This is a genomic window from Micromonospora deserti, from assembly GCF_003236335.1.
GTDB classification, from domain to species: domain Bacteria; phylum Actinomycetota; class Actinomycetes; order Mycobacteriales; family Micromonosporaceae; genus Micromonospora; species Micromonospora deserti.
This window is the reverse complement of sequence record NZ_POUB01000002.1, coordinates 1-57,671: the sequence shown is the minus strand read 5'-3', so window position 1 is coordinate 57,671 and position 57,671 is coordinate 1. Positions and strand designations below refer to the sequence as shown.

Annotated in this window: 50 protein-coding genes (1 of these 50 running past the window's edge); 25 read left to right on the top strand and 25 right to left on the bottom strand. The window is 70.4% G+C overall.

All coding sequences use genetic code 11. The annotated features are described in order from the left end of the window. Positions 1–2,241 carry the 3' portion of a condensation domain-containing protein gene (locus C1I99_RS32170; protein ID WP_158553878.1) on the top strand. The gene continues 600 nt to the left of window position 1, outside the view, so 2,241 of the gene's 2,841 nt are visible here — the last part of the coding sequence; the start codon falls outside the window, past its left edge; its stop codon occupies positions 2,239–2,241. A gap of 53 nt (positions 2,242–2,294) precedes the next feature. Here C1I99_RS32170 and C1I99_RS00390 read toward each other — a convergent pair whose 3' ends face one another. Together C1I99_RS00390 and C1I99_RS00385 are read right to left on the bottom strand one after the other, a co-directional pair. Continuing rightward, positions 2,295–3,716, bottom strand: coding sequence for a condensation domain-containing protein (locus C1I99_RS00390; RefSeq protein ID WP_158553876.1), 1,422 nt, complete (start codon positions 3,714–3,716; stop codon positions 2,295–2,297). Positions 3,717–3,853: 137 nt separating this feature from the next. Next, entirely contained in the window at positions 3,854–4,522 is a 669-nt protein-coding gene (locus tag C1I99_RS00385; protein ID WP_111132144.1) for a phosphatase PAP2 family protein, read from the bottom strand. Between the two features lie 94 nt (positions 4,523–4,616). On the opposite strand from C1I99_RS00385, the gene C1I99_RS00380 reads away from it, so the two are divergent. The 4 genes from C1I99_RS00380 (at position 4,617) to C1I99_RS00360 (ending at position 8,819) form a co-directional block, all read left to right on the top strand. Then, positions 4,617–4,985, top strand: a complete 369-nt coding sequence (locus tag C1I99_RS00380) for a BlaI/MecI/CopY family transcriptional regulator (protein WP_111132143.1) — start codon at positions 4,617–4,619, stop codon at positions 4,983–4,985. Then, the gene (locus tag C1I99_RS00375) at positions 4,982–5,905 is read left to right on the top strand and encodes a M48 family metalloprotease (RefSeq protein WP_111132142.1); all 924 of its coding nucleotides are present in this window, start codon (positions 4,982–4,984) and stop codon (positions 5,903–5,905) included. Before C1I99_RS00380 ends, C1I99_RS00375 begins: the two co-directional genes overlap by 4 nt. A 69-nt stretch (positions 5,906–5,974) precedes the next feature. Next, positions 5,975–6,469 (top strand): DUF2127 domain-containing protein, encoded by a 495-nt coding sequence (locus C1I99_RS00370; protein WP_111132141.1) that lies wholly within the window; start codon positions 5,975–5,977, stop codon positions 6,467–6,469. 490 nt (positions 6,470–6,959) lie between these two features. Continuing rightward, positions 6,960–8,819, top strand: coding sequence for a cellulase family glycosylhydrolase (locus tag C1I99_RS00360; protein ID WP_233512223.1), 1,860 nt, complete (start codon positions 6,960–6,962; stop codon positions 8,817–8,819). Positions 8,820–9,004: 185 nt separating this feature from the next. On the opposite strand, the gene C1I99_RS00355 is transcribed toward C1I99_RS00360, so the two are convergent. After that, complete coding sequence (locus C1I99_RS00355) at positions 9,005–10,537, bottom strand: amino acid permease (RefSeq protein ID WP_111132139.1); 1,533 nt, start codon at positions 10,535–10,537, stop codon at positions 9,005–9,007. 251 nt (positions 10,538–10,788) lie between these two features. Here C1I99_RS00355 and C1I99_RS00350 point away from each other — a divergent pair, with 251 nt between their 5' ends. Both C1I99_RS00350 and C1I99_RS00345 read left to right on the top strand, forming a co-directional pair. Further along, a complete protein-coding gene (locus C1I99_RS00350) occupies positions 10,789–11,676 on the top strand; it encodes an arsenate reductase/protein-tyrosine-phosphatase family protein (protein ID WP_111132138.1) in 888 nt (295 codons plus the stop codon). Next, the gene (locus C1I99_RS00345) at positions 11,583–11,966 is read left to right on the top strand and encodes a VOC family protein (protein ID WP_111132137.1); all 384 of its coding nucleotides are present in this window, start codon (positions 11,583–11,585) and stop codon (positions 11,964–11,966) included. Before C1I99_RS00350 ends, C1I99_RS00345 begins: the two co-directional genes overlap by 94 nt. A gap of 212 nt (positions 11,967–12,178) precedes the next feature. On the opposite strand, the gene C1I99_RS00340 is transcribed toward C1I99_RS00345, so the two are convergent. Both C1I99_RS00340 and C1I99_RS00335 read right to left on the bottom strand, forming a co-directional pair. Beyond that, positions 12,179–13,867: an ABC transporter permease subunit gene (locus C1I99_RS00340; protein ID WP_199561845.1), complete on the bottom strand. Its 1,689-nt coding sequence runs from the start codon at positions 13,865–13,867 to the stop codon at positions 12,179–12,181. A gap of 47 nt (positions 13,868–13,914) precedes the next feature. Beyond that, positions 13,915–15,411, bottom strand: coding sequence for an ABC transporter substrate-binding protein (locus C1I99_RS00335; protein ID WP_111132135.1), 1,497 nt, complete (start codon positions 15,409–15,411; stop codon positions 13,915–13,917). Positions 15,412–15,732: 321 nt separating this feature from the next. Between C1I99_RS00335 and C1I99_RS00330 the strand changes: the two genes are divergently transcribed. From C1I99_RS00330 to C1I99_RS00320, 3 genes are all read left to right on the top strand, one after another. Next, complete coding sequence (locus C1I99_RS00330) at positions 15,733–16,095, top strand: cupin domain-containing protein (protein WP_111132168.1); 363 nt, start codon at positions 15,733–15,735, stop codon at positions 16,093–16,095. A 530-nt stretch (positions 16,096–16,625) separates the two neighbouring features. After that, complete coding sequence (locus tag C1I99_RS00325) at positions 16,626–16,985, top strand: helix-turn-helix domain-containing protein (protein WP_111132134.1); 360 nt, start codon at positions 16,626–16,628, stop codon at positions 16,983–16,985. Between the two features lie 39 nt (positions 16,986–17,024). Continuing rightward, a complete protein-coding gene (locus C1I99_RS00320) occupies positions 17,025–18,182 on the top strand; it encodes a glycoside hydrolase family 16 protein (protein WP_111132133.1) in 1,158 nt (385 codons plus the stop codon). Positions 18,183–18,506: 324 nt separating this feature from the next. Here the strand turns inward: C1I99_RS00320 and C1I99_RS00315 are convergent, their stop codons facing one another. The 14 genes from C1I99_RS00315 to C1I99_RS00245 all read right to left on the bottom strand — a co-directional run bounded on the left by C1I99_RS00315 (position 18,507) and on the right by C1I99_RS00245 (position 32,921). Next, positions 18,507–18,752 (bottom strand): hypothetical protein, encoded by a 246-nt coding sequence (locus tag C1I99_RS00315; protein WP_111132132.1) that lies wholly within the window; start codon positions 18,750–18,752, stop codon positions 18,507–18,509. Positions 18,753–19,073: 321 nt separating this feature from the next. Then, entirely contained in the window at positions 19,074–20,234 is a 1,161-nt protein-coding gene (locus C1I99_RS00310) for a low temperature requirement protein A (protein WP_111132167.1), read from the bottom strand. A gap of 63 nt (positions 20,235–20,297) precedes the next feature. Beyond that, on the bottom strand, positions 20,298–20,585 hold the full coding sequence (locus tag C1I99_RS00305) for a hypothetical protein (RefSeq protein WP_111132131.1): 288 nt from the start codon (positions 20,583–20,585) through the stop codon (positions 20,298–20,300). 186 nt (positions 20,586–20,771) lie between these two features. Further along, entirely contained in the window at positions 20,772–21,767 is a 996-nt protein-coding gene (nrfD, locus tag C1I99_RS00300; RefSeq protein ID WP_111132130.1) for an NrfD/PsrC family molybdoenzyme membrane anchor subunit, read from the bottom strand. Further along, a complete protein-coding gene (locus C1I99_RS00295) occupies positions 21,764–22,810 on the bottom strand; it encodes a 4Fe-4S dicluster domain-containing protein (RefSeq protein WP_111132129.1) in 1,047 nt (348 codons plus the stop codon). Before C1I99_RS00295 ends, nrfD begins: the two co-directional genes overlap by 4 nt. 2 nt (positions 22,811–22,812) lie before the next feature. Beyond that, complete coding sequence (gene fdh / locus C1I99_RS00290) at positions 22,813–26,076, bottom strand: formate dehydrogenase (RefSeq protein ID WP_267897450.1); 3,264 nt, start codon at positions 26,074–26,076, stop codon at positions 22,813–22,815. A gap of 151 nt (positions 26,077–26,227) precedes the next feature. Then, positions 26,228–27,367 (bottom strand): glutathione-independent formaldehyde dehydrogenase, encoded by a 1,140-nt coding sequence (locus C1I99_RS00280; protein WP_111132126.1) that lies wholly within the window; start codon positions 27,365–27,367, stop codon positions 26,228–26,230. A gap of 118 nt (positions 27,368–27,485) precedes the next feature. Beyond that, on the bottom strand, positions 27,486–28,661 hold the full coding sequence (pqqE, locus tag C1I99_RS00275) for a pyrroloquinoline quinone biosynthesis protein PqqE (protein ID WP_111132125.1): 1,176 nt from the start codon (positions 28,659–28,661) through the stop codon (positions 27,486–27,488). Beyond that, positions 28,654–28,923, bottom strand: coding sequence for a pyrroloquinoline quinone biosynthesis peptide chaperone PqqD (gene pqqD, locus C1I99_RS00270; RefSeq protein ID WP_199561843.1), 270 nt, complete (start codon positions 28,921–28,923; stop codon positions 28,654–28,656). The genes pqqE and pqqD overlap by 8 nt, the downstream gene beginning before the upstream one ends. A gap of 28 nt (positions 28,924–28,951) precedes the next feature. Continuing rightward, the gene (gene pqqC / locus C1I99_RS00265) at positions 28,952–29,644 is read right to left on the bottom strand and encodes a pyrroloquinoline-quinone synthase PqqC (RefSeq protein WP_111132166.1); all 693 of its coding nucleotides are present in this window, start codon (positions 29,642–29,644) and stop codon (positions 28,952–28,954) included. A gap of 8 nt (positions 29,645–29,652) precedes the next feature. Beyond that, positions 29,653–30,546, bottom strand: coding sequence for a pyrroloquinoline quinone biosynthesis protein PqqB (gene pqqB / locus C1I99_RS00260; protein WP_111132123.1), 894 nt, complete (start codon positions 30,544–30,546; stop codon positions 29,653–29,655). Positions 30,547–30,626: 80 nt separating this feature from the next. Beyond that, positions 30,627–30,737: a pyrroloquinoline quinone precursor peptide PqqA gene (gene pqqA / locus C1I99_RS00255; RefSeq protein WP_111132165.1), complete on the bottom strand. Its 111-nt coding sequence runs from the start codon at positions 30,735–30,737 to the stop codon at positions 30,627–30,629. 26 nt (positions 30,738–30,763) lie between these two features. Beyond that, the gene (locus C1I99_RS00250; RefSeq protein WP_111132122.1) at positions 30,764–32,446 is read right to left on the bottom strand and encodes a PQQ-dependent dehydrogenase, methanol/ethanol family; all 1,683 of its coding nucleotides are present in this window, start codon (positions 32,444–32,446) and stop codon (positions 30,764–30,766) included. A gap of 13 nt (positions 32,447–32,459) precedes the next feature. Beyond that, positions 32,460–32,921 carry an MSMEG_3727 family PQQ-associated protein gene (locus tag C1I99_RS00245; RefSeq protein ID WP_111132121.1) on the bottom strand — a complete coding sequence of 154 codons (462 nt, stop codon included), beginning with the start codon at positions 32,919–32,921 and terminating at the stop codon, positions 32,460–32,462. A gap of 410 nt (positions 32,922–33,331) precedes the next feature. On the opposite strand from C1I99_RS00245, the gene C1I99_RS00240 reads away from it, so the two are divergent. Further along, entirely contained in the window at positions 33,332–33,766 is a 435-nt protein-coding gene (locus tag C1I99_RS00240; protein ID WP_233512222.1) for a GlcG/HbpS family heme-binding protein, read from the top strand. A 164-nt stretch (positions 33,767–33,930) separates the two neighbouring features. Here C1I99_RS00240 and C1I99_RS00235 read toward each other — a convergent pair whose 3' ends face one another. Beyond that, positions 33,931–34,467 carry a manganese efflux pump MntP gene (locus C1I99_RS00235; protein ID WP_111132119.1) on the bottom strand — a complete coding sequence of 179 codons (537 nt, stop codon included), beginning with the start codon at positions 34,465–34,467 and terminating at the stop codon, positions 33,931–33,933. Between the two features lie 327 nt (positions 34,468–34,794). Between C1I99_RS00235 and C1I99_RS00230 the strand changes: the two genes are divergently transcribed. From C1I99_RS00230 to C1I99_RS00220, 3 genes are read left to right on the top strand one after another with little or no spacing between them, the layout of a single operon-like run. Continuing rightward, positions 34,795–35,514, top strand: coding sequence for a sugar phosphate isomerase/epimerase family protein (locus tag C1I99_RS00230; protein WP_199561841.1), 720 nt, complete (start codon positions 34,795–34,797; stop codon positions 35,512–35,514). Then, the gene (locus tag C1I99_RS00225) at positions 35,504–37,414 is read left to right on the top strand and encodes a heparinase II/III family protein (RefSeq protein ID WP_199561840.1); all 1,911 of its coding nucleotides are present in this window, start codon (positions 35,504–35,506) and stop codon (positions 37,412–37,414) included. Before C1I99_RS00230 ends, C1I99_RS00225 begins: the two co-directional genes overlap by 11 nt. Continuing rightward, the gene (locus C1I99_RS00220; RefSeq protein WP_111132117.1) at positions 37,401–39,368 is read left to right on the top strand and encodes a DUF2264 domain-containing protein; all 1,968 of its coding nucleotides are present in this window, start codon (positions 37,401–37,403) and stop codon (positions 39,366–39,368) included. Before C1I99_RS00225 ends, C1I99_RS00220 begins: the two co-directional genes overlap by 14 nt. Before the next feature lie 43 nt (positions 39,369–39,411). On the opposite strand, the gene C1I99_RS00215 is transcribed toward C1I99_RS00220, so the two are convergent. Beyond that, entirely contained in the window at positions 39,412–40,509 is a 1,098-nt protein-coding gene (locus C1I99_RS00215; protein WP_111132116.1) for a LacI family DNA-binding transcriptional regulator, read from the bottom strand. Between the two features lie 168 nt (positions 40,510–40,677). Between C1I99_RS00215 and C1I99_RS00210 the strand changes: the two genes are divergently transcribed. From C1I99_RS00210 to C1I99_RS33075, 8 genes are all read left to right on the top strand, one after another. Then, entirely contained in the window at positions 40,678–41,691 is a 1,014-nt protein-coding gene (locus C1I99_RS00210; RefSeq protein ID WP_111132115.1) for a hydroxyacid dehydrogenase, read from the top strand. A 55-nt stretch (positions 41,692–41,746) separates the two neighbouring features. Next, positions 41,747–43,009, top strand: coding sequence for an ABC transporter substrate-binding protein (locus C1I99_RS00205; RefSeq protein ID WP_111132114.1), 1,263 nt, complete (start codon positions 41,747–41,749; stop codon positions 43,007–43,009). An 88-nt stretch (positions 43,010–43,097) separates the two neighbouring features. Continuing rightward, complete coding sequence (locus C1I99_RS00200) at positions 43,098–44,012, top strand: carbohydrate ABC transporter permease (protein ID WP_111132113.1); 915 nt, start codon at positions 43,098–43,100, stop codon at positions 44,010–44,012. Next, positions 44,009–44,914 (top strand): carbohydrate ABC transporter permease, encoded by a 906-nt coding sequence (locus tag C1I99_RS00195; protein ID WP_111132112.1) that lies wholly within the window; start codon positions 44,009–44,011, stop codon positions 44,912–44,914. The genes C1I99_RS00200 and C1I99_RS00195 overlap by 4 nt, the downstream gene beginning before the upstream one ends. Before the next feature lie 8 nt (positions 44,915–44,922). After that, entirely contained in the window at positions 44,923–45,636 is a 714-nt protein-coding gene (locus tag C1I99_RS00190) for a DUF624 domain-containing protein (RefSeq protein ID WP_111132163.1), read from the top strand. A 156-nt stretch (positions 45,637–45,792) separates the two neighbouring features. Continuing rightward, positions 45,793–48,969, top strand: a complete 3,177-nt coding sequence (locus C1I99_RS00185) for a glycoside hydrolase (protein ID WP_199561838.1) — start codon at positions 45,793–45,795, stop codon at positions 48,967–48,969. Positions 48,970–49,642: 673 nt separating this feature from the next. Then, complete coding sequence (locus tag C1I99_RS00180; protein WP_158553875.1) at positions 49,643–50,722, top strand: hypothetical protein; 1,080 nt, start codon at positions 49,643–49,645, stop codon at positions 50,720–50,722. Positions 50,723–51,082: 360 nt separating this feature from the next. After that, positions 51,083–51,310, top strand: coding sequence for an MDR/zinc-dependent alcohol dehydrogenase-like family protein (locus tag C1I99_RS33075; RefSeq protein ID WP_199561837.1), 228 nt, complete (start codon positions 51,083–51,085; stop codon positions 51,308–51,310). A gap of 66 nt (positions 51,311–51,376) precedes the next feature. Here the strand turns inward: C1I99_RS33075 and C1I99_RS00170 are convergent, their stop codons facing one another. The 3 genes from C1I99_RS00170 to trpB are packed head-to-tail and all read right to left on the bottom strand — an operon-like array spanning position 51,377 to position 54,068. Continuing rightward, positions 51,377–52,132 (bottom strand): GntR family transcriptional regulator, encoded by a 756-nt coding sequence (locus C1I99_RS00170; protein WP_111132110.1) that lies wholly within the window; start codon positions 52,130–52,132, stop codon positions 51,377–51,379. After that, positions 52,129–52,914: a tryptophan synthase subunit alpha gene (gene trpA / locus C1I99_RS00165; protein WP_267897449.1), complete on the bottom strand. Its 786-nt coding sequence runs from the start codon at positions 52,912–52,914 to the stop codon at positions 52,129–52,131. Before trpA ends, C1I99_RS00170 begins: the two co-directional genes overlap by 4 nt. Beyond that, positions 52,911–54,068 carry a tryptophan synthase subunit beta gene (gene trpB / locus C1I99_RS00160; RefSeq protein WP_111132109.1) on the bottom strand — a complete coding sequence of 386 codons (1,158 nt, stop codon included), beginning with the start codon at positions 54,066–54,068 and terminating at the stop codon, positions 52,911–52,913. The genes trpA and trpB overlap by 4 nt, the downstream gene beginning before the upstream one ends. A gap of 356 nt (positions 54,069–54,424) precedes the next feature. On the opposite strand from trpB, the gene C1I99_RS00155 reads away from it, so the two are divergent. Together C1I99_RS00155 and C1I99_RS00150 are read left to right on the top strand one after the other, a co-directional pair. Further along, complete coding sequence (locus tag C1I99_RS00155; protein WP_233512221.1) at positions 54,425–54,895, top strand: hypothetical protein; 471 nt, start codon at positions 54,425–54,427, stop codon at positions 54,893–54,895. A gap of 44 nt (positions 54,896–54,939) precedes the next feature. Further along, positions 54,940–55,353, top strand: coding sequence for a spore-associated protein A (locus C1I99_RS00150; protein WP_111132107.1), 414 nt, complete (start codon positions 54,940–54,942; stop codon positions 55,351–55,353). Between the two features lie 184 nt (positions 55,354–55,537). Here C1I99_RS00150 and C1I99_RS00145 read toward each other — a convergent pair whose 3' ends face one another. Beyond that, positions 55,538–56,503, bottom strand: coding sequence for an NBR1-Ig-like domain-containing protein (locus C1I99_RS00145; RefSeq protein ID WP_111132106.1), 966 nt, complete (start codon positions 56,501–56,503; stop codon positions 55,538–55,540). A 717-nt stretch (positions 56,504–57,220) separates the two neighbouring features. Between C1I99_RS00145 and C1I99_RS00140 the strand changes: the two genes are divergently transcribed. Further along, positions 57,221–57,671: cellulose-binding domain-containing protein (locus C1I99_RS00140; RefSeq protein WP_199561836.1), on the top strand; the 451-nt coding region annotated here is incomplete at its 3' end.

The window sequence follows — 57,671 nt, the reverse complement described above, 5'->3', positions numbered from 1 at the left end:
CAGCACGGGGCCGACCAGCGCCGCTCGGGGCGGGCGGTGGCGTACTGGCTGCGTCAGTTCCAGCGACTGCCCCGGCAGCCGCTGGCCTCGGCCGGACCGGGCCTCGACCCCCCGCTGCGCCGGGGCGTCCTGGTCTCCTCCGCCGTCGACACCGCTGCCCGGCTGATCGCCGCCCGGCACCGGGTCAGTGTCTCCGCGGTGCTGCTGGCCGGCGTTCAGGCGCTGGCCGCCGGCGGCTCCGGGCGCACGATGTGCGGTCTTTTCCCGATGGCACACAACCGGTTCCGCACCGAGTACGCGAACGCGGTCGCCAACCTCGGGCAAATCGGTTTCTGCGTCGTCGATCTGGCGGGACGTCCCGACTTCTCCGAGTTGTTGTCCCGCGTCTGGGCCGCGTCCCTGGACGGCCTGCGGCACGCATATTACGACCCGTCCGCGCTGCGCCACGCATTCGAGGAACTGGGCGTCGAATACGATTCGGCCTTCCGGTCGCACTACTATTTCAACGACGTCCGGCTGCCCGTCGGCGGCGTCGATCCGGTGCCGGAAACGACCCGGGGCGAGCTGCGGGCCGCCACGGCTCGCAGCACCTTTTCCTGGACGGCCGGGCTTAACCACGCGGCCTGGCACCTGCTGACGCACGTCGTCGACGAGCCGACCGGGGTGGGGATCACCCTCACCGTCGACACCCGGCACGTCGCGCTGGACACAGTCGAGCCGTTCCTGCGCGAGCTGGAGGAACTGCTGGTCAAGGCGGCCTTCGCCGAGGTGCCGTGGCCCTGGGCGCCCGCCGGCGCCGCGCCCACGGTCGCCGCCGGGCCGGTCGCGCCCGACGCCGAGGGCGTCGAGGAGGTGGCGTACGCGCAGTTCCAGGGCGTGCGGAACGGAACCGCGCCGCTCACCTGGGGGCAACGGGCGATGTGGCGAACCGTCGAGGAGTTCGACTCCCCCGCCGCGTACCGCGTGCTGTGCCTCCCCCGTACCCTGGCCGTCCCCGCGCGGGCCGACGTAGCCGTGCCGCGGGCTCTGCGGGCAGTCGGCGCGCTGGTCGCCCGACACGAATCGCTACGCACCCGGTTCCGTTGCCGGGACGGGGAGCTGCACCAGGAAGCGGCGGCGACGGGGCGGTTACCCGTCCTCGTCCACGCCGTGTCCCGACCGTCGAACGACCCCGACGGCCGCTCCGCCGCGGCGGCCCTGACCGCGCGGCTCCGCGAGCCGCGCTTCGACCACGCCGCCGAGTGGCCGCTGCGGGTAGCGCTGGTCACAGTCGACGACCGGGTACGGCAGGTCGTGGTGGTGTTCAGCCACTCCACCGTCGATCTTCACGCCGCCGAGACCGTGCTGCGCGACCTGCGGGTGCTCCTGCTGCGCAAATCGCTTCACGCCCCGCCCGGCCCGCAGTCGCTGGACCTCGCCGAGCGGGAGCGCGGAGTCGCACTGCGGCGCTCGGAGCGGGCGGTGGCGTACTGGGTCCGGCAGTTCTCCGGCCTCCCGGCGAGCCTGTCGGATCCGGTCGGGCCCGGGTCGGCTTCCCGCTACCGGCGCGGGTCGCTGGTCTCCGCGGCCGTCCACCACGCGGCGCAACTGGTCGCGGCACGGTACCGCATCAGCAGCTCAAACGCCCTGCTGGCGGCAACCGCCGCCGTGCTGACCGCGGACAGCGGGCGGGACGCCTGCGGGATCGTCGTCATGGCGAACAACCGCTTTCAGCCCGGGCACGACCTCGCGGTCGGCACCCTCAACCAGATCGGACTCTGCCGGCTCGACCTGGCCGACCGGCCCGGCTTCGCCGAGCTGCTGCCCCGGGCCCGGCGGGCAGCTCTGGACGCCTACCGGCACGCCTACTACGACCCTGCCGCGTGGGAGCGCACCTTCACCGACCTGGGCCACGATCACCGGACCTTCCTGGCCCCGTACTGCTACCTCAACGACACCCGACGGATGCACGACGTCGGCCCCGACACGCCGGGCCCGGACGAGGCCGCCCTGCGGGCAATGGTGGCCCGCAGCGCCTTCCGGTGGCTGGCCGAGCCGGACCGGTTCCCCTGGCGTTGCCGCCTCCAGGTGATCGACGCCCCCGGTGCGGTCGAGCTGGTCGTCACCGCCGACACCCGGTACCTTCCGCCGGAGCGGGCCGAGCGGTTCTTGCGCGGCGTCGAGGCGCTGCTGGTCGAGGCAGCCTTCCACGATGTGCCCTGGCCGTGGGTCCCGCCCCCCGGGCACGACCCTGCCGGCTGACCACCCGGCGCTTCGGTTCGGTGGTGCTCACGCTAGCGGCAGCGGCAGTTCAATCAGATCGCACGGTCCTCGTGTGACGCGGACGGCAGCCAGGGCCATGGCATGTCACCGAAGGCCGCCTCGACGAGCAGCCGTTCGACGTCGCGCAGGAATCGCTCGGCGTGCGTTGGCGGCAGGTAGCTGGTGTCCCCGGTGAGCGCGATGCCGATGCCTCGGGGCTGGTCGATGATCTCGACGCGCATCCGCCATGTGAAGTGGTCGAGGCTCTCGGCAGGCGTGACGGACGTGCCGGCCATGGCGGCCCGGACCTGCGCCTCGTCGACCGCCCGGCCGAACAGGTCGGTGTCGACGCCGAGCCTGACGTCGTTGACGTAGCAGTGCGGACTGACGCCGGCCTCGTAGGGCAGACCAGCCGCCTCGAACGCACGCCGTAGCTCCATCGGGTCGTAGTAGGAGTGCCGGTATGCCTCCAGCGCGGCCTGCCGGACTCTGGGCAGCAGGTCGTCGAAGCTGGGCCGGTCGGCCGTGTCGACCACCACCAGGCCGAGCTGGTTGAGCTTGGCGATCGCCTCCGCGTAGCCGGCGACGGCCCGGTTGTTGGCCATCGAGTGGAGGCCGCAGACGTCGTTGCCGGACCATCGGGACACCACCACCGCGATCGCCGCGAGCAGCACGGTGGAGCTGGTGACCCGGCAGCGCCGGGCAGCCAGGCGAACGGCGGTGTCGGCCGCCTCCGAGACCAGCACCGTGCGTTGGAATCGGGACGTCGCCGGCGGGGCGATCCACGGCAGCGTCCGCGACGGCAGCCGCGTAAAGCTGCGCACCCAGTACGCCACCGCCCGCGCCGACCGCCGCCGGTTGACGTCCTGCTCCCAGCGGGCGACGTCAACCGACTGTGGCCCGGCCGGGGCGCCGATGCCGCCGCGAAGCAGCAGCAGCCGCAACTGGCGGAGCAGTATCTCGACGGCCTGGAAATCGACGGTGAGGTGGCTGAAGACGACGACGAGGTGACTGATCCGGTCACCGACGCGGACCAGGGCGACTCGCTGAGGCCACTCCTGGGCGTGGTCGAACGGTGTGGCAGCCAACTGGTCGGCCACCGCGGCAGCCACCGCCGCGCCGTGGTGTTCTTCCGCCGCCGACCCCTCGGGTCCGGCTTCGACCAGCAGGACCGGCAGCTCTCCAGCCGCCACGACGACCTGGCGCACGTCGCCGTCGACCACGTGGATCCGCGTGCGCAGCGAGCTGTTCCTGCCCACCAGGGCTCCGATCGCCCGCAGGACGCTCGCCACGTCAGCCGAGCCCTTTCGGGGCATCGCGACGATCCGCCGCAGACTCATCAAGGTCTGCTCGCGGCCACGGCGTCGTATCGCCGCCCACAGCGCCTGCTGGCCCCACGTGAGCGGCGCGGGCGGCGCGGAGGCGCCGGCGAACTCGGCGCCGAGCCGCGCCTGCGCCACCGGTGGCAGCGCCAAGGCACCGGCTCTCTCAGAAGATCCCATACGGTTCCCCACCGTTCGCGTCTCGGCCGTCGCACATCGACGGATCGGCATGGCGCTGCCAGTATCCGGGCATTGGCGGGCATCCATGGCATCCATAGGAAAGCGTATTCCTAAGGGCCGTTCGGCTGATTCCGTGATCGGGCGACGATTGCGTCGCCCGGCGGCCCCTGCTCGCATCCGTGCGCCCGCCAGGGTGTGGTGTGGCGGCGGTGTTGGGCGAGTGGACGGAGCGGTGTTCTGCCGACGGCGATAACCAGTCGCGTGGTGAGGGTCCGGGCCGGCAGGTAGACGGTCATGGCGACGGCGGCACCCAGCAGGAGACCGGCGGCGACGTCTTGCGGGTAGTGCGCGGCGATGTAGACGCGGGCGAAGCTCATGGCCAGGGCGGCGATGGTCGTGACGAGCCCGAGGCGACGAGACACCAGCCACAGTCCCGCTGCGGCGGCGCCGGCCATGGTCGCGTGATCCGAGGGGAACGACAGGTCACCACTGCGGTGCGCCAGCACGAGAATGCCCGTATGCGTGGTGTACGGGCGGGCCTCGTGGACCATGGCGACGATCGGCTGGTTGACCGCCACCGCAGCGAGGATGGATACGCCGGCGAGGAGGGCGGCGGCCATCTTGCGCGGCTGGCGGGCGCGTCGAGCGCTCCACCAGCCCGCCAGGAGAAGCGCGGCGAAAAGCACAACACCGTAGGTGGCGTACCCGACGATCACAGGGTGCAGCCACGGCGTGGCGATGGCGAACTGGTTGACCTGCTCGAACAGCCACTCGTCCACTGGCCACCCCCTCCAGGGATACCTACAATCCTTGTAGTTGGCGAGCTTACTACTACAACTTTTGTAGGCGGTGTAGGTGTGGAAGGGGTGGCATATGCGCGGACGACGGCGGCATGGCGATCTGGAGCATGAGATCCTCGCCGTGTTGGCCAGTGAGGAGGTCGCGTTGACCCCGGCGCAGGTGCGTGACCGGTTGGGCGGTGGTCTGGCATACAACACGGTGACCACCGTGCTGTCCCGACTGTTCGACAAAGGGCAGGCCACCCGGGAGCAGACGGGGCGGGCCTTCGCCTACCGGCCGGTGCGCGAGCGTGCCCAGGTGACCGCTTTTCAGATGCGGCGGCTGCTGGACGGCGAGGATGACCGAGCTGCCGTGCTGGCACGCTTCGTTGGGGCGCTCACCCCTGCCGACGAGGCGTTCCTGGCCGAGATGCTACGCCGAGCCGACCAGGAGCAGGGATGATCATCGCCTCGTTGATGGTCCTCACCACCACGATCGGCTTCGGCTTGTGCGGGCCGCGCCTGACCCGCAGTCTCCCGCCGGCTACGGCCGTACGCCTGCTCGTGCCCACGAGCCTGGCCATGAGCGTGGCGCTGTGGTTCGTGCTGGCGGTCGCCGCGTTCACCTGGATCGGGCAGGACGCCGAGATCGCGGCCTTGGGGCCATGGTCGGCGCAGATCCTTCGCACCCTGTCCCCGATCCCGCCGGCAGCCGCGATGGCCGCCCTCGTCGTACTCGTCTCGGTCGCCGTTCACGCGAGCGTCGTCGTCACCCGCCGCACCCGCGCCCTGGTCGACGTGCACCGCCTCTGCGGGCGCCTCGGCACGCCCGGCGCGCTGGTGGTGCTGGACACCGACACTCCCGACGCGTTCACCACCCCGGAGGCCACCGGACGGATCATCATCACCCGCGGCATGCTGCACGCCCTGCCCGCCGAGGAGCAGGCCGCCCTGCTGGCCCACGAACGCTCCCACCTCCTACACCGCCACGCGTGGTGGACCCTCGCCGCCGACCTGGCCGCCGCAGCCAACCCGCCGCTGACTGCGACCAGTCGTGCGATCCGTCAGGCTGCGGAACGCTGGGCCGACGAGGACGCCGCCGATGTCCTCGCCGACCGGCCGCTGGTTGCCCGCGCCGTGGCCCGTGCCGCCCTGGTCGGCCACGCGCACCGCGCCGCGCCATCCTCGGTGACCGCCGGCACCGGCGGTGACGTGCCGGCCCGCGTGCGCGCCCTGCTCACACCACCGACCACCCACCACAGACGGGCTCTCACCGTGCTCGCGGTGCTACTCACCGCGCTCACGGTGGCCACCGCGGTGGTCGAGCACCAAGGCGAACGGCTGTTCGAACGCGCCCAAACCGCCGCTGCGGCGCATCGCTGAGCCGCCCACCTTCGCACTGACAGCAATCGTGCCGCCACCTCGACCATCCAGCCGGGGAAGGAACACAGGATGGGATGGTTCAAATCCAGGAACCTGCTCGATCTGAGCTTCGAGATCGGAATCCTCCTCAAAGGGCTTGACGGCATCCTCGAGCTGGTCGGCGGTGCCCTGCTGCTCGTCGTAACCCCGGCAACCATCAACCGCGTCGTGGTCGCGCTGACCCAACACGAACTCTCAGAGGACCCCCACGATCCGATCGCCACCTACCTGCAACACACCTCCCACCGCCTGACCGGCTCCGCCGTCGCCTTCGCCGCCGCCTATCTACTGCTGCACGGCATCGTCAAGGTCGTACTAGTAGCCGCCCTGCTGCGCAACAAGCTGTGGGCCTACCCATGGATGATCGCCTTCCTCATCGCCTTCATCGCCTACCAGCTCTACCGCATCGCCCTGCACCCCGCGCCCGGGCTGATCGCGCTCACCGTGTTCGACACCGCCGTCGCGTGGCTGACCTGGCGCGAATACCGCAAACAGCGCACACCAACGTCCCCCGCAGCCGCCTGAGAACAGGTGCACGACAGGCACACCCGTCGACGACCGCTGCGTCAGGGAGGAGCGGTCCACGACACTGCGTGCGCCGTACCGCCGGTTCTCCCAGACGTGCCCGGTCTGGTGCCCGGCGCGGATGACCTGGGCGCTGGCCACGATCCGGCGCGTTACCCGGCGTCTAAAGAGCCGCAGCCCGGCGAGCCGTCACGGCGGCATACGGCGACACGCGGCGGCTCGACCCCTGGGGGATCGCCGGCGTCGGCGTTGCCCGGCGCCGCTCATCGCGCTCTGGCGGATCGAATTGCTGTTCCGGGCAGCGCCACGCACCGGCCCACTCGGCAGCGGCCGGCACCGGCCCGTCCGAAGGGGCTCTTCCGGCCGGGCCGCAGGACCGATCCTGCCTGGGCGAGCGGCGGCCGGCGGTGGTTGCGCGATCCATATCTACGGACGACAATGCATTATGGGCAGATATGCAAGATCTTTCATCTCTCGTTCCGCTCCCGTGGTGACGGCTGGGTTGGCACTGCTTCTGGCCGTGTCCGCCGGCGAGCCGCAGGCCGCCGCGGCGCGCACGCCCGCCGCCGAGACCGCGCTGCCGGCCGTGACCGTGGTGGCGCGCACATCCGGCCACGGCTGGGCGCTGCGCGACGCCCACGGCCGGGAGGTCACCCTGCGTGGGTTCAACGTCTCCGGCAGCACCAAGCTGTACGAGAACGACCTGCTGCCGTTCCGGTCGGTCGCCGACGCGGCCACCTCGGCACAGGCCATGCGGGACCTGACCGGCGCCAACGCGATCCGCTTTCTGATCAGCTGGGAGGGGGTACAGCCCACCCCGACCGGGGTCGACACCAGCTACCTCGACCGGGCCGCGGCACAGATCCGCGAATTCACCGACCGCGGGTTCTACGTCCTGCTGGACTACCACCAGGACCTGTACTCCGCACACCTGTTCCACGAGGGCAGCTGGTACACCGGTGACGGTGCCCCGCAGTGGGTCATCGCCGGCGGCAACTACCCGCGCGAGTCATGCGGCATCTGCCTGCTGTGGGGGCAGAACATGCAGAATAACGCCGCGGTCCGGCGGGCGATGTACGACTTCTGGCACAACCGCACGATCACCACCCCGGCCGGCCCCGTCGCCGTGCAGACCGCGTACCTGACTCAGGCCACGGCCGCCCTGACCCACCTCCGGCGCGTGCTGCCGGCCACCGCGTACGGCAACCTCCTGGGTGTCGACCCGTTCAACGAGCCGTTCGACGGCGGCACCGACGGGGCATCCGGCACGGCCTGGGAGCAAACTTACCTACTCCCGTTCTACCAGCGGTTCCGCGCCGCGATGGACGCCGCCGGCTGGGCCGACAAGCCGCTGTACGCCGAGCCGCTGGTGTTCTGGAACACCGGCTTCTTCGAGTCCGGCGGACTATCCACCGTGGGCGCACTGGGCACCCGGTATGTCTTCAACAGCCACTACTACGACGGTGCCAGGATGACCCTGGACCCGTCCCCCGCCACGGACGGCACATACGCCGCCGCGATGAACCGGATCCGTAACCGAGCCGCCCAGCTCGGCACCGCACCGATCGTCAGCGAGTTCGGCAACAAGCTCACCGGCACCGGCAGCGACCGCACCCCCTGGATGGTCCGGGCGATGTACCAGGCGATGGATGCCGGCGTCGCGGGCGCCGACTGGTGGGCACGGCCGCGCTCCGGCGGCGCCGTGCTCTCCAGCATGATGTGGCACTGGGACATCTACAACGACCGGCACCACGAGCTGATGAACGGCAATCCCGACAAGGTGCTCACCGAGAACGACGCCTGGAACGACGAGGACCACTCCGTGGTGTACGTGAACGAGGTTGGCGACGTCGTACCGCGACTGGACCACCGCGTGCTGGACAGGGTCTATCCCAGCGCGGTCGCGGGCGAGACCCTCGCGTTCACATACGAGGATCTCGCCCGCTCCGGTTACGGCGGCGCCGGCACCGAGCGGGCCTGGCTCACCGTGCCACCGAGCATGCCCCACCTGGCCGCGCTGCTGGCCGGCCGGCAGTACGGCGTGCTGGTCTGGCGGCAGCCACCCACGGCGCCGACGGCGCCCACGGTGCTGCACCTGCCGGCATCCTTCGACCCGGCGCGCACCGTCGTGGTCGGCGACCTCGACACTCGGTACGGACTGCCGTCCACCGGCGCCGTGTCAGTGGCCACCGAGCCCGGGTCGACGACGGCGCACCGGCTGGTGGTGGACGCGCCGGCCGGGTCCGTGCACGTGCTGCTTGTCGCCAACACGGCGGACGGTCGACCGGTCAGCCCTGCGACGCTGGCGGGCGCACGAGCCGAGCTGCTGGCCTGGGCCGCCCCACTCTGAGCCGCCACGCTCCCGGCCGCACGAGCTGCGGCCACCGCTCCACGCCCTCGGCCAGGTAGCCAACCTGCTCGTTTGACAGCGGTCTCCGTCCTGGCACCCGACGTCCATGCCCACGGCGGACGAGTGAGCGGGGCTCGTCGGCCGGCCCGATCTCGACGTCATCGCGAATGCCTCCCGTCAGCCGGTTAGCGTGGGGGAGGTGACGCGGAGCCGAATCCCGTGTCGAGGTCCGGCTGGTCGGGCATCGACGGGTGACCCTGTGCGCCATGGGCAAGCCGGCTGTGGCGGCGGCTGTAGAGGAAGTAGACGAGCAGCCCCAGCGCCATCCAGGCGAGGAACCGCAGCCAGGTCGCGACGGTGAGGAACAGCATCAGCACGACGCAGGCGACCATCGCGAGAGCGGGTATCACCGGTCCCCCGGGCACGCGGAAGCCGCGTGGCAGGTCCGGCCGGGTACGGCGCAACAGGATCACCGCGGCGGCGACGAGGACGAACGCGAACAGGGTGCCGATGTTGACCAGCTCGGCGAGTTCCTCCAGGCGGATGAACCCGGCGAGCACGGCTACCAGCAGGCCCACGATGACGGTGATGCGGTGCGGGGTGCCGTATCGCGGATGCACCCGGCTCAGCCAACGCGGCAGCAGCCCGTCACGACTCATGGCGAAGGCGACCCGGCTCTGCCCGAGCATCAGGATCATGACCACCGTGGTCAGGCCGGCGAGGGCGCCGACGGTGATCAGGTTGGCGAAGAAGGGCTGGCCGACGGCCTGGAACGCCGCGGCCAACGGCGCCGCGGTGTCCAGTTCGGTGTAGTTCTGCATGCCCACCACCACCAGCGAGACGGCGACGTAGAGCGCGGTGCAGATCGCCAGGGAACCGAGGATCCCGCGCGGCAGGTCGCGCTGCGGTACCCGGGTCTCCTCGGCCGCGGTGGCCACGATGTCGAAGCCGATGAACGCGAAGAACACCAGCGCTGCCGCGGCGAAGATGCCGCTGATGCCGAAGTTGGCCGGTGCCTGCCCGAAAATGGCCTCCAGCAGGGTCACCCCGGCGCCGGCACCGCCCGACGCCGGCTCGGCCGGCGGGACGAACGGCACGTAGTTGCCGCCCTTGACGAAGAACAGCCCGGCAACGATCACGAAGAGCACCACCGCCACCTTGACGGTGACCACCACGGCGTTCACCCGAGACGAGATCTTGATGCCGGCGATCAGTACCCCGGTGAGGATCAGCACGATGAGCGTGGCGGGCAGGTTGAACACTCCGCCCTCGCCGCCGGTCACGGCGGCGGGAAGTGTCACCCCGAGCGTCTCCAGGAGCACCGCGAAGTACTGCGACCAGCCGACCGCCACCGTGGCACCGGCCAGCACGAACTCGAGGATGAGGTCCCACCCGATGATCCACGCGGTCAGCTCGCCGAGCGTCGCGTACGAGTAGGTGTAGGCGCTGCCTGCGACCGGCACCGTGGACGCGAACTCCGCATAGCACAGCGCAGCCAGTGCGCAGGCGACAGCAGCCACGACGAAGGACAGCGCGACCGCCGGCCCGGCGGCCTGGTTCGCCGCCACACCGGTCAGCACGAAAATGCCCGTACCGATGATGACCCCGACACCGAACACGGTGAGATCCAGGGCCGACAGCTCCCTGCGGAGCTGATGCTCCGGCTGCTCCGTGTCACGGATCGACTGCTCGACCGACTTCCTGCGCAAGAGGCTCACGACCGGATCACCTCACCGTCTCGGATCAACTGATGATGCCCATCGGCTAACGACTGACCCGGAACCTGGACACTAAACCTGGTCGTCGGGGGTGCGTGGCTGGCGGGGTCGGAATGGTGCCGGTGGGGCGGCCTGCCATCCGGGGCGCTCGTTGGCGAGCTGTCGACATGCGGGGAGCGCGGCTGGACGCCACAACCACCGCCTTCCCCGCCACCGAGGTCGATCAAACTGGTTTGATGTATCCTGCGAACATGGGCTCGTCGAGTCAAGCCGCCCCGACGTTCGTCCGCCTCGCCGGGCATCCGCTGCGCTGGCAGCTGCTGACCGAACTCGCCCACGGCGACCTACGCGTCCGGGAACTGGTCGCACTGGTTGACCAGCCGCAGAACCTGGTCTCCTATCACCTGCGGTTGCTGCGCGACGGCGGCCTGGTCAGGGCCATCCGCAGCAGCTTCGACGGACGGGACAGCTACTACCACCTGGACCTGGACCGCTGCGCGGAGGCGCTGACCGGCGCCTGCGCCGCCCTGCACCCGGCCCTGCGCCTGAACCAGACCGCGCCAGCGGCACCTGCTCGCCGCCGACGCCTACCCCGCCTCGCGGTGCTGTTCGTGTGTACCGGCAACAGCGCCCGCTCACCCATCGCCGAGGCCCTGCTACGCCACCACACCGCCGGGCACGTGACGGCGATCAGCGCCGGTAGCCACCCCAAGCCACGACTGCACCCCAACACCGTGCGGGTGCTTGCCGACCGCTTCGGCATCGACGTCACCAGCCAACGCCCCCGCCACTTGGACACCCTCACCGACCGCCGGTTCGACTACGTGATCACCTTGTGCGACAAGGCCCGCGAGGTCTGCCCCGAGTTCGGCGACCATCCCCGGCAGTTGCACTGGAGCATCCCCGATCCCGCCACGGTCGGCACCAGCGACCACGCCAGCTACCCCGCCTTCACCCACACCGCAGCAGACATCGACACCCGGGTCCGGCACCTGCTGCCGGCTCTCGCCCCGCCCACGCAGAGTCAACCCAAGGAGGTCAAGCCATGCCCGCCGACCAGTACGCCAGCATCCGCTACCTCGTCGACGACGTGCAGGCCGCCGTCGACTTCTACACCAGACACCTCGGCTTCCGCCTGAACACCAGCGCCGCACCCGCCTTCGCCGACGTGATCCGCGGCCCGCTGCGGCTGCTGCTGTCCGGACCCGCCAGCTCCGGCGCCCGCGCCACCCCCACCGATGCGGCCATCCCCGGCCGCAACCGCATCCATCTGGTCGTCGATGACCTGGACGCCGAGATCGACCGGCTCCGTGCCGCCAGCCTGTCGTTCCACAGCGACCTGGTCTCCGGCCCCGGCGGACGCCAGATCCTACTCGCCGACCCCGCCGGCAATCTCATCGAGCTGTTCCAACCCGCCCCGACGCCCTGACACCGCCGACATTGTCCGCTCACCCTGACCGCGGGCCCCGGCGGTTGCGGTTTCAGTGCGACGCGTGGGTGAACACTGGGCGGGCCCGCAACGGAGCTTCCCGTAGCGACGGATCGGTGGGGACAGTCATGGGATGGGTGACAGCGGCCAGAACGCCGATCGCGCCGTCGCCGCGGACCTTCGGCAGTGGAATTTCTCGACGCAGCGGAACGTCAGGGCCTGCCGGACGCTCGCCAGCTCACGGCCGTTGACGCGGCCAACGCGAACGCACCGAGCAGGGCGAGCGCCCCGGCCGCGGTGAGCGGCGCCCAGGGCGCGCGTTCGACGTACGGCATGGCTTCGGCCAGGATCCTGCCCCACTCCGGGGTGGGTGGCTGGGCCCCCAGCCCGACGAAGCCGAGTGAGGCGATCGCCAGCGCGACTCCAGGGAGGCGCAGCACGGCGTGTCGGGCCACCGGTGGTAGGACGCCGGGCAGCACGTGGGTGGCAAGGATCCGGATGCGGCTCGCGCCCAGCATCCGGCACGCCTGGACGTACCCACTGGCCAGCTCCTCACGGACGAGGTCGGCGATGTGCAGCGCGAGAGGGGCCCACGCCGTTGCGGCGACCGCCACCGCCGCGCCGCCCGAACTGGGGCCGAGCGCCGCCGCGGTCAGCAGCCCGACCAGCACCGGCGGTACTGCGTTGGCCAGCTCCGCCGCGCCTCGCGTGAGGCCCGGTACCAGACCGGCGGCCACGCCCACGGCGAGCGCGGCGGCGCTGACCGCGGCGGCGATGCCGACGGTGCGCAACGCGCCGTGGCCAAGTCGGGCGAGCAGGTCGCGGCCGAGCGCGTCGCGGCCCAGTGGTGCGTCCCAGTCCGGGGCGGCCAGCCGCAGCGTGGTGTCCACATGAGTGGGATCGCGCGACAGCCCGGCCAGCACGGCCGTCAGCAGCAGTCCACCCAGGACGGCCGGCACCAGCCAGGCCGCCCGGTCTGCTGGCCGGGCGGCGGGTGGTGGCGGCTGGAGTCCGGCCGCCTCCAGGGCAGGGCCCAGCGCCAGCCGCTGCACGGCGGCGGCGAGGACACCGGCCCCGCCCGCCAGGAGGGCCAGGGCCAGGACCGCGCCCTGCACCAGCGGCAGGTCCTGGGCCGCTGCGGCGCCGAGGGCGAGTCTGCCGAGGCCGGGGATGGCGAAGAGCACCTCGACCGCGACCGCGCCACCGGTGAGGCCGACGACGACGATCGTCAGCTGCGGGAACAGCGCCGGCAGGCAGCGGCGCAGCACCCCGTACGCGATGGTGCGGCGGGGCAGGCCGCTCGCGGTCCAGGTGCGCACCCACGGCTCGCGGAAGGCGCCCGGGATCGCGTCGTCGGCCAGCCGGCCGAGCAGCCCACCGGCCGGTATCCCCATCGCGAGGGCCGGCAGCACCACATGCTCGGGGCCGGACCAGCCAAACGGCGGCGCCCATCGCAGCCACACCGCGACGACCAGCAGCAGTGCCGTACCGAGCAGGAACTCCGGTACGGACGTCAACGCCGCGCCCAACGCGCCGCCGCGCTGGGTAGAGCCGCCGCGCCACAACCCGCGCAGTACCAGCAGCGCCGCAACCGCCAACGCCACCGCGAGAGCGGCGCCCATCAGGGTCAGCGACACGCCCAGCGCCGACCAGACGGCCGGCGCCACCGGTCGGCCCGACACCCACGACAGGCCGAGGTCACCGCGGGCCAGGCCGACCAACCACCGGCCGGACAGAGCCAACGGCCCGTCATCGAGCCGCAGCTGCTCGCGGATCGCCGCCAGCGCGGCCGGATCCGGGTCGCGCTCACCGTCCCGGGCGCGCAGGATGCTGCGCGCCGGGTCCCGTCTGGACAGCCATGGCAGCGCACCGACCAGGGCCACCAGCGCCAGTACGGCCACCAGCCGCGAGCATCCCGCCAGTATCCGGCTGCCGATCCCGCCGCGGGTCATCCGGTACGACGGGTCTTCAGGCTGACCAGCAGCCGCTCCCGAGGGTCGAACAGCGCGTCGACCACCCCGCGAGCGTTGCCCTGGACGACCCGCTCGTGCAGCAGCGGCACCGCGGCTTCCGTCTCCAGTACCGCCTTCTCGGCCGCCAGGATCAGCGTCCGCCGCTTGGTCAGGTCGGCCTCGGCGGCGGCCGCGGTGATCGCCCGATCCACCGCCGGATCGCACAGCTGGGAGATGTTGAACCCACCGTGGCAGGTGAAGTCGCTGGCCAGGTACGCGACCGGGTCACCAGAGTCCAGCATGGTGGCCCGGGACAAGATGAACGCGTCGAAACGCCCGGCCAGCGCGTCGGCCTCGATGTGGGCGTACTCGCGCACCACCTGCTCGACCACGAAGCCGGCGGCCTCAAGCTGCTGGGCCAGCGTCGCCGCGACCTCGGGCAGCTCCGGGCGGTCGCTGAAGGTGGCCAGCACGATCTTCTCGCCCGTGATCGGGCCGGCCGACCGCTCGGTGCGCGCCGGCCGCTGCGCCGCCCATGGCACCGCTGGGCCGAGCAGGCCGACGGCGGCGTCCGCGTGCTTCTCATACACCCCGCTGACCAGCGGCTCGCGCTGGACCGCGGCGCGCGCCGCCGCCCGGATCGCCGGATCGGCGAACGCCCCGGTGCGGGTGTTCAGGTACAGCGTGTTGGTGCGCGGCATCGCCACCGTGCGGTACAACTCCTTGTCCAGGACCGCCACCTGCGACGCCGGTACCGCCTCCACGATGTCGGCGGTGCCGGTACGCAACGCGGCGGTCCGCGCCGTGCCGTCCGGCACGAACGACACGTCGATCCCGGGCGCGACGGCCCGGCCACCCCAGTACCCGTCGTACCGGTCCAGCGTCGCGCTTTGCGTACCCTCGAGCCGGGTCAGCACAAACGGGCCGGTCCCCGCCTGGACCGGGTCGATGGAGTCACCCTGGTATGCCGCCGCGGCCAGGATCGAGAGCTGAGGGCTGGACAGCCGCTGCGGCAGCAGCGGATCCGGCACCGCCGTACGCACCACCACGGCCGAGGCGCTGTCCGTCTCGGCGGTCAGCTCGACGCCGTCGAGGATCCGCGGCTTGGGGCGGGCCGCGGCCGCCCGGGCCAGCACGTCGACGACGCGTGCCGCGTCCAGCGTCGTCCCGTCGTGGAAGCGCACCCCCTCCCGCAGCACGAACCGCCAGGTGCTCTCGTCAACGCGGGACCACGAGGTGGCCAGCGCCGGCTGCGGCGCGCCGCCCTCGTCGAGGGTGGTCAACGCCTCGGCGATCCCCAGCCGGGACAGCTTGAACGCATCGTCACTGAACGGTGACAGCCCGGAGCGCGGCGGCAGCAGCATCGCCACCCGCAGCCGCCCACCGTCGGAGTTCTCCTCGGCGGCGGCGCCGCCGAAACAGCCGGTGGCCAGTAGCAATGTCAGTACGGACGCGACGAGCCCGGCGCGCCGGGCGGTTCGTGGTGCGATCATGGCACGGCAGCGTAGTTGGCATCGGTTTTCATATGCACGCTGGCGGGGTGGCGATGTCGCGCGCTTCACATCGCTCGCCCCGCATCGCTCGCCCGCGCGACGGTCTGCTCGGTTAGGCCTTCCACCGCCGGTCCCGCTCGGCGCCCCTGGCGACCCGGGCGGATTCGCGGGCGGCTTGCCACGCCAAGAGCCCAGCGGCGGTGGTGGCGACAGCAGAGACGTGTTCAGGGGGTGCGGCGAGGCGGATCGACTCCGGAGCGGGTGCGAGAAGCGCGGTCTGGCGTGCGGGCGTGTGGGGGGTGCCTGTTAGCGTCCCGGGTCATGCCGGAGAGCGTTTATGTGGGCAGTGCGGACGAAGACGCGGCGGGTGATCGGGGTTGGCTGCTGGGGCATTTCAAGCCGGCCGGCGACGTACGACACAGCGATGACGTCGAGATCAAGTGGGGCGTGCATCGACGTGGCGACGAGCGTGCGCAATGGGTCACCGGGGAGAAGCGCACCGCGCTGCTCGTGCTGATCAGCGGACGTTTTCGGGTGGAACTTCCAGGACGTAGCGTCCTGCTGACCAAGCGTGGTGACTATGTCGTATGGAGTCATGGGGTTGATCACTCCTGGTATGCCGAGGAGGAGTCCGTGGTGCTGACGGTGCGCTGGCCGTCCGTGCCTGGCTACGCCGTCGCCTGAAATATCCTTCTGCTCCTCCGGCTACGGCGTCGGCGCCGACGCCGCCGGCCGACTCCTGGTCACCGCCGGCGACAACCCCCTCCTCCGAAGCCGCCCCGGCGCGGCGAGGTCGCGCGCCCATCGCGCGTCGCACCCGCTGCGGATCGACACCGATGAGCACCGGCGCGAGCAGCCGCTCCACGATGGCTCGCACGATCTCCGGGCCAACCGCGGCGAGCGCCTCACCCCTCCCGTGCTGCCATCCGGGTAGGAGATCGGCACCAGCGGGATCTCCAACCGGTCGGAGTGGAGGCTGCGCCGGGGCGGCCACAGGTAGCAGTCGAGCCGCCGTCCTGACCCTAGAGCCTGGCACCGGGTACGCCTGGGTGGATGAAACTTGACGGCGAGCACCTCCACATTCCCTATTCGCCGCACGTTGCCCCCGTCTACCGGTTGACCCCTTGCAACATGCGGGATACCTTGCCGTATTACGGAAGCAACCTTCAGGTGGCTGAAGTCAACAGAGTCTTGGTTCCCGACGGGGGTGGCCGATGGCGCCTGAAATGGGTAGTGGACATCGCGTCAACCGAGCCTTCAGCGCCCACCACGCCATCACGGCAGGCCGGACGGAGCTGCGCGGGTCCGATGTGGCCCAGCTGGCCGGGCCCAGCCTGGCCACCACCTGCCGCCTGCTGGCGACGCTGGAGGCGGCTGGGTTCGTCGACCGTGAACCCGAGTTCGTCGGCGAGTATGCCGCGGCGGGCGCTCTGGGCGTCGGCAGCGCCATGCGCAAGGCCCCTCTTGTCAGCGTTGTCGCCACTCTCGCGACGCTGGCCCTCGTCCCGTGTCCCGGCTGTCCGTCACGCGCGACGCCGGCGGCGTCGACGTGCTCTATCTCGTCGACCTTGTGAGCAACCGCCTCTACTACGGCCGCAACTGAAGGAGCCGACATGCGTAAGACGACCGGGCTTGTCGCCCTGCTGGCCGCGACCGCGATCACCGCGCTCGCCGCGCCGGCACAGGCGGACCCGCCCCGCGCCGGCTACACCCTGGTGTTCAACGACGACTTCGACGGCACCGCCGTCGACGAGTCGAAATGGAACTACCGCACCGACGTCAAGGCGTACAGCGCGCAGCGGCCGCAGAACGTGACCGTCTCCGGCGGGCTGATGAGCATCAACCTCAAGCAGGAGAGCTACGCCGGCAAGGACTTCACCGGCGGCGGCCTGGTCAGCAAGCAGCGGTTCCGCTACGGCTACTACGAAACCCGCGCGAAGATCAATGACGGTTCGGGCTGGCACAGCTCGTTCTGGCTGCTGGCCGGCGACGGCAGCACCACGTATTCGCCGGAGGCGCGTACCGAGGTCGACGGCTTCGAGATCGACTCGATCAGCCCGACGAACGTGCACCAGGGCGTGCACACGTGGGACGGCGCGGGCGTGAGCGGCCCCTACCACCCGGGCAGCACCTACAACACTGGCGTTGACCTGCGGCAGTGGCACATCTGGGGCTTCGACTGGTCGGAGACGTCAGTAAAGTTCTACCTGGATGGCGTGCTCACGTACACCGTGTCGTACACGCCCAGCCAGTGGACGCACGACTACGTCAACATCTGGCTGACCAGCATCGCGTACGGGACCATTCCCGACGTGTCGAAGCTGCCCTCCGCCGTGCAGTTCGACTACGTGCGCTACTGGCAGAAGGACTACTACGTCGACAACGACTCGCCCGCAGCGTACGGGTACAGCGAGACCGGCACCTGGTACGACTCCACGCTGACCGGCTGGACGTACGGCTCACCGACCCGGTACGCCGCCTGCCACACCGCCGGGCATACCGCGACCTGGCGACCGAACCTGCGCGCCTCCGGCACGTACCAGGTCTACGTCTACAAGATCGTGCACTCCGGCAGCGACCCCAACGGCCGGTATGACCTGGTCCACGACGGCGTCACGAGCACCACCTACATCAACGGCACCAGCGGCTCCACCGGCTGGGTGTCACTCGGGTCGTACTACTTCCCGGCTGGCACGGGCGGCTATGTGATGGTGAGCGCCAGTGGCAGCGGTTGCGCCCGCGCCGACGCGGTGAGGTTCGTCCGGGTCTGAGCTGCGAGTATTGGGTGCCCCGGCGTCTCCGTGCCCGGCGCCGGTCACGCGGGCCCGGGCCGGAAACACAGGTGGACGGTGGTCGAGGGTGACCGCGTCTGGGCCGACTTCCGAAATCCAAGCGACAGCGACAGCGACAACCATCGCGAGAATTGACGCAGAGCGTGATGCCGGCAGCGGGCAGCTGCTACTCGACAACCTCGACTGCAACCCTCCTCGCTGCACACCCTCGCCCAGCGGGCCACCGGGGCCGCATGCGCCCAGCGGCCAGGGCCGCAGAGACATGGTCCGGTCCCGGTGGCCCCCACGTCCGCGGGGAAGCCGTCACAGCGCCTGCGACGACGCCGCCTCCTCCGGCGCGGTGGACGCCGCGCCGCCCTTGTCCGGGCAGTCCTCCTCCGACACCGACTGCGCGCCGCCAGTGGTGCCCGGGCCCTGCTCCGTCACGATCTGCACGACGGGCTCGGGGACGACGTCCTCCCCGGCGTACGCCACACCACCGGCCACGACGACCGCCGCGACGGCTGCGGCTCCGGCCAAGCCGAGCCCTGCCTTGATGCTGATCCGCATGCATTCCTCCTCGATGTCGTCCGATCTGGGGCGGGCGCCCGGTGACGGGGAGCACCGAGCACCCGCTGGCCGTAATTCAGCCAGAGCGGACCGAAAAACAGCCGAAGAGCGTCGGTCTAGCTGTGCATCTGCCGCCGCAGCTTGTTGCACCTGTCTTGGTCTGGGCTTCTGCTTGAGGCGTTCGTAGGGGGTCTGGCCCCGCCCCGCGTGATCGGCATGCCCGTAGGAATCTACGACCCGAACGCGACCCCACCGGCCACGCTGGGGCAGCGCTTGTCGAAGCTCTTGTCAACGCCCTTCGAGGCGAGGCACTAGTGTCGGCTACGAGCCGGATGGTGACGGCTTCTCAGGCGGGCGGTCCCGGGCACGCCGCGCGTCGGCTATGGCTATCCCAGTCAGGACCGTCGCGGCGGCGACGGCGACGAGCAGCGGCGGTCCGAGGGCCAGCGGTGCCGCCAGGGCGGCCATCACGAGCAGCGCGACCAGCCGGGACGGTGAGACGCGGGAGAACACCACCCACTCGAAGCGGGCCCGCCCGACGATGAACAGCGCCGGCCCGCCGAGGATGGGGCCGATCGATGCCGGGTCGGTGTGCCCGAGCGGCTGGTCGATGATGAACCGGTACCCCACCGCGGTGATCACGACGCCGGTCACCATAAGTAGGTGGGTGTTGGCAATCGATCGACCGAGCCGGTTCGGCTGCGGCGACACCTTGATGGCCTCGCCCATAATCCGCCCGGCTCGCTGGATGTAGATCCGCCACATCAGGGCGGTGGTGGTGAAGGCGACCACGAACGCCATCGTCCGGGCAATCGTGAGTTCGTTATCGAAGTACCTGCCGCCCATGATGAAGATCGACTCGCCCAGCGCGATGACGTAGAACTGCCGGTACCGATCGGCCAGATGCTCGGGGGCGAACGCCCACTGCCCGGTCGGTATGGGACCCAGCCGCGGTGTGGGCCACAGGAGCATCCCGCCCGCGTAGTCGACCACCAGCGCCAGCGTCCACAGCGCCAGGCGGGACGTACTGTCGGAGATGAGCGCGCCAGCGATCCACGGCACGGCGGAGACGCCGAACCAGAACAGGACCCGGATGGGATTGAGTCGCCGCTCGTCGGCCCGGAGGAAGTAGGCGATGGCGAGCGAACGGCCGATGTGGACGACCGCGTACGTGCCGGCGAAGAGCAGGCCCCGACCCGCGAACGCCGCGGGCGCCGCGACCGCCAGCAGCACGCTGCCGAGCATGCTGGCGAGGACGAGCAGTTGGATCTCCGCCCGCTCCGGATTGAAGTAGTTGGTCACCCAGGCGGTGAAGGTCCACACCCAGAAGAGGGCGAGCAGCAAAACGAGCGTCTGGGCGGCGCCGACCAGGTCGGTACGCTCGATCAATGGCCGGGTGACCCGGGTGAGCGCGAAGATGAACGCCAGGTCGAAGAAGAGCTCCAGGAAGTGGGTCTGCTCCGGATGCTCGTGCTTCCGCATCACACGAGCGATCTGCCGCTCCGCCCGACGTCCGTTCTGCCGGTCCGCCATCCGTCGCGGCGGCTACCGGTTACGGGCGGGCTGATTGCGCTCCACCGCCCTGTCCGCCACCGGTTTGCTCTCCACCACGCGGGGCAGGGCACGGCAGATCCGGCCGCACCGTGATACGTCGTGGGGCTGGAACAGGTGTACGGGGTTGCCGGGCCAGCGCGCCCGGATCTTCAGCCGCCGGACGCCGCGGTCGCGGTCGCGGTGTTCGAGTAGGCACTCGGCGAGCGGGTCGCGGAGCCCGCCGGCCCCGATGGCGCCCGGCGTAACCCATACCGCCAGGTCGTCGTAGTCAATGGTCATCGCGTGATCCTGGCCCGCCAACTGGTCACTGTGTGCTCAACGAGCCGGCCGGCACGGTGGTCACGCGACATCTACGGAAGCGGGGACCGACGCGAGCGAATTCATGTGGTGGCCTTTGTCGACGTACCCGGTCTCCAGCGCTTTGTCCCTGGCGACACCCGTCTTCGGCTCACGCGCTCCGTCGGATCACGCGGCGGCCGCTGTGCCGTCGGCCGGCGCGCCTCCCCGCTGGTCGAGCCGCTCCCGCTGCGGCACGACCGTGTACTTCGGGTCGCTGGCGGACGCCGTGCCGACCCTGAAGATCCCGAGCCGCGTCGCCAACGAGGAGGCTACCAACGCCGCGCCGGAGACCATGGAGAGCAGTCGGCTGCGCCGTCCGAGCAGCGCCCCGACCGTCCCGGCGACGAGCAGGACCCGCCCCGTCCGTAGCAGCGCGCCGGAGCGCCCCCGGCGGTATGGCTCACCGGTCAACCCGAGCCGTCCTATCCGGCGCTCGGCGACGAGCTCGATGCCGGCGCCGGCCAGCGCCATCCGGCGGGCGGGACCGGCCTGCGCGGTCGGCGCGGTGACCAGACCGGCCCCGGCCGCCGCGACCAGCGAACTGCCGGAAGCTAGGTACGGCAGGTCGGCCCAGGCATCGCGCCAGGCCGGGACGGCGGTGTCGGCGAGCAGCACCGCGGTGTACGTGGCCACCGCGGGCGCGAGGGCCGCGGCGGCCAGTCCGTTGGCGCGGCCGATCGGCGGCAGCAGCCGGCCGGCCAGGCCGAGCATCCCGCGGCGGGGCAGCCGCGGCGCGACCTCACTCACCGCGGCCACTGCCAGCGGCGGCCCGAATGCGGCGAGGATCCAGGTGCCCATCGACAGCGGAGAGGTCGGCTTGGCCACCCGCAGCATGTGGTGGAACCGGTCTGGACGGCCCAGATCGTTGATCAGAAAGTAGGTGCCAGCGCCAAGCGCGCCAAGCGCGGTGAGCCGGCTCGCTCGGCGCAGGGCCGGACGGCCGGTCAGGTCGGCGCCCGCGGCCAGCAGCGCGCTGCCGGCGGCAAGTCCACCGGAGAAGAAGTACAACGCGATGTCGCGCCGCCACGGCGCCGCCTTGATGATTGGTCGTCCGTAGTAGGAGGCGAACTGGGCCGGCGGCACGGCCGGTTCCGTCCCGACGCCGCGGCGTACCGCTGTCATGATGTCCGCCAGACGAACGCGGCGAGCGCGGCGCCCGCCATGGTGAGCGCCGCGACGGCGGCGCGGCGCCACATCCGGGGCAGGTCCCGAGTGGTCACCACCGGGTCCGGCGGCAGCCCGTAGACCTCCGGCTCGTCGAGCAGCAGGAAGAACGCGCCGTTGCCACCGACCCCGTCGTTCGAGTCGTGCCCGTAGAGCCGGGCCTCGGGCACCTCCGCGGCGTGCAACTCCTCGAGCCGTCGCTGGGCCCGCTCCCGAAGGTCGTCGAGCCGTCCGTACTGGATCGACTCGGTCGGGCAGGCCTGGGCGCAGGCCGGCGTCTTGCCCGCCTTGAGCCGGTCGTAGCAGAGGGTGCACTTCCACGCCCGGCCGTCGCCGCGCCGCTGGTCGATCACGCCGTACGGGCAGGCGGGGATGCAGTAGCCGCAGCCGTTGCAGATGTCCTCCTGTATCACGACCGTGCCGTACTCGGTGCGGAACAGCGAGCCGGTCGGGCAGACGTCCAGGCAGGCCGCGTGGGTGCAGTGCTTACAGACGTCGGACATCATCAGCCAGCGCATGTCGCTTCGGGCGTCACGATCCCGCCGGCCCGGCAGATCGGTGCCGGGCATGCCGAGGAACTGGCTTCCGTCCGCCATCGCGCCGGCTGGGGCAGGGTCCGGGCCCGGCGGGACACCGGGCCGGGTACCGGAGTCGCTGCCGGCTCCGGCGGCGACCTCGGCCGTGGCCGGGCTCACCGGCGGGCCGGTCGGGGTTTCGGCGAATGGCGCCGTGATCTGCCAGCCGACCGGCCGGGGCTGCTCGACGAAGGCCACGTGCCGCCAGGAGTTGGCGGTGAGCGCACCGGTGTTGTCGTACGACATGCCGAGCAGGTCGAGGCCGCTGCCGGGGACGAGGTTCCACTCCTTGCAGGCGACCTCGCACGCCTTGCAGCCGATGCAGAGGCTGGTATCGGTGAAGAAGCCCATCCGCGGCGGCGGGTCGGGATAGCCGACCTGCCGGGCGGGATCAACCGCGCCGGACGGATGGATGCTGTCGACCATGCTCAGGCCTCCCGGTTGGTGCTGCCGTCGGTGGTGACAATGGGCGGGTACGGGCCGTCGGTGATCCCGGCCCGCCGCCGGTAGTCGGCGAGGAAGTCGAGCAGCGCCGGGCCGGTGGGCCGGCGCCCGGGCCGTATGTCGCAGGTGCCGACCTTGCTTTCCTGGATCAGGACATGCGGGTCGAGAACGGCGCCGAACAGGTCGTTGACCGACTCGCCCCGCACCAACCCCGTGCCGCCGTAGTGATACGGCAGCCACACCTGGTGGATGACCCGTCCCTCGACCCGCAGCGGGCTGAGCCGGTCGGTCACCAGCACCCGCGCCTCGATCACGGCACGCGCCGTGACGACGTGTGCCCAGCCCAGGTGGGTGAGCCCCAATTGCACCGCCAGTTCGGGCGAAACCTCGACGAACATCTCCGGTTGCAGTTCCGCCAGGTATCGCACCGTCCGGCTCATACCGCCCGCGGTGTGGTGCTCGGTCAGCCGGGCAGTGGTGAAGACGTACGGAAAGACCTGGCTGTGCGGTCCCGGCGGGCTGGGGTTGATCGGGTTGTCGGGCCGTTGGTAGGTCTTCCGGGCGGGGCTGGCCTGCTGGTCGTAGAGCGGGTTGCGGACGGGCGACTCAGCGGGCTCGTAGTGGGTCGGCAGTGGTCCGTCGAGCACGCCGGTCGGCGCGAACAGCCAGCCCTTCCCGTCGCCCTGCATGATGAACGGGTCGTCGCCGGCCAGCGCCGCCACCCCGGTGGCCCCGTCCGGCGGCCGGTACGACGGCGGCTTGGTCTTCTCGAAGTCGGGCACGTCGTGGCCGGTCCACTCGCCCGACTCCTCGTCCCACCACACGTACCGTTTGCGTTCGCTCCACGGCCGTCCCTGAGGATCGGCGGAGGCCCGGTTGTAGAGCAGCCGCCGGTTCGCCGGCCAGGCCCAGCCCCACTCCGGCGCCACCCAGCTCTGCTCCCGCCCCGGCTTACGGCGGGCCGCCTGGTTGACACCGTCGGCGAACACACCACAGTAGATCCAGCAGCCGCCGGCCGTGGCGCCGTCGGCGGTCATCTCGGTGAACGATGACAGCGGCCGGCCGGTGGCCACCTCGTATCCGTTGATCTCCCGCAGCACCGCCTCGGCGCACGGCTCGTCGTGCGGCCCTGAGGTGGGGTAGTCCCAGGTGAGGTCGAGCACCGCCTGATCGCGCGGGCTCGGGGACGCGGCCAGCTTCTGCCGGATGATGCGGCCGAGGTGGTAGAAGAACCACAGCTCGGAGCGGCAGTCACCGGGTGGCTCGACGGCCTTTTCCCGCCACTGCACCAGCCGCTGGGTCTGGGTGAAGGTGCCCTCCTTCTCCACGTGGGAGGCGGCCGGCAGGAAGAAGACCTCGGTTCGGCACCGGTCCGGTGCGAGCTCGCCGGTCTCCACCTCCGGGCCGTCCTTCCAGAACGTGGCGCTTTCGATCATGAACAGGTCGCGGACGACCAGCCAGTCGAGGTTGGCCAGGCCCCGCCGCTGGGCGCGCCCGTGCGCGGACCCGACCGCCGGGTTCTGCCCGACCAGGAAGTAGCCCTTGACCTTCCCGTCGATCATGTCGAACACCGTCTGGTAGTGGCCGTGGTCGCCGGTCATCCGGGGCAGGTACCCGTAGCAGAAGTCGTTCTCCGGGGTGGCCGCGTCCCCCCAGTACGCCTTGAGCAGGTTCACCGCGTACGAACGGGCGTTGCCCCAGAACCCCTTCTGGCCGGGACGCCGGATGCTGTCCACCCACTCGTCGAACGTCGGATGCGACGCGTGGTGCGGCTTCGGCAGGTAGCCCGGCAGCAGGTCGAACAGCGTCGGGATGTCAGTGGAACCCTGGATGCTGGCGTGCCCGCGCAGGGCGAGCACTCCGCCGCCCGGTCGGCCGACGTTGCCCAGCAACAGCTGGATGATCGCCCCGGTCCGGATGTACTGCACGCCGACCGTGTGCTGGGTCCAGCCCACCGAGTAGACCAGCATGGTCGTCCGGTCCCGTCCGGAGTTCTCCGTCCAGGCTCGGGCCACCTCCTCGAACTTCTCGCGAGCGATCCCGCAGACCCGCTCGACCATCTCCGGTGTGTAGCGGGCGTAGTGCCGCTTGAGGATCTGGTAGACGCATCGCGGGTGCTGCAGCGTCTCGTCCCGCCGCGCTTGGCCGGAGATCGGCGGGCCGTGTGACTCGTACCCCAACCCGGCGGCGGTTTCCCGTTCGGTGACCGTGTCGCGCCGCCCGGCTTCCTCCTGCCCCTGGTACTGCCAGCTTTGCTGGTCGTAGCTGGTCTTCTCCGCGTCGTACCCGGAGAAGAGGCCGTCCAGTTCCTCGGTGTCCCGGAAATCCTCGCTGACGATGGTCGCCGCGTTGGTGTAGGCGATCACGTACTCCCGGAAGTCCAGTTCGTTCCGCAGGATGTAGTTCACAATGCCACCGAGGAACGCGATGTCCGTTCCGGCCCGGATGGGCACGTGTGCGCTGGCCAACGCGCTGGTCCTGGTGAATCGCGGATCGACGTGGAAGATCTTGGCGCCCCGTGCCTTCGCCTCCATCGCCCACTGGAATCCGACCGGGTGAGCCTCGGCCATGTTGGAGCCCTGGATGATGACGCAGTCACTGTTGACCAGATCCTGCTGGAAGGCCGTCGCGCCGCCGCGACCGAAGCTGATCCCCAGACCGGGGACGGTGGCGGAGTGTCAAATCCGTGCCTGGTTCTCGATCTGCAGCGCCCCCATCGCGGTGAACAGCTTCTTGATGAGGTAGTTCTCCTCGTTGTCCAGCGTGGCACCGCCGAGGCTGGCGATGCCAAGGGTGCGCCGCAGCGGGTGCCCCTCGTTGTCGACGTCCTCCCAGGTCTCCGCCCGGGCGGCGATGACCCGGTCGGCGATCATGTCCATCGCCGTATCGAGGTCGAGGTCTTCCCATTCGGTGCCGTACGGCCGCCGGTAGCGGACCTTCTGCTGGCGCAGCTCACTGGTGACCAGGTTCTTGCTGGCCGCCCCCTTCGGGCAGAGCCGGCCCCGGGAGATCGGGCTGTCCGGGTCCCCCTCGATCTGGCTGACCTTCCCGTCGCTGACGTAGACCCGCTGGCCGCAGCCGACGCCGCAGTACGGGCAGACCGACCGGACCATCGAGTCGGCGGTCTCGGTGCGGGCAACGAGCTCCGCCGAACGGCTGGACTTCGCCGCCGGCCCCCGCCCGAGCGGATCGTTGCCGATGATCTGGCGGTAGACCGGCCAGCCCTCGATCCAGGTACGCACCCCCACCGCCGCACCTCTCCGTCAATTCGGGCAATCTCTGCTTCAATTAGGATCTGCGGCTTCTCGTGGACGAGCAGCTGGCAACACCCCACTCGTCGACCTCGCCCCGCACCGGCGCCTGTGGTTACGACCCGCCCCCGGCGGTCCCGCCGGCCGGTCAGGCGGCTACCGGTTTCAGCACCACCTTTGAGTAGCCCGGCTCCCGCCGGTCGAAGTGCGCGTACGCCTCCGCCGCCTGCCCGAGCGGCATCTCCTTGCTGACCACGAAACTCGGCTTTGCCCGACCGGCCACGATGAGGTCACGGAGATAGCTGTTGTACGCCTTGACGTTCGCCTGCCCGGACCCCATCCGGAGGCCCTTCTCGAAGAACTTGCCGACCTTGAAGAGCAGTTCCCCGCTGCGAGAGTGCACGTCGATCCCGCCGGGGTCTTGGGACAGGTAGAGCCCGACCACGCCGATCATGCCGGTGGACCGGACCACCTCCACGAGGCTGTTGAGCACTGCCGCCGGCTGCTCCTCACCCGCCGGGTTGACCGCCTGGTAGCCGACCGCGTCGACGCCCTTGTCGGTGCCGACGCCGTGGGTCTGCTCCTTGATCTGCTCGACCGGGTCGGCCTTGGTGTAGTCGATAGGGATCGCTCCGATGGACTCGGCGAGCCGCAACCGGTCGGGGACCTTGTCGACCACGAAGACCTTCGCGGCACTCATCAGCATGGCCGAGTGCGCGGCCATCAGGCCGACCGGCCCGCCACCCATGATGGTGATGGTTTCCCCCGGGCGCAATTCGGTCATGGCGACGCCGTGGTAGCCGGTGGGAAAAATGTCGGCCAGCATCGCGAAGTCGTTCTCGTGCCCGTCGCCCTGTGGCAGCTGGAGGCAATTGAAGTCGGCGAACGGCACCCGGAGGTATTCAGCCTGTCCGCCACGGTAGGGGCCCATCGCGACGTAGCCGTAGGCGCCTCCGGCAGAGCCGGGATTGACGGTGAGGCAGAAGCCGGTCTTTCCTTCGCGGCAGTTGCGGCAGAACCCGCAGGCGACGTTGAACGGAATCGACACCCGGTCGCCCTTTCTGACGCTCACCACGCCGGAGCCGACCTCGATCACGACGCCCATGTTCTCGTGGCCGAACACGATGCCCGGTTCGACCAACGTGCGCCCCTCGTACATGTGCAGGTCGGAACCGCAGATCGCGCTCGACGTGACCTTGATGATCACGTCGGTCGGCGACTCGATGCGCGGATCGTCGACGTCCTGCACGGCGATGTCGCGCGGCCCCTGGTACACCACTGCCCTCATGCCTACGAAGATAGGATGGCGGGGCGTTGGACGCGGGCGCATTGGGCAGATGCCGCCAATCCGTGGAGTCGGCGGATCGTGCACCGTGATGGACGAAAATCGCCGTCGACGGTCGGGGCTATCGCGTTTGACCACGTGGTGACAGATCAACGACCGGTGGGGTTGCACGGTCAGGGTTGCCGCTGTCGCAGTCAGGGATCTGGTCCTGCCCGCCGGAGCGGGTCGTGCCCCCCTCAGCCGGGTACGTCCGGGGCCGTGTCTCCCTGTTGGCGGCCTGCACCGCTTCGGCAACGATCCCGTGGTCGGGCGAAAGGTGGCAGACCGGGTCGGTGCGAGCGGCGTCACCGGTGAGTTGGAACGCCTGGCAGCGGCACCCGCCGAAGTCGATCTCGCGGCGCGCGCAGCTCTGGCAGGGGTCAACCATCCAGTGGGTTCCGCGAAAACGCTGGAACAGCGGCGATTGCGTCCAGATCCACGCGAGGGTGTCCGTGCGTACGCTCGCGTGGGGAAGCGGCAACGCCTGCGCAGCCGGGCATGGGAGGACGTCGCCGTTTGGCGCCACGGTGAGCTGCCGCTGTCCCCATCCCCCCATGCACGGCTTGGGGTACTGGCCGTAGTAGTCGGGCCGGACGTAGATGATCTCCATCCGCCCCTTCAGGCGCTCTCGCGCGGCCCGGGCCACCGCTTCCGCCCGGTCGAGCTGTGACCTGCTGGGCAGCAGCGCATCCCGATTACGCCACGCCCAGCCGTAGTACTGGGTGTTGGCCAACTCGAGGCGTTCGGCCCGCAGCTCCTCTGCCAGCCGGAGGATGCCGGCGACACTGTCGATGTTGTGCCGGTGCAGGACGACATTCAGCGTCAGCGGCCAGCCCAGCTCCTTGACCAGACGTGCCACCTCGAGCTTGCGCTGGAAGGACGGAGTGCCGGCGATCCGGTCGGACGCGGCCGGCAGGTCGGCCTGGATGCTGATCTGTACGTGGTCGAGGCCGGCCGCTCGGAGCTGTTCGGCACGCCGGCGGGAGAGGCCGAGCGCGCTCGTGATGAGGTTCGTGTACAGCCCCAGCTCGGTGGCACACCGCACGATCTCTACGATGTCCCGGCGCTGCAGCGGCTCACCGCCCGACAGGTGAAGCTGCAGAACGCCCAATTCCCGAGCCTCGGCCAGCACCCGTCGCCACTCCGCCGTGGTCAGTTCGTCTCGATAGTCGGCAAGGTTGAGCGGGTTCGAGCAGTACGCGCAGTGCAGCGGGCAGCGGTAGGTGAGTTCGGCCAGCAATCCGAACGGCCTAGTCATCGCTGAGCTCCACGCACCGCCGGTCGACAAGCCGGGCGAGGAAGCGCCGCACCTCGTCGTCGACCACGCGGTCGTACCGGCCGCGCAGCTCCGCCACGATCGCAGCCACCGTCCGTTGGCCGTCACACAGACCGAGAATGGCCGCGCCCGTGACGTTCAGGACCGAGACCGACTCCGGCGCCAGCAGCACGTGTCGCCCGCGTACCTGATCGAACATCAGGTCCACGTGCCGGGAAAGCTTGGGGCGGCTGGACGATCGCACCGCAGCGCTCGTCGCCGTCTCGGATCGGTCAGTCGGCATAGGCCCGATCGATTGCGTCCAGGATGTTCCAGAGAACATCGCACTTGAAGGACAGCGCCGCCACGGCGCGTTCCTGCTCGTCGGGTGACCGGCAATGGCCGAGCACCACTTCCAGGGCGTGTTCGCTGTCCTGGGGAGCCTGTGTCAGGCGGGCCCGGAAGTACGCGAGGCCCTCCGGGTCGGTCCAGGGGTAACAGCGCTCGAACGCGGCGAGGCGCTCGGCCATCAGATCCGGCGCAAACAGCTCGGTCAACGAGGATGCCACCGCCTCGACCCACGGCCGGGTCCGGGCGAACGTGACGTACGAGTCGACGGCGAACCGGACCCCGGGCACGAGGTGGCGCCCGTCGATCATTTCCTCCCGGGTCAGTCCCACCGCCTCGCCCAGGCGCAGCCACGCCTCGATGCCACCCTCTCCACTCGTCGTGCCGTCGTGGTCGAGGATGCGTCGGATCCAACGTCGGCGTACGTCGCGATCGGGGCAGTTGGCGAGGATGGCGGCGTCCTTGCGGGGGATGTTCTCTTGGTAGTAGAAGCGGTTGGCCACCCAACCCTGGATCTGCAGACGACTCAGGTGCCCGGCGTTCATCCTGATGTGGAAGGGATGCTGGTGGTGGTAGCGCTGCGACTGGGCGCGCAGCGCTGCGACGAAGCTGTCGGTGTCGGTGTCGGTTAACGTCATCATCGCCCCTAGACCCGTACTTCCAGCCCGTCGGTGGCCACTTCCATGCCACGCTCCTCAACGATGCGCCGCTCGGGCGCGTCTTCCAGCAGGATCGGATTGGTGTTGTTGATATGAATGTAGATCTTGCGCTCGATCTGAAGCGGTGACAGCTGTTGGAGGCTGCCGTCGGGACCGTCGATCGGCAGGTGCCCCATCTCGCGCGCCGATTTCTCGGCCAGGCCGAGCCGGACAAGCTCGTCGTCGGCCCAGCAGGTCCCGTCGACGAGCAGGCATGCGCAGCCATCCAGCTGTGCGCGCACCGCCGGCGTGAGCTCCTGCACGCCCGGCAGGTAGACGGCGGTCCGGCCGCTGTGCTCGTCGGTCAGTCGGTATCCAACGACCCGTCCCTGCACCCTGCCAGGACCGAAGCGGGTTCGCTTGTTTGTGGGGACGTCGAAGGCCCGGTAGGACAACCCGGTTCCCAGGGATACGTCGGCCCCCGGTACGACTTCTCGCCAGGTGACCGGGCAGTAGGATTCGAGCGTCCGGAGTAAGGCTGTCCCGGTGTACAGGGTCTCCCGCACCGCGGCGGTGGTGTGCAGCTCGAGGCCCCGCCCCTCACGCAGAAGCAACAAGCCGAGCGTGTGGTCGAGCTCGGCGTCGGTGAGCAGCGCCGCCTGCAGCGGTGTCGTTCTCCCGTGGTGCGGGTGCAGCGCGGGGAAGGACTCGATCTGGACCCGGATGTCGGGGGATGCGTTGAGCAGAACCCATCGTTGGTAGTCCACGCTGACCGCGATCGACGACTGCGTGCGGGGTCGGCACGGCCGGGAGCCGTCGCGTACCGCACGGCAGGTTGGGCAGCCGCAGTTCCATTGCGGAAATCCTCCCCCCGCCGCTGAGCCCAGCACACGGACCCACATCCTCGTCCCCTCGGTCCGAACCCGCGCCCGATAACCGGACGGGTGCCCGAACCCAGTCGGGCGCCCGTCCTGTTCAACAGCTACTCCTCCCACCGGTCGACGTACATCGTCACCTCGGGCCCGCACCCGAATTCCTCGAACTCGGGAGCCTCCCACTCGAGAAGATCAGGCGGGACTACAACGGATTCCACGGCAAACACCTCCTCTCGGGTAAGGGTCAGTCTGCCGGCAGCGCGAAAGCGAAGAGGGCGCCGCCGTGGTGGCCGCCTATCATTCCGGCCGCGAACCCTTCGACCCAGCTACCCCACCCGGTCGGCACCGCGATGTACTGCCTTCCGTCGACGCTGTAGGTCGTCGGGCTGCTGTGGTGGCCACTTCCCGTCTGGAACTGCCACAACAGCTCTCCGGTGGTGGCGTGGAACGCGTTGAACTCCCCGGTCGGTTCGCCGGCGAACACCAGGTCACCGCCCGTGGCGAGCACCGACGCGCTCATCGGCTGCTCGGCGCGCCACCGCCACACCTCCTCGCCCGTGGACGCAGCAAATGCCTTCACGAATCCCTGGGTGTCCTCGATGTCCACCGTGACGCTCGCTCCCCAGTACGGAATTCCCTCCTTGAACTCCCGGTGCCGCCGGGTGACCTCCGCACCGGCATCTTGCACCGGGACATAGAACATCTGCGTCCTAGGGCTGTAGGCCGCGTGCGTCCATTCCTTGGCCCCGCCCGGCCCTGGCCAGAAGTGGACCGGTTCCCCCTCATTCTTCGGGTAGACCTTGGGCGTCACGTTACCGCTGGTGTCGATCTCACCCCAGTTGATCCGCTCGGCGAACGGAGTCACCCGGACCAGCTGGCCATTCGTGCGATCCAGCACGAAGAAATACCCGTTCTTGTTGAAGTGCGCCAGCAGTCTGCGGCCGTCCAGTTCGAAGAGAATGTTCTCCATGTTGCTGTCGTAATCCCACAGGTCGTGCGGGGTGTACTGGTAGTGCCAACGGATCTCGCCGTTGTCCGGATTCACGGCGATGACGCAGTCGGTGAAGAGGTTGTCACCCTCCCGGACGCTGCCGTCGAAGTCGGGTGCCGGATTGCCGGTCCCCCAGTACAGGAGGTTCAGCTCCGGGTCGTAGGTGCCGGTCACCCAGCAGTTGCCGCCACCCCGCGCCCAGGCCGGGCCGTCCGGCCAGGTCTCCGACCCCGGCTCGCCGGGCTTCGGCACGGTGTAGGTGCGCCAGACGTGCCGACCGGTTTCCACGTCAAAGGCATCGAGGTGGCCGCGCACACCGAATTCCCCGCCGGAGCTGCCGACAATGACCAAGTCCTTGACAACCAGAGGGGCAACCGTGGCGCTCTCACCAGCCCGCACATCACCGTACGTCTTGTCCCAGACACACCGGCCGCTGACCGCGTCGAGCGCGAGCACATGGGCGTTCAGGGTGACGACGAAGACCTTTCCCTTGGCCACCGCGACCCCGCGATTGACGTTGCCGCAGCACAGCGGCGTATCGAAGGGGATCGCATGCTGGTACTGCCATAGTTGCTGCCCGGTGCGGGCATCCAGGGCGCAGACCCAGCCATCCCAACCCGAGACGTACATGACTCCGTCCACGACGATCGGAGCGGCCTCGAATGCGTACGTCGACGGGCCCGCATGTAGTCCGGTCGAGCCGATCTGGAACACCCATGCCGGGGCGAGGCGCTTGACGTTCGCCGTGTTGATCTGGTCCAGCGGGCTGTACCGCTGCCCGTCATAGGCGCCGTAGTAGGTCAGCCAGTTCTGCGGCTCCGACCGAGCCGCAAGAATGCGTTCGTACGTGACGTCTCGGGCCACCGGTGGCGCGTTCCCGACCACGGCGCTCAGAGATCCGAAGTCGACGGCTGGCCCTGCGTTCAGGTATTCCATCAGCTGCTCATTTCTACGGTCGCGGCTGCGCCGGTCGGTCCAGGCGGGCCTCGTGGGGAGCATCACCCAGTACCACGATGACCCCTTCCAGGCCCCGACCTTCATCGTTGCCAATAGGTGAGCTGAACCAGTAGTAGCCCGGGCCGTCGAGGTTGAGGGTGGCCGTTCCCCGGGAATTGATCGGCAACCATAGCCACTGTCTGTCCCCATTGCTCGGGAAAAGCGCGGCGTGAGTGTTCTGGTCATCGTTGGTGACCTCGAGTTCGAGGTCACCGCCATGGGGCATGACGACAACCGAGGGATCCCAGGTCATTTCATCGAGCGGGATCCGTACTTTGGCGCGCATCCGTCCGTCAGGCCCCTCCTCGGCGTACTTGAGGCCGCCGTGGGCGATCAGTCGACCGATCGTCGCCCGGTTTTGCCTGTCCAGCCCGATCTCGCTCAGCGCGGCGGATACCTCATCCACAGTCAGCATCGAATCCGCCTCCTCAACCCGAGTTCTCACTTCACATCCGTGAGCAGCGTCGCCGCCGCGACGTGGTCGGCGCCCGACGAACCCGAGCAGGCACAGTCCCCACGTCACCAACCTGGTCAGGTGCACCAGCACCCGCCACAACCGGCATGCGGGTCGGCAGTGCCCGGACCACTCGACACTCGACGCCTCCTCGCGTCGCCTCCACCGTCCCACCGCAGCTGGGCTTTCGCCCCAGAATCCGGATAACACTGAAGAGCGCTTGGCGGCAGGGGATAATCGACCGGATCGAGGCTCGATCTGCCGCAGCTGGAGCAGGATCCGAAAATTGGGCGAGGTCGGGTGCCGAGCGGCGGCCGAGGTGCCGGCACGAACCACGAGAAGCTGGGAAACGTCCAGAAGGGAACACTCAGGTGACAAAAATCGCGGTGAGTGCAGATGTGACGATGGAGCAGGCGAAGGCCGTCGTGGAGGCGAGCGTGCGGAAGGCACGTGAGCTGAACCTGCTGATGAATGTCGCCGTGGTCGATGCGGGCGGCAATCTGAAGTTCTTCACGCGAATGGACGATGCCTGGCTCGGCAGCATCGACATAGCGATCAAGAAGGCGCGCACCGCGCGGCTTTTCGACATGCCGAGCGGGGACCTCGGCCGCTTGGCCCAGCCCGGCCAGCCGCTGTATCACATCGAGTTCTCCAACGACGGCTTGATCACCTTCCCGGGTGGGATCCCGTTGCAGGACGGCACCGGCCACGTGGTGGGTGCCGTAGGCGTAAGCGGCAGCACGGTCGACAACGATCAGGTGGTGGCGGAGGCAGGCGCGTCGGCATTCAACGCGGCGGCACCATGATGAATCCCTGGGATGCCCGTCACACCGGGCGCCCAGAGTGGGTCGTCCCATTCGCCGGGCTGCGGCCGGCCCAGGTCCGCAAGCTGGTCCGCCTGTTCTCGCCGCGCGGCGGGACGCCGTCACTGGCCCTCCCGTCGGCGCGGGACGGCGGCCGACGACCGCCCTCACATGTCGACCACGGCCAGCACGACGGCCATGATGACGGTTGCCGAACCCCCCAGGAGATCGGAGCGGATGCGAATGAGGCGGGAGGCTATCCGCCCGAGCCGCAACCCGATGAACGCCATCAGGGCCGTAATGGCGCCGAAGACCGAAGCCGCGAGCCAGGGCGAGAAGCCGAGCAGGCCCAGGCTCGCGCCGGCCATGACATTGTCCAAGCTCAACGGCAGAGGCAGGCCAAAGATCATCCAGGAATGCTTCAGCTCCTCCGGCTGGGCGCTTCGCAACGCCCGAACGAGGAGGAACAGACCGTACATACCTAGCAAGATCGGTCCCAGGTAGCCGGCGATCAGCTCGATGGCCTGACTGACGTGACGTCCAGCCAGTACGCCCACCATGGGTGCTACACCATCGCAGAACCCAAACATCAAGGCCACCAGCGCCGCATGGCCCCGCCCGAGCCTCAGCGTGCCGAGCGCGATTGATGTCCGGAAGTTGTCCAAGCTGAGGATGAACCCGAGGATAAGAAGGTTGGCGAGCACGCGGCCTCCTCATGGTCAGCGGCCAGTTGGATCTCCCGTAGACGGCCAGAGGTTTCTCCCCATCGGCGGCGAGATGAATCCGAACCGCGCCGGATTTCGGGACGATGTCCCGGTCATGCCGTGCCGCAGTGGTGGTCCGGTCACCCGTGAGCTGCGCCGGCTCCGCCGCGGTGATCGCTGCGGCGTCTTGCCCCCGACCACGGTCTGACCTAGGCTCGGAAAGCGCTTACCCACCCCGTCTGCCGAAGGGCGAGCGTGCCGCCGACCGATCACTCCCTCTCCCCCGGCCTCTGTTCCGTCACACTCCGACACCTGTCCGCGCCTGCGGTGCTGGACGTCGTGGCCGCCGCCGGACTGTCCTGCGTCGAGTGGGGCGCCGACGTGCACGTGCCCCCGGGCGACCGGGCCACCGCGACGCTGGTGCGGGCCCGGTGCCTCGACCGGGGCGTGCGGGTCGCGTCCTACGGCTCCTACTTCCGGGCCGGGCCGCAGGGCCCCGAGGACTTTCCCGACGTACTGGCCAGCGCCGTCGCTCTCGGCGCCCCACGGATCCGCATCTGGGCCGGCACGGTCGGCTCCACGGCGGCCACCGCGGAGCAGCGCCGGGCCGTGGTCCGCGCGACACGCGAGGCGGCCCGGCAGGCCGCCGACGTCGGGATCGAGCTCGGTCTCGAGTACCACTCGGGCACGCTGACGGACACCGCCGCGTCGACCCTGGCCCTGCTCGACGACGTCGGGCATCCCGGCGTCCGCACGTACTGGCAGCCGCCCGTGGGGATGACGGACGAGGAGACGCTCGACGACCTCCGACAGGTGCTCCCCCTGGTCGACACGGTGCACGTGTTCTCCTGGTGGCCCCGGCAGGAGCGCCTGCCGCTGGACGCCCGCGGCCGGCTCTGGCGCGGTGTGTTCGCGCTGCTGCGCGGCACCGGACGACACCACGACGCTCTGCTGGAGTTCGTGGTCGACGACGACGAAGCCCGCGTTGCCGTCGAGGCGGCGGCACTGACCCGGCTTCTCGCGAACGAGCACCTCCTTGGCGGTTGACCAGGGGCCGCTCGCGCGGCGGTGGGACGCCCTCGACGTCGACCGACGCACGGCCGCCCTCGCCCGGGCCCGGGAGGCGTTCCGCCTGCCCCCAGCGGGTGACCGGCGGGCGTGGTCGCACGTGGACGACGTCACGGCCCGCGCGATCCTCGACATGGCCGACGCCGACCGGTGTACCCTGTGGCCACGCCTGCGGCTGTCGGACTACGCGCGCTACTGGCGGGACGGCAACCGCACCGCTTACGAGCAGCCCGCCGGCGAGCTGCGCCGACGCACGTCTGCGGCGGTGCTGGCGGCGGCGCTCGACGGGCAGCCGTACCTCGACGAGGCGGCGGATGGTCTGCTGACGCTCTGCGAGCAGACCACCTGGTGCTGGGCGGCGCACGAGCGGTTCGCCGCGACGCGCGGTCAGGTGGTGCCGGACCCCGACCAGCCGTTCCTCGACCTCGGCGCCGCCGAGACCGTCGCCGTGCTGGCCTGGGCCGACCTGGTCCTGGCCCCTGGTCTGGACGCGCGGGTACCCGGGCTGCGGGAGCGCATGCGCCGGGAAGCCAGGCGTCGGGTCGTCGCACCGTTCCTGGGCAGCCGGGAGTGGCACTGGCTGGGCCTCGACGGGCACCTGCACAACTGGAACCCGTGGATTCATAATCACCTCCTCGCGACCGCGTTGTTCCTCGTCGACGACGCGTCCGACCGGGCCCGGGTGGTCGATCTCGTCGTCGACGGCCTCGACCGCTACCTCGCCTCGCTGCCCGGCGACGGCGGGTGCGACGAGGGCTACGCCTACTGGTGGAACGGGCCGGCGCGCCTCGCCGAGGCCCTCGACCTGCTCGACCGGGCCACCGGCGGCCTGATGGCCCCGTGGCGCTGGGGGGCCATGCCGGAGTTGGCCCGGTACCCGCACCGGATGGCGCTCGGCGGCGGCTGGTACGTCAACGTCGGTGACGGCCCCGCCCGCCCCAGCGCCGACCAGGCATGGCACGTGCTGCACCGGTGGGGCCGGGCCACGGGTGACCGGCAGGCCGTCGCCCACGCGGCCAGCCACCGCACGCCGGAAACCCCGGCGGTGACGGTGGGCCCCGGGCTGGGTCGGGCCGTGGTCGGACTCACCGACCCGCAGTGGGCCGCGCAGCCGCCGACCGCACCGCCGCTGCCCGCGTCGTCCTGGCTGCCCGAGGTCGAGTTGCTGGTCAGCCGCGAGCGCGGCGGTTCCGCGCACGGACTGTGCGTGGCGGTCAAGGGGGGGCACAACGACGAGAACCACAACCACAACGACGTCGGCTCCTACCTCGTCGCGCTCGACGGCGCGCCGGTGCTCGTCGACCTCGGGCAGCCGACCTACACGGCCATCTCTTTCACCGCCCGCCGTTACGAGCAGTGGGTCACCCGGAGCCAGTGGCACAACCTGCCCGTGGTCAACGGGTGGGAGCAGTCCGCGGGTGCCGGGTTCCGGGCGAGGGCGATGGTGGTGGACCTCGCCCCCGACGGCGACTCGGCCCGGATCGACCTCGCCGGCGCCTACGCCCCCGACGCCGGCTGCCGGTCGTGGCAACGGCAGGTACGGCTGGACCGCCGTACGGCGACGGTCGTCGTGACCGACGACTGGTGCATCGACGCTCCGGCCGACGTCCGGCTGCACCACGTCGTCGCCGGTGAGCCGCTCGCCCACCGGGCCGGGCACCTGGCGGTCCGCGCGCTCTCCGGAGGCGTCCTCGTCCTGTCGTGGGATCCGCAGGCCGGTGCCGGCCGGCTCGAACGCCACGCCGTCGACGACCCGCTGCTGCGGGACGTGTGGGGGGAGGCCGTGCACCGGCTGATCGTCGCGCCACCGAACGTGACCACCGGATCGTTCACCCTGACCGCCTCGGCCACCTCCGGAGGGCAGCATGACCGCCGATGACCGGCTCCTCTCCCCCTTCACCGGCTACACCCGGGCCCACTGGGCGGAGTCGGCGGACCGGATGCTGCTCGCCCTGCGGCCGTTCGCGTCGGCCGACCACGCGCGCATCGACCTGCCGGGGCGCGCCAGCGCCTACGGCCGGGACAGCGACTCGCTGGAGGCGTTCGCCCGCTCGTTCCTGCTGGCGGCGATCCGCCTGCGCGGCGAGTCGGGCGCGGACCCGCACGGACTGACCCAGTGGTACGCCGCCGGACTGCGCGCCGGCACCGATCCCTCGTCGCCGACCGCCTGGCCCCGGCCGGACCGGCTCGACCAGGCCAAGGTCGAGGCCTGCTCGATCGCCCTGGGCCTGCATTTGAGCCGGCCATGGCTGTGGGAGTCGCTGGACTCCGGTGACCGCGAGCGCATCGTGGCGTGGCTCGGCACCGTGGTCGGGCAGGAGTACCCCCCGATCAACTGGGTGTGGTTCCAGATCGTCGTCGAGACGTTCCTGCGGTCGGTGGGTGGCCCGTGGTCGCCGGAGGACGTGGACCGGGGGTTGCGGGTCCACGAATCGCTGTACCGTGCGGACGGCTGGTACTCCGACGGGCCCGAGCGGGCCTACGACCACTACGGGGGGTGGGCGCTGCACGTCTACCCGCTGCTCTGGGCGGAGATGGCCGGCGAGCTCTGCCCGGACGGGCTCCGCCGGGCCTGGCGGGACCGGCTCACCCGGTTCCTCGACGATGCCGTGTCCCTGGTCGGCGCGGACGGCTCTCCGCTGCTGCAGGGCCGGAGCCTCAGCTACCGGTTCGCCGCCGCCGCACCGTTCTGGATGGGGGCGATGACGGGCGCGAGTGACCTGGCACCCGGGGTGCTCCGGCGCGCCTGCAGCGGCATCCTGGGTCATTTTCGGACCAACGGGGCTCCGGACGCGCGTGGGCTGCTGACGCTCGGCTGGCACCGCGAGTGGCCGGAGATGGCGCAGTCGTACTCCGGCCCCGGCTCGCCGTACTGGGCGGCCAAGGGGATGCTGGGTCTGGCCCTGCCGCCCGGCCATCCGGTGTGGACGGACGTCGAGGGGCCGCTGCCCGTCGAACGGACGGACGTCCACGCCACGCTGTCGGTGCCCGGTTGGCTGGTCAGCGGCACCCGCCGCGACGGTCTGGTGCGGATCGTCAATCACGGCACCGACCATTCGGTGCCGCACGACGAGCGTGCGGACTCGCCGCTGTACGCCCGGCTGGGCTACTCGACGGCCACCCTCCCGCCGCTGGTCGGGACGACGGTCGGCCACCCGTCGGACAACTCGGTCGCGGTGGTGGACGGGGCCGGTCGGCGCACTCATCGCAACGGGTTCGAGACGCTGGGCTGTGAGCTGGTGGACGGCGTCGGCCGGGCCGTCTCCCGGGCGCGAGCGCACTGGGTCACCACGGAGGACGACCACGGCCCGGACCACGGCTCGGGCCGCCGGGGGACGGTTCGCCACGGGCCGACGGTGACCATGGGGTCGCTCCTTCGGGGTGCGGTGGAGGTACGGGCGGCCAGGGTCGACTCTGCGGTCGGGCTCGACGGCGCGAGCAGGCTCGAGTTCAGCGGTTGGCCGGTGGCCGACGAGGTGTTGCCCGCCGTCGGCACGGCCGCCGACCCCCCACGCGCCGAGGTGACCGGTGGCCGGCTGGTGTCCTGCGTGGTGGGTCTGGCCGGGCTCGACGCCGCCGAGGTACGCCGGGAGCGGCACACCTCCCCGCTGGGCGAGCACGTGGCGGTACCGCTGCTGCAGACGGCGCAGACGCCCCGGGTGGGCAGGGTGTACGTCGCCGCCGTCGTCCTGGCCGGCGCGGACGCCGGAGAGACCGCGCTCCCCACCGTGACGGTGCGGCCGGACGGACCGACGGACACGGTCACTGTCCGATGGCCGGACGGCTCGACGTCGGTCCTGCGCCTGCCGGCGCCCGCCCCGGCGGCGGCGTGAGACGGCGCGGCCGCCGGTGCCCGGGGGGCGAGCCGCCGACCGGTCAGCGGGGCGGCCGCGCCGTGGACGATTCCCGAATCACGAGTTCGGGGGTGATCAGCACCCGCTGCGAGGGCCGGCGCCTGCCCTCCAGCAGCCTGGCCACCATCAGCTCGACCGCCACCCGGCCCACCTGGCCCTTGGGCGGCCGGACCGCCGTCAGGGCTGGCTCGGCCAGGTGGGCGACCTCGTCGTCGTACGACACCAGGGCGAGGTCGTCGGGGATCGACACTCCCTGCTCGGCGCAGTACTGGGCAATGGACATCGCGTCGGGGTCGCCGTGCACGATCAGCGCGGTCGTGCGCGACCGGCGGCACCGGTGCAGGAGGTCGGCGATGATCTCCCGGTGCCCCGGTACGTCCAGTGTCACCGTTCCCCGGATCACCATGTCGTCGGGCAGGCCGAGGTCGGCGCAGGCCAGCGCCCACCCGCGGGCCAGGTGGGCGGAGGTGGGGCTACCCTTGGACAGCACGAGCCCGATCCGGTGGTGGCCGTGCTGGTGCAGGTGACGCACTGCCATCTCCAGGCCCAGCGAATGGTCGCTGCGCACCCACTCGAGCTGGCGGAGGGTGGGTGTCCACCGCGGCGTCTGCCGCTCCACCAGGATCGTCGGCACGGGCAGGTTCCCGATCCAGCCGATCATCTCGTCGACCCCGTCACCCTCCAGGCTGGGCGCCAGCAGCAGCCCCTGGACCTGCTGTGACTCGATGAGTCGGGTGATCTGCCGGCGGTCCTCGTCCGGGTCGTAGCTCGACCCGCGCAGTTGGATGTGCACGCCGAGGGACGCGGCGGCGTTGCGGGCGCCGGTGACGATCGACGGCCAGTAGTAGTCGAGCGACGGCACCACCATGCCGATGGTGAAACGGGTGGGCGCCGGGCGTTGGCGGCGGGGCTCCGGCCCCAGCTGGGTGGGGAGCGTGGCTCCCCCGTGCACCTTCGTCAGGAGGTTGTTCTCGGCGAGGGCGGTGATGTCGCGGCGTACGGTGAGTTCGCTGACGCCGAGGATCTGCGCCAGTTCCTTGACCCGTACCGCCCCGTGGCGGCGGAGTTCCTCCATCAGTCGCTCGCGGCGCTGGAGGTTGAACATCCGGTCGGTCGACATGGAGCCGCCCTTCAGGCTGATGTTCGTTTGTGAACGTTTCGGATCGACTCGGACCGCGTCGTAGCGACCATGTTCGGAATAGGTTATCCATGTCACCGAGACGAATTCAAAGGCTCCGCGACGGTCGAGCGTCGGCCAGCGATCCGTAACCGGGGAGACACGTTGACGGTGCAGTCCAAGCAGCAGGCGCTCGTCGTGATGAACCGGGAATCCTTCCGCGCCCACTTCGACGAGGCACGGCTGGCACGGCTCACCGAGCTGGTCGCCCTGGCCGACCCGATCTGGGTGGACGACCTGGACTCCCCGGCGGCCCGCGCTCGCCTGGCGGCGGCCGAGGTGCTGGTGACCTCCTGGGGGGCGCCGACGCTGACCGCCGAACGTCTGGCCGCCGCCCCGGCCCTGCGGGCCGTCTTCCACGGCGCCGGCAGCGTCCGTTCCCTGGTCACCAGCGAGGTCTGGCGGCGCGGCATCCGGGTCACCAACGCCGCCGACGCCAACGCCATCCCGGTCGCCGAGTACACCCTCGCCGCCATCATCTTCGCCGGCAAGAAGGCACCGTTCATCGCCGCGGATCCCGACGCCGCGTACCAGGGCTGGGGCCACCGCGACGGCTACGGGGATCTGTCCAACTATCGTCGGACGGTCGGCGTGGTCGGCTTCTCCCGGATCGGCCGCCGGGTGGTCGACCTCCTCGGCTGTCTCGACTCCGCCGAGTGCCTGGTGGCGGACCCCCACGCCGACCCGACCGAGGTCGCCCTGGCCGGCGCGACGCTGGTCGGCCTGCGCGAGATGCTACCGCGCAGCGAGATCCTGTCGCTGCACGCGCCCGCGCTGCCCAGCACCTACCACATGATCGGTGCGGCGGAACTCGCGCTGCTGCCCGATCACGCGACGGTCATCAACACCGCCCGGGGCAGCCTCGTCGACTCCGAGGCCCTCGCGGCCGAGTGCCGCTCGGGTCGGCTGTTCGCGATCCTCGACGTCACCGAACCCGAGCCGCTACCCGCTGACGCCGCACTGCGTGCCGTGCCGAACGTCATGATCACCCCGCACATCGCGGGGTCACTCGGCTCGGAGATCCTGCGGCTGACCGACCATACCCTCGACGAGTTGTCCCGATGGATCGCCGCCGAACCCCTCCAGGCCGAGGTCACCCCCGCGGCCCTGACGCTGCACGCCTGACCCGCCCGCGACTGCCCCCGGTCGTCGGGCTCAATCCCCCGATGAAGGAGCGCTCATGAAAAGAAGGTTTGCCACAGCCCTGGCGGTTGCCACCGGCCTCATGCTCGCCACCGCGGGATGCGGCGGTGGCGACGAGCCCGCCACCGGCGCCGACGGCCGGACCATCCTGACGGTCGCGCTGTGGAACTACGACACCACCCCCGAGTTCAAGGCCCTCATCGAGGCGTACGAGGCGGAGCACCAGGATGTCGACGTGCAGCCCGTCGACATCCTGGCCGACGACTACCACAAGAAGGTCACCACCATGCTGGCCGGTGGGGACAGCACCGACGTGCTCACCATGAAGAACGTCATCGACTACGCCCGGTACGGCACCCGCGGGCAGCTGGCCTCCCTCAAGGACGAGGTGGGCAAGCTCGACAAGAGCAAGTACCTGGGTCTGGACGCCTTCGACCTGGACGGCGACTACTTCGCCCTGCCCTACCGGCAGGACTTCTGGGTGCTCTACTACAACAAGAAGCTGCTGCAGAACTCCGGCGCCGACCTGACCAGCCTCACCTGGCAGGAGTACGCCGACCTGGCGAAGAAGACGACCACGGGTAGCGGCGCGAACACGGTGTACGGGACCTACCAGCACACCTGGCGGTCGCTGGTGCAGGCCATCGCTGCGGCCCAGACCGGAGGCGACCAGCTCGGCGGTGACTACGGCTTCATGAAGCCGCAGTACACCATGGCGCTGGACCTGCAGAAGTCGGGGGCGATGCTGCCGTGGGCCACCGCCAAGACCCAGAAGGTCACCTACCACACGATGTTCTCCGAGGAGAAGGCGGCGATGCTGCCGATGGGCACCTGGTACGCCGCCCGGCTGATCGAGGAGAAGAAGGCCGGCAAGATCAGCGTCGACTGGGGCATGGCGCCACTGCCGCAGGCGACCGAGGGCGCGTCCACGACGTTCGGCTCGCCCACCGCGTTCGCGGTGAACAAGAAGGCCCGCAACGCCGAGGCGGCGAGGAAGTTCGTGACCTGGGCGTCGGGTGAGAAGGGCGCGGCGGCCATCGCGAAGATCGGGGTCTTCCCGGCGTACACCGACGCGACCATCGCGGACCTCTACTTCGGGGTGGACGGGATGGCCAACGACGAGGTGGCGAAGAAGGCGTTCCAGCCGGGCGAGGTGAAGCTGGAGATGCCGGTGAGCGAGAAGTCCTCCGACGTCGACAACATCCTCAAGGAGGAGCACGAACTCATCATGAGCGGCGAGAAGTCCATGGACGCCGGCATCGCCGAGATGGGCAAGCGGGTCAAGTCCGAGGTCAGCTGACCGTGGGGTGCCCCGGGGTCTGCCGCCCCCGGGGCACCGCCCGCCCCAGGAAAGGAGGAACGTCCGGGTCCCGGACGAGCACCCCACCATGGTTTCCACCACCGCACCCGCCGCGTCCACCCCCCGGGCGCGCAGGCTCAGCCGGCGCAACACGCTGGCCGGCTGGAGCTTCATCCTGCCGAACTTCATCGGCTTCGCGGCCCTCACGCTGGTGCCCGTCGTCGCCTCGCTGGCCCTGGCCTTCATGAAGTGGAACTCCTACAGCACGCCCGAGTGGGTGGGCCTGGACAACTTCCGCCGCATGGTGGACAACGCCAACTTCTGGACCGCGCTGTACAACACCACCTACTACGCGGTCGGCCACGTGCCGCTCACCCTCGTCGCCGCCCTGGGCTTCGCCGTCCTGCTCAACCGCAAGCTGCGGGGGGTGCGGTTCTTCCGGACGGCGCTGTTCTTCCCGTACATCACCTCGCTGGTCGCCGTGGCGGTGGTCTGGAACATGCTGTTCAGCCCCGACGCCGGCCCGGTGAACCAGTTCCTGCGCGCGGTGGGCGTCGACAGTCCGCCCGGCTGGACCACCTCGACGACCTGGGCCATGCCCGCGCTGATCATCACCAGCGTGTGGCGGGACATGGGCTACTACATGGTGCTCTACCTGGCCGGGCTGCAGACCATTCCCGGTGAACTCTACGAGGCCGCCGAGATGGACGGCGCCTCCGCCTGGGAGCGGTTCTGGCACATCACGCTGCCCTCGTTGCGCCCGACCACCTTCTTCGTCCTGATCATGCTGACCATCTCCAGCTTCAAGGTCTTCGACCTGGTCCAGGTGATGACCGAGGGCGGGCCCGGCCGGTCCACCCTCGTCCTCTCGCAGCTGATCTTCCGGGAGGGCATCGAGCAGGGGCGCTTCGGATACTCCTCCGCCATCGCGATGGTCCTGTTCGTGGTCGTCCTGCTCATCACGGTGGTCCAGTTCCGGCTTCAGCAGAGGAAAGAGCGATGACCGCGACCGCCACCACACCGGAGCGCCGCGACGGCTCTTACACCGGCGCCGCCCCCGTGCGGCCACGGGCACCGCGCCGGCGAGGCACCGCCGTCGCCGGGCGGATCGCCCTGCATGTCCTGCTGACGATCCTCGGGCTCGCCGTCATGGTCCCGTTCCTGTGGATGGTGATGTCCTCGCTGAAGCTCGACTCCCAGGTCTTCACCGTGCCGATCAGGTGGATTCCCGAGGAGTTCCACTGGGACAACTACACCCGCATCTGGGTCCGGATCCCGCTGGCCACCTACCTGAAGAACTCGCTGTTCCTCAGCGTCGTCATCACGGCGCTGCAGGTGCTCACCGGCAGCTTCGCGGCGTACGGATTCGCCAAGGTCCGCTTCCCGGGCCGCGACACGCTCTTCATCGCGTACGTCGCCACGATCGCCGTGCCGTGGCAGGCGTACATGGTGCCGCAGTACATCATCATGGAGAAGGCGGGCCTGGTGAACACCCACCTGTCGCTGATCCTGCTGCAGGCCTTCGGCGCGTTCGGGGTGTTCCTGATGCGGCAGTACTACCTCACCATCCCCGACGAGTTGTGCGAGGCCGCCCGCGTGGACGGCCTGAGCGAGTACGGCATCTGGGCGCGGATCGTGCTACCGCTGTCCAAGCCGGCGCTGGCCAGCCTCGCCCTGCTGACCTTCGTCAATACCTGGAACGACTACATGGGTCCGTTCATCTACCTCACCAGCAACGACCTGTGGACGGTGCAGATCGGCCTGCGCTCCTTCGTCGGCGTCTACGACTCGGAGTACGCCATGATCATGACCGGCTCGGTGCTGTCGGTGCTGCCGATCCTGACGGTCTTCCTCATCGGGCAGCGCTACTTCGTCCAGGGCATCGCCACCAGCGGGCTGAAGTGACGGCCGACATGACCGCTCCCACCACACGCCACCGGACGCTCTCGGGCCGGGTCAACGTCAGCGCGGACACCTGGACGACGATCTGGTCGTTCGTACACCGGGTCCTCGTCGTCAACCTCGGCCTGGCGGTCACCAACCTTCCGCTGCTCGCGGCGCTGGCCGTGGTCGCGCAGCCCTGGCGCTACCCGGTGTTCTTCGGGCTGTTGTCGATCAGCGTCGGCCCGTCGCTCGCCGCGGCCTTCGGCTACCTGGGCCGGGCGGCGGCGCCACCCGACCAACCTCCCGTACGCGACTTCGTCCGCGCCTACCGGCGATCCTTCGCCCCGGCGGTCGCCCGCTGGTCGGCCACCGTGGCGCTGCTCGCCGTGCTCACCACCGACATCGTCGTCCTGCACGACTCCCCCTCCGGGGTGGTGCTCGTTCCGCTGCTGGTCGTCACGGCGGTCCTCGTGCTCGCCGCGGGCGTGCTGGTGGTAGCGCTGACCGTGCTGGCCCCGCACCTGGGCCTCGGGCCAGCCGTCCGGATCGCCGTGTACACCGCGGTGCGGCGCTCGCCGCTCAGCCTCTTCAGTCTGGTCCTGCTGCTCGTGGCCGTGCTGTCGGTCAACCAGGCACCGCTGCTGGGGCTGGCCACCGTACCGGGATGCGCGCTCGTCGTGGTGTGGGCCAACAGCAGGGCCGCCCTCGCCCACCTCCTCCCCGACGACGAACCGGAGCACTGAACCGCCCACGGCGGTCCCGGCACCGGAGCCGCCACCGTCCCGTCACCACCGTGCGGGACGTCACCCACCACCGGCGGCCGTCATACCCGGCCGCAGGGTCGGCAACCCACCTCAGCCCACACCGGAAGGCCACCACCACCCCCGCGAGGAGAGACCATGACCGGACGCTCCACCCCGACTCGGCTGGCAACCTTGCTCACCGCGACCGCCATGGCCGTCGCCACCGCCACGGCCGGGCCACTGCCCGCCGTCGCCACCGCCGCCGACACCGTCCCCACCGTCGTCGTGACACCCGATCCGTCCTACCGCGAGCCGACCTGGGAAGGCTGGGGCACGAGCCTCGTCTGGTTCGCCAACGCCACCGGCGGCTACCCCGACGAGATCCGCAACCGCTTGGTGGACCTGCTCTTCGGCGACGACGGGCTGCGGCTGAACATCGCCCGGTACAACATCGGCGGCGGCAACGCCCCCGACGTGCGGACCGACTACATGAAGGCCGGCGCCACGATGCCCGGCTTCTGGAAGGCTCCCGCCGGCACCACCCGCACGGACGTCGACTGGTGGGATCCGGACAACCCCGAGCACTGGAACTGGGACGCCGACGCCAACCAACGCTGGTGGGTCGACCAGATCAAGGACAGGGTCGACCAGTGGGAGGCGTTCAGCAACTCCCCGCCGTACTTCCAGACCGTCAGCGGCTACGTCTCCGGCGGCTTCAACTCCAGCACCGACCAGATCCGCGCCGACCGCGTCGACGACTTCGCCACCTACCTGCTCCGGGTCACGGAGCGCCTGGAGGCCACGCACGGCATCAGGTTCGACACCATCGAACCGCTCAACGAGCCCAACACCCCTTACTGGGGCACCCAGCTGGGCCCCGACGGCCAGCCCACCGGCGGTCGACAGGAAGGCGCCCACGCCTCCCCGGCCCTGCAGCAACAGGTGATCCTGGCGCTGGCCCGTCGACTCGACGGCGCCGGGACGCAGGCGCGGATCGCCGCCATGGACGAGACCGACCCGGCGCGCTTCGCCACCAACTGGAACGGCTGGAGCGCCGAGACCCGCGCGGTCGTCGACCGGCTCAACGTGCACACCTACGGCACCAGCCGGCGCACCACCGTCCGCGACATCGCCAAGGGCGCCGGCAAGCCGCTGTGGATGAGCGAGGTCGACGGCACCTGGGGCAACGGGCAGAGCTTCACCAGCATGGAACCCGGCCTCGGCATCGCCGAGCGCATCGTCAACGACGTCCGCGAACTCGAACCCTCCGCCTGGGTGCTGTGGCAGCCCATCGAGGACTACAACCCGCAGCACGCCGCGAACAAGAACTGGGGCGCCATCCAGATCCCGTTCGACTGCACCGCCCAGGACACGCTGCAGACCTGCCCCGTCCGGATCAACACCAAGTTCCACACCCTGCGCCACTTCACCCACTACATCCGGCCCGGCGACCATGTCGTCAAGGTGGACGACACCGCCAGCCTCGCCGCCGTGTCAGCCAACGGCAGGACCGCGACCGTCGTACACGTCAACAGCTCCGACACGGGTCGCCGGGTCACCCTCGACCTGTCCCGGTTCGGCCACGTCAGGCCGGGAGCGACCGTCACGCCGGTCGTCACCGACGCCTTCGGCGCCCTGGTCCGACACGAACCCGTCCGGGTCGACCGGAAGTCCGCCGCCTTCACCGTGCCGGCGAAGTCCGTGACGACCTTCGTCGTCGACGGCGTGCGGGGCGTCGCCGGCGACGCCGCCCTCGTCCAGGACGGCCACGTGTACCGGCTGCAGGGCGTGCAGAGCGGTAGGTCGTTGACGCCCGCCGGTTCGTCCCTGGTGATCCGCACCAGCGAGCCGAGCGCCACCCCACTCTGGGGGATCTCCCCGATCACCGCCGACACCGGCAACCGGGCCCGCCACCTGCTGTCCACCGGGGACCGCACGCTGGTGCTGCGTGGTGGTTCCCTCACGCTGGAGCAGTCCTCGGCGGAACTCGCCGCCGACCCGGCCGCGCAGTGGCTCCTCTCCACCACCGGCGACGGCACGTACACCCTGGTCAACGCCGCGACCGGGCGGCTGCTCGACGTCACCGGCCAGGCCACCGCCGAGGCCTCGCCAGTCGGAACCTACCCGCCGACCTCCGGGGACAACCAGCGCTGGTTGATCGTGGACGAGACGGTGCGCTCCACTGTCGACGCCGAGGTCTTCACCACCCCCGGCACGCCGCCGGTGCTGCCCGCCACGGTCACGCCGGTCTACCGCGACGGTCCCCGGGGCTCGCTTCCGGTCGTGTGGCAGGCGCCGCCGGAGAGCCGGTGGTCCGTTCCCGGCACGGTCACGGTGCGCGGCACCGCCACCGATCCGCTCGGCCGTGCGGTCAAGGCCCGGGCCGTCGTCACCGTCGACACCGTCGTCGGCACCGAGCCGGCCCGCGCCAAGGCGTACCCGGGCGGGCAGCCGGACCTGCCCGCGACGGTGACCGGCGTGGCTGCCCACGGCGCGCGGGTCCCGCTGCCGGTAACCTGGTCCGCTCCCCCGGCCTACGACCGGACGGGGGTCTTCGACCTGCCCGGCACCGCAGCCCTGCCCGACGGGAGCACCCTGCCGGCGGCCCTCCGCGTGCAGGTCACCGCGCCGGTCCTGGTCAACGCGGCCACCGACGCGGGTGTCCGGGCCACCGCGACCTACACCGAGAGCGGCTACTCGGCCGACCGGCTCCACGACGGCGTCACCGCGCAGAAGGCCTGGTCGAACTGGCGTTCCGGAACCAAGAACAGCACCGACACGCTGACCTTCCTGCTGCCGGCGGCGCGGGGCATCGCCGACGTCCGGGTCCACTTCCACCGCGACGCCGACGCCGACACGTACGCCCGGTCGGTGCGGGCCGAGGTCCGCGATGCCACCGGCGCCTGGGTGCGCGCCAGCGACGAGGTCACCGTACCGGCGGGCGCACCGGCGCCGGTGGTCACCGTGCCGCTGTCCGCCGTCCCCACGACCGACGGGGTACGCCTGGTTCTCACCGCCCGCCCGGGGCTCTGGATGACCGTCGGCGAGGTGCAACTCCTCGCGCCGACACCGGGGCAGTCCCCGGACGCGGCGCTGTCCTCGCTGGCCGTCGACGGAGCGCCCGTGGCCGGCTTCTCCCCAGACCTCCTCGCGTACACGGTCGACGCCCGCAGAGGCGCGCTGGCGGCCACCACGCGGGACCCGTACGCGGCCGTGTCCGTCACCCCGGTGGGCTCCGACCGGACCGCCACCGTCACGGTGACCAGCGAGGACGGCAGCCAGACCCGCACCTACACTGTCCAATTCGCCGCTGACCGGCGGCGGGGACGCTGAGACCGCGAGGCCGCCGCCCGGCCCCCTGCACTACCGCCGAGGTCATGACGCGGCGGTGGGGCCGGCGGCGGCCCGGCCACTCGACGTCGGCACAGACGGCGTACGCCACCACACTCGAACACGCGACGCCGAGCCGGCGACATGTAACACCGAGTCGGCAAGCGACGATAACCAACCGTGGACATCCGACGTGCGCGGCTGTCCACGGCCGGGCGGAGCGTCCCCCACCCTCGGCGTTCCGCCCGGCCCACCATCTGACAACAAGCACCAGCGGTCCTCGGCGGCGGCACCACGGCCAGCGCCTACGGGGTAAGCCGGCAGGCCGCCAGCCTCCGCCACCTCCCGTCTCCTGCCGCCGCCACCCAACGTGATCGAACCGCGAGTGGACGCGTTCCTGGTCCTCGCTCTCCGGGGCCCCGGCACCAGCAAAGCGCAGCCCTTCACGTGACTCCCTGGGCACCCTTCACCGGATGGCTTACCGGCCCTGCCGGCCGGCTGTGACCTGGTGGTGGCCGTGCACGTCGAGATCAGATCGACTGAGTACCGGGAGCGGCGGGGTTGAGTATCGCGCCACTCATGCCGGATCGGGGTGACGTGTGCTGGGGTGTTCGGGGCGCCATCCCGGCGCCTCGTACCGGTTATGGAGGGTCCGTCCCCGATGCGCTGTCCCGCCGTGCTCCATCGCGCGCTCGCCGCCACCGCGATGGCCGCGCCCTTGGCCGCTGGTCTCGTTCTCGTCACCGCCATGCCCGCCGCTGCCGCCGACCCCAGGGAGGTCCGGTTCTCGTCGCTGTGCGGCGCGGTGCGCGTGGACTGGGGGCCCGACGGCCGCGTGATCGGCGACCCCGGCCTCGGACGGACCCTTGTACTGCGCAACGGCGCCGTGGTCGAGGAGTTCGACATGGGGCCGCGCGGCAACCACCAGATCGGCGCGGCGCCCGGCGACATCGTCGAGCTGCGCTGGCCCGACATCGGCCAGTCCCGCGACTACCGGTACCTGGTGCGGCGCGACTGCGACAACCCGCCGCGGCTACGGGTCACCCCGCAGCACGACTGCTTCCGGGCGGAGCTGAAGCTGGAGAACTCCGGCTCGACGCCGATCGAGGGGTTCGCGGTGGCGTCTCCGGAGCCGCCGCGCCAGCATCCGATCTCCATCCCGCCGGGCAGTTCGTACCGCTACCTGCCACTGTCCGACGGCGACCGGTACGGCCTACGCGCCACGCTGCCCGACGGCAGCTACGCGCTGTGGCTGGCGGCCACCTACCGCCTGCCGGACGGGTGCGACCGTGACCACATCACCGTGCAGGTGGACGACGCCTGCCAGGGCGTACAGGTGCGGGTGGCCAACGGCGCGGACGGCGCGATCGTGCTGGCAGTCGGGGCGGAGGGGCGCGGCAACTTCTACCACCGCAACGTGCCCGCGCGCACCACACACACCTTCGTGGTGCCCGTCGAGACGGGTACGGTGCTGCGGCTGCGCGACGTCACCGGCAACCTGGACTTCGGCGGGCACACGGTCGGCGAGGCGAGCTGCGCCACCCCGACGCCGTCCGGCGGCGCCGACCCGACGTCCGCGCCAAGCGTCGAGCCCACCGCCGGTGGGCCGGGCGGCGGCGGTGGCCTGCCGGTGACCGGGGTTCAGACCGCCGCGCTGGCCGGTGGGGGCGCGATGCTGGCCGCGGCCGGCGTGACGCTGCTGATGATCGTCCGCCGCCGGCGGCTCCGGTTCACCGCGCCGGGGGTGGACCGGTGACCGGGCCCGGTCGGGGCCGGCGGAGGGCGGCGGCCGTCGCGGCCCTCCTCGCCTTCGCGGCTGGCGCGCTGCTCGTGGCGCCGCCGGCTGTGGCGGCGTCCGGCTAGTTCCTGCCGGCCGAGGCGGACGCGGAAGGATGAGTACGTCGTCACGCTCGCCCTGAAGGAACCCGACAAGGTAGACGCCGTGGCCGAACGGCTGGCCGCCGACTACCAGGGCAAGCTGCGGCACGTCTTACCGGCACACGCTGATCCGGGTCACCGCCTCAGGCGTCAACTTCGCCGACGTCATGCAGACCTACGGCACGTACCACGGCGGCCCGCGGCCGCGGGGTTCGAGGCCGCTGGTGAAATCGTCGCTGTGGGCGAGGAGGTGACCGGCCTGACCCTCGGCGCCCACATCATCGGCACCGGGTACGGCGCCTTCGCCGAATACATGGTGCTATCCGCGGTCGCGGTGGCGCCGGTGCCGGCGGGCTGGGCCGACGAGCAGGCGCTCGGCCTGGTCCTCAACTGGGCCACCGCACTGGCCGCGCTCAAGTCGCTGGGCCGCATCGCCGCCGGCGAGGTGCACCCGTACGTCAGGTGATGGACGTCCATCGTGGACCTGCCGTCCAGGGCCGAGCACGCACGGCACCACGGGCTGCGCACGTAGTCACCCGCTCGCGCCCCATGCCAGGGACAGTCCGGTGGCTGCCCGTTCCGTTCGGATCTGCATCATGCTGCCGAGGATCGTTGCCCGGTCGACGACGACGGCGGTGGCATCCAGCGTGTACGTGATTCGGTCACTGACGAAGACCGGGCTCCCAGCGGTCTCCTTTAGATGACGCGCCGTGGCAGGGCTCAGCAGGCCGGGCCGGATCGTCTCGGCCGCGCGGGCAACCGCGACGTTGGCGTCGGCGAGCGCGCCGTAGAGCGAGACGTTCGTGAAGTCGCGATCACGAATCTGGTCGGCCTGTGGTTGGCGGATCCAGGAAACCTGGTGGATCGCGGGGCGTCCGGCGAACTCGCGGAGCCGTTCCAGCCGCAGGGCGGTGTCGCCGGGCGGGATGCGGAGCTGGGCGGCGATGCGCGTTGACGCGCGGCGGATCGAGCGCGCCAGGACGACGGTACGCACGGCGTGGCCCTGTTTCTTCAGATCGTCGGCGAGGCTCTGCAGCGAGCCGAGTTGGTACGCCAGGTGGGGCGGGGCGACGAAGGTGCCCCGCCCCGGCTGCTGGACGATGAGGCCGTCGTCGCTGAGTTGCCGAAGCGCCTGGCGGAGGGTCATCAGGGTGACCCCGTACGCGGCGCTCAGCTCACGTTGGGCTGGTAGCGCCTCGCCCGGGGCGTAGTGGCCCGCCCGGATCTTCGCGGCGAGGTCCGCGGCGATAGCCCGGTACCTCGCCTCGTGTCCGGAACTGCTGGTCAACGTCGGTCACGCTCCTGGTCGAGTGCTCGGCGCATCCTAGCGAGGTCGGCACCGACGTCGTGCGGGATGGCTCCGTCCAGTACCCGACGCATGACCGCGGCGCCGACAATGACACCGTCGGCGCTTCGGGCGGCTTCGACCGCATGCTCCGGCGTGGAGATGCCGAACCCGACCATGACCGGGCGCTCCGTGCTGCGCTTGATCCTACTGGCGAGGGTCGTGGCGGACTCGGCAACGACGGATCGCTCGCCGGTCGTACCCATCAGTGACACGGCGTAGATGAAGCCACGGCTGCGCCGGGCGATCTCGTCCAGTCGTGGTTGGGGCGTCGCCGGCGAGGCGAGCAGGACCAGGTCGATGCCGGCGGAGGCGGCCGCATCCTCGAGGTCGCCAGCCTCGTCCAGCGGAAGGTCCGGCACGATCAGGCCGGTGACTCCGGCATCGCGGAGCGCCGCGCAGAACCGCTCCGGACCGTCGTGGACGACGAGGTTGTAGTACGTGCTGGCAACCAGCGGAACGTCGTGTTCGAGACCGCTGATGTCGCCGAGGATGTCGCGAGCCGTCGCACCACGCGCCAACGCTGCGTCGGTCGCCTGCTGGATGGTGACACCGTCCAGCGTGGGATCGGAGAACGGCAGACCGACCTCGATCGCGTCGGCGCCCGCGTCGGCGAAGGCACGCAGATAGTCGACCCAGGTCGGGGTGATGCCGCCGGTGACGTACGGCATCAGCAGCTTGCGGCCGGCGTCGCGGCGGTCCCGCAGGCGCGTTTCGAGTGTCACAGCTGCTCCTTCAGGGTCGAAACATCCTTGTCGCCTCGCCCGGACAGGGTGAGCAGGACGGTCGCACCGGACGGCAGCTCGCCCGCGCCCGCCGCACGGATCACCCAGGCGACCGCGTGCGCCGACTCGATGGCCGGGACGATCCCTTCGGTGCGGGCGAGCCGTACCAAGGCGGAGATCGCCTCGTCGTCGGTCACCGTGACGTAGCGAGCCCGGCCGAGATCGCGCAGGTACGCGTGCTCGGGCCCGACACCCGGATAGTCCAGTCCCGCGGCGACGGAGTGCGCCTCGACAATCTGCCCGTGGCCGTCCTGCAGAAACAGCGAACGGGCACCGTGCAGCACGCCGGCCCGGCCCAGAGCCGCGCCGGCGCCGCCCTCGGCCTCCACGCCCACCAACCGGGCGGACGTGTCGACGAAACCCGCGAAGGTGCCCGCCGCGTTGGAGCCGCCGCCGACACACGCCACCACGTAGTCCGGCACCCCGGTGCTCAGCTCGCTGGCGCACTGACCGCGTGCCTCGTCACCGATCACCCGCTGGAAGGTCCGCACCATCCATGGGTAGGGGTGGGGCCCGATGACCGAGCCGACGCAGTAGTACGAGTCTTCCGTCGCGCCGACCCAGTGGCGCATCGCCTGGCTGGTGGCGTCTTTGAGGGTACGGCTACCGGTCCCGACTGGTATCACCTCGGCGCCCAGCATGCGCATCCGGAACACGTTGAGCGCCTGCCGCTCGATGTCACGCTCGCCCATGAATACGGTCGCCTTCAGCCCAAGCAGTGCGGCTACGGTCGCGGTCGCCACACCGTGTTGCCCGGCGCCCGTCTCAGCGATCAGGCGGGTCTTGCCCATCCGACTCGCGAGCAGCGCCTGACCTGTCACGTTGTTGATCTTGTGTGAGCCGGTATGGGCCAGGTCCTCGCGCTTGAGCAGCAGGTTGATACCCAACTCCGCGGACAGGCGTCGGACCGGAGTCAGCGGTGTCGGCCGACCGATGTGCACCGCCAGCAGCCTCGCGAGGCTGCCCCGAAAGCCGGGGTCCACCCAGGCCTCCCGGAAGGCTTCCTCCACCTCCCGGCAGGCGGCCACCAGCGACTCCGGCACATACCCGCCCCCGTACTCACCGAACCTTCCCTGCCGCCCGGGGTCGCTCATCCCACCGGGTCGCGGTGGCAACAGCACATCAGTCAAGAAACTCACCTCACCGTGCGCCACAGCCGGCGCGGTCCAGTCGATCAGTACTGAGTTCTATAACTCACCAGAGAGTTCTATAACTCTTGACCCGAGTGTGGCACAACGACGGCCGGTGCGCCACCGCCGCAGCCGGGACCGGGCCGTTGACGGCTGCCGCACGGGAGCATCCGGACGAATTGGCCGGGAAGCGGTAGCTTCCTTGGCCCGCGTGTCAGTACGCCTCCGAAGCCGTGCGCCGCTCCCCTCGGTCGAGGCTCTGACCTGGGGGTTAGTTCTCCGAATAATCCACTGGAAGATCACTGGACGAAGATCGCTTGGTGTCGGCCAGCGCGCATGCCAGCGTCATGCGCAACCACTCACAGCAGAAAGGGAAACTTGTGCGCATTTCGCAGAAGGTCGCCGCGCTGGGATTCGCGGCGGCCGCCGCGACGGCCGGAGCCATGGTCAATGCCGCACCCGCGCACGCTGCGCTCTACGGCGGGCAGTGCGGCTCCGGCTATGGCGTCGTCAACCTGATCGACCTTCCCGACAGCCGGGGCACGGTGTACCTGACCTACAACTCGTCCACGGGGAAGAACTGCGTCGTTACCGTGCGGGAGAACCCGGGGACCGCCACGCTCATGGAGGCGTACCTCCGCCGTTCCGGCACCTCGTCCTGGGTGAAGGACAGCGGCAACTACACGACCTACGCGGGGCCGGTCTACGTGTCGGCGGCAGGCTCGTGCGTGGACTGGGGCGGCACCATCGGAACCGCCTCCAGGACGCGCTACGGCACCAACTGCGGCTGACCCGACCGACAGACCCGACTGACGGCAAGCACCGGAGGAACCACATGAAGCTCGTCAAGACCACCGCCGCAACCTTCGCCTGCACCGCCACCATGGTGGCCGGAGCGTTGGCCGCGGCGACCCCGGCGTACGCGGCCACCTACGGAGGCGAGTGCGGGTCCGGCTACGGCGTCGTGAACTCCGCCGCGATCGGCACCAAGGGGACCGTGTTCCTCACCTACAACTCGTCCACGGGCAAGAACTGCGTGATCGCCAAGCGGAACACCGCCGGCTCGGCCGTGCTCATCGAGGCGGGCCTGGCGGTCCACCCGGTCGGAAACCACTGGACGGCCTACGAGGGCGGCTACTTCACGTCCTACGCCGGTCCGATCTACCTGTCCGCAGCGGACAAGTGCGTGGACTGGATGGGCCGCATCAGCGGCACCGAGGGCGGCAAGCGCGGTACCAACTGCGGCTGACCCACCCCGATGTCCAGGTGAGCCGGCCCTCCGGCGAACTTGCGCACCGGATGTGAGCGAGGGGTGTGAACGGGGGCGAAGCCTGCCGGTGCGATCCGGCACCGGCAGGCTTCGCCGCCTCGCCGCGTGGTTCGTAGCCAGCTGGACCGATGTGTGAACGGGGATGTACGGGTCGGTACGGAAGTCACGGGCCACCGACCCGTACATCCAGGAAGACCGGACGCTTGAGCGGGAAATGCGTTCGTCCCTGCTCGTCGGCCATCTTCCAGTAGATTTTGCATCTTCCGGGCTTGCTGGGGGTCCGGACAGTCACCGCGATGTCCACGGCCTCTCCCGGCCTTGTCTGCGGGATGGCGACCGCCTTCGGCGCTTGGCAGGGCTCTTCGTTCACACGTGCCAAAAAGCGGTTGGCCCACAACACTGAGCCCGTATTGCGGATCCTCCAGATCTTCGTGAACGAGGAGTTCGGCGGCACCAGAGTCCCGTCGGGATAGGTGATGTCGCCTTCGAATTGAGAGTCGTCATGATTGGGCGACGCGGCGCCCCCTGGCGCCACCCTGGCATTGCTCTTGCCTGCCTGCCGGTCGAGCACGACGAAGGCGAGAACAGCACCGGTGAGGACAGCCATGGCCGCGGCCACGCCGGCGATGACGATGCGCCGACGGCCGCGCAGCCGGGGTGGTGAAGGCGGCGAAGGCGGTGAAGGCTCGACGGCGACGGCCGGAGCCGTCCGTCCACATCTGCTGTCGCCGGTACGGCCGGCTTCGCCGGTCGGCCTGGGCTCCTGGATCTCGCTGGTGTCGGACAGCGGCGTCCCCTTGAACGCCGTGGACGCCTCCGATGCCCCGGGTGGTTCGGGCACCGCGTCGGCGGCCGACGCGGTGCCCGCCGAATGCCCGGCAGCCTTGGCCTGCATCCAGCGCTCCCGCCACTCCTTCTCGGTGTCCAGCGGGTCGTGGCCCAGCCGGTCGACGGCGAGAACTCGTACGAACTCCCATGTCGTCTCCCAGCTGGGAAGAATCCGGCCCTGGGCCGCGGCGGCCAGCGACGACTTCGAGGCGGCCGCACCCAGGCGCACGGACATCTCCTCGTACGAGGGATCGCCCGCCACCTGCTTCAATCGCCACAGCCGGTCGGCGAAGGCGCCCACCGGGCCCGAATCAGGATCGGGGCGCGTCGGCCGTCGCCCCCGCCGCCGCGGTACCCGATGCTGACCTTGCGCTTCTTTCTCCACTTTCCCCACCTCATGAGAACCGAGCACGCAATTGCGGCCGCGCGTCCGGCGCATGGGCACGATATCCGTGAGGTGGATTCCTTCCTCGCTGGTGCAGAGCAGCGCCGGCGGGTAGAAGTACAGGTCACGCCTCTTCGCCGATACAGGCGGTCCTGAACGCGCCGCGTGTCCGTCTCGCGCCGGAGACCCTGACCGGCAACGCAGATCAGTCCTGAGCTGCAGCGAAATGGATGCCTGCCGTCCGGCAAGAGGTCGTACGAGATTTTGACCACTCGACCGGCCCGACGTTGACGATGTCCAAGCCCGCTCGGCTTCGGGGCAAGCCGATCCGAAAGACCGCTCGAAGCTCCCGTGCTGGGCGGTCGTTCATGGTCGACTGCTGTCCTACCGGGAGCTTGCACCGACCCCGGTATGCCCCGCGGCCACCGGTCAGCGTCAGGGAAGTACGCCACCTTCGCTGACGAAAACTATTTCGGCAAGAGGTACCGCCAACTACGGCGATGCTTGCGAAATACCGGTGCGGGCTGCTTGCTGACGTCTCGTGCCACCACTTAGTTTGCATGGACAACAATCAATCTATGCCCTGGTGGTCGATGCCCGCGGCGCCCGGGCCTGACAGTGGAGGGACAGCCCATGACATTGCCCAGAACAGGCGCACGGCTGGTGATCGCGGTGGTCGCTGCGCTGGCCACCACCGGCGGCGCGGCGCTCACGGTCACCGGAGCGCAGGCTGCCGCACCCGGCTGCCGGGTCGACTACCGGATCACCAATCAGTGGCCCGGCGGCTTCGGCGCCGATGTTACCGTCACCAATCTCGGTGATCCACTCAACGGCTGGACGCTGGCCTGGACGTACACCGCCGGGCAGAGCGTCAGCCAGGCATGGAACGCCACCGTTAACCAGAGCGGCAACCGGGTCACCGCCACCAACGTCAGCTACAACGGCGCCCTGGGCACCGGAGCCGGCACCTCCTTCGGCTTCAACGGCTCCTGGGGTGGGAGCAACCCGGCACCGGCCACGTTCGCCCTCAACGGTGTGACGTGCACCGGCGCGCCGGGCACTCCGGCGCCGACCACCCCCGCGC

Excerpts from the sequence above, each read along its gene's own strand:
- C1I99_RS00380 (WP_111132143.1), top strand. The coding sequence starts at position 4,617 with ATGCGCGGACGACGGCGGCATGGCGATCTGGAGCATGAGATCCTCGCC.
- C1I99_RS00375 (WP_111132142.1), top strand. The coding sequence starts at position 4,982 with ATGATCATCGCCTCGTTGATGGTCCTCACCACCACGATCGGCTTCGGC.
- C1I99_RS00370 (WP_111132141.1), top strand. The coding sequence starts at position 5,975 with ATGGGATGGTTCAAATCCAGGAACCTGCTCGATCTGAGCTTCGAGATC.
- C1I99_RS00350 (WP_111132138.1), top strand. The coding sequence starts at position 10,789 with ATGGGCTCGTCGAGTCAAGCCGCCCCGACGTTCGTCCGCCTCGCCGGG.
- C1I99_RS00345 (WP_111132137.1), top strand. The coding sequence starts at position 11,583 with ATGCCCGCCGACCAGTACGCCAGCATCCGCTACCTCGTCGACGACGTG.
- C1I99_RS00335 (WP_111132135.1), bottom strand. The coding sequence starts at position 15,411 with ATGATCGCACCACGAACCGCCCGGCGCGCCGGGCTCGTCGCGTCCGTA.
- C1I99_RS00330 (WP_111132168.1), top strand. The coding sequence starts at position 15,733 with ATGCCGGAGAGCGTTTATGTGGGCAGTGCGGACGAAGACGCGGCGGGT.
- C1I99_RS00325 (WP_111132134.1), top strand. The coding sequence starts at position 16,626 with ATGGCGCCTGAAATGGGTAGTGGACATCGCGTCAACCGAGCCTTCAGC.
- C1I99_RS00320 (WP_111132133.1), top strand. The coding sequence starts at position 17,025 with ATGCGTAAGACGACCGGGCTTGTCGCCCTGCTGGCCGCGACCGCGATC.
- C1I99_RS00315 (WP_111132132.1), bottom strand. The coding sequence starts at position 18,752 with ATGCGGATCAGCATCAAGGCAGGGCTCGGCTTGGCCGGAGCCGCAGCC.
- C1I99_RS00310 (WP_111132167.1), bottom strand. The coding sequence starts at position 20,234 with ATGCGGAAGCACGAGCATCCGGAGCAGACCCACTTCCTGGAGCTCTTC.
- C1I99_RS00305 (WP_111132131.1), bottom strand. The coding sequence starts at position 20,585 with ATGACCATTGACTACGACGACCTGGCGGTATGGGTTACGCCGGGCGCC.
- nrfD (WP_111132130.1), bottom strand. The coding sequence starts at position 21,767 with ATGACAGCGGTACGCCGCGGCGTCGGGACGGAACCGGCCGTGCCGCCG.
- C1I99_RS00295 (WP_111132129.1), bottom strand. The coding sequence starts at position 22,810 with ATGGTCGACAGCATCCATCCGTCCGGCGCGGTTGATCCCGCCCGGCAG.
- C1I99_RS00280 (WP_111132126.1), bottom strand. The coding sequence starts at position 27,367 with ATGAGGGCAGTGGTGTACCAGGGGCCGCGCGACATCGCCGTGCAGGAC.
- pqqE (WP_111132125.1), bottom strand. The coding sequence starts at position 28,661 with ATGACTAGGCCGTTCGGATTGCTGGCCGAACTCACCTACCGCTGCCCG.
- pqqC (WP_111132166.1), bottom strand. The coding sequence starts at position 29,644 with ATGACGTTAACCGACACCGACACCGACAGCTTCGTCGCAGCGCTGCGC.
- pqqB (WP_111132123.1), bottom strand. The coding sequence starts at position 30,546 with ATGTGGGTCCGTGTGCTGGGCTCAGCGGCGGGGGGAGGATTTCCGCAA.
- C1I99_RS00250 (WP_111132122.1), bottom strand. The coding sequence starts at position 32,446 with ATGGAATACCTGAACGCAGGGCCAGCCGTCGACTTCGGATCTCTGAGC.
- C1I99_RS00245 (WP_111132121.1), bottom strand. The coding sequence starts at position 32,921 with ATGCTGACTGTGGATGAGGTATCCGCCGCGCTGAGCGAGATCGGGCTG.
- C1I99_RS00220 (WP_111132117.1), top strand. The coding sequence starts at position 37,401 with ATGACCGCCGATGACCGGCTCCTCTCCCCCTTCACCGGCTACACCCGG.
- C1I99_RS00215 (WP_111132116.1), bottom strand. The coding sequence starts at position 40,509 with ATGTCGACCGACCGGATGTTCAACCTCCAGCGCCGCGAGCGACTGATG.
- C1I99_RS00205 (WP_111132114.1), top strand. The coding sequence starts at position 41,747 with ATGAAAAGAAGGTTTGCCACAGCCCTGGCGGTTGCCACCGGCCTCATG.
- C1I99_RS00200 (WP_111132113.1), top strand. The coding sequence starts at position 43,098 with ATGGTTTCCACCACCGCACCCGCCGCGTCCACCCCCCGGGCGCGCAGG.
- C1I99_RS00195 (WP_111132112.1), top strand. The coding sequence starts at position 44,009 with ATGACCGCGACCGCCACCACACCGGAGCGCCGCGACGGCTCTTACACC.
- C1I99_RS00190 (WP_111132163.1), top strand. The coding sequence starts at position 44,923 with ATGACCGCTCCCACCACACGCCACCGGACGCTCTCGGGCCGGGTCAAC.
- C1I99_RS00185 (WP_199561838.1), top strand. The coding sequence starts at position 45,793 with ATGACCGGACGCTCCACCCCGACTCGGCTGGCAACCTTGCTCACCGCG.
- trpB (WP_111132109.1), bottom strand. The coding sequence starts at position 54,068 with ATGAGCGACCCCGGGCGGCAGGGAAGGTTCGGTGAGTACGGGGGCGGG.
- C1I99_RS00150 (WP_111132107.1), top strand. The coding sequence starts at position 54,940 with ATGAAGCTCGTCAAGACCACCGCCGCAACCTTCGCCTGCACCGCCACC.